The 44424-nt window shown below is 71.0% G+C and carries 35 protein-coding genes and 4 pseudogenes; 17 read left to right on the forward strand and 22 right to left on the reverse strand.

Annotated features, from left to right (window positions below; translation table 11 throughout):
- The 6 genes from cysD to ACI2L1_RS13660 form a co-directional block, all read left to right on the forward strand.
- Positions 1-585 (forward strand): sulfate adenylyltransferase subunit CysD (gene cysD, locus ACI2L1_RS13635; protein WP_404739511.1); only part of this gene is annotated, 585 nt, incomplete at its 5' end.
- Between the two features lie 2 nt (positions 586-587).
- Positions 588-1922: a sulfate adenylyltransferase subunit 1 gene (locus ACI2L1_RS13640; protein ID WP_404739512.1), complete on the forward strand. Its 1335-nt coding sequence runs from the start codon at positions 588-590 to the stop codon at positions 1920-1922.
- Positions 1923-2144: 222 nt separating this feature from the next.
- Entirely contained in the window at positions 2145-3248 is a 1104-nt protein-coding gene (locus ACI2L1_RS13645) for an aliphatic sulfonate ABC transporter substrate-binding protein (RefSeq protein ID WP_404739513.1), read from the forward strand.
- Positions 3249-3283: 35 nt separating this feature from the next.
- A complete protein-coding gene (locus tag ACI2L1_RS13650) occupies positions 3284-4063 on the forward strand; it encodes an ABC transporter ATP-binding protein (RefSeq protein ID WP_404739514.1) in 780 nt (259 codons plus the stop codon).
- Positions 4050-4928 (forward strand): ABC transporter permease, encoded by an 879-nt coding sequence (locus tag ACI2L1_RS13655; protein WP_404739515.1) that lies wholly within the window; start codon positions 4050-4052, stop codon positions 4926-4928. The genes ACI2L1_RS13650 and ACI2L1_RS13655 overlap by 14 nt, the downstream gene beginning before the upstream one ends.
- Before the next feature lie 5 nt (positions 4929-4933).
- Positions 4934-5680: a sirohydrochlorin chelatase gene (locus ACI2L1_RS13660; protein WP_404739516.1), complete on the forward strand. Its 747-nt coding sequence runs from the start codon at positions 4934-4936 to the stop codon at positions 5678-5680.
- A gap of 54 nt (positions 5681-5734) precedes the next feature.
- Here ACI2L1_RS13660 and ACI2L1_RS13665 read toward each other — a convergent pair whose 3' ends face one another.
- Positions 5735-6250, reverse strand: a complete 516-nt coding sequence (locus tag ACI2L1_RS13665) for an RICIN domain-containing protein (RefSeq protein WP_404739517.1) — start codon at positions 6248-6250, stop codon at positions 5735-5737.
- A 177-nt stretch (positions 6251-6427) separates the two neighbouring features.
- Positions 6428-7753 carry a helix-turn-helix domain-containing protein gene (locus ACI2L1_RS13670; protein WP_404739518.1) on the reverse strand — a complete coding sequence of 442 codons (1326 nt, stop codon included), beginning with the start codon at positions 7751-7753 and terminating at the stop codon, positions 6428-6430.
- Positions 7754-7809: 56 nt separating this feature from the next.
- On the opposite strand from ACI2L1_RS13670, the gene ACI2L1_RS13675 reads away from it, so the two are divergent.
- Entirely contained in the window at positions 7810-9138 is a 1329-nt protein-coding gene (locus ACI2L1_RS13675; protein WP_404739519.1) for an MFS transporter, read from the forward strand.
- A gap of 24 nt (positions 9139-9162) precedes the next feature.
- Here ACI2L1_RS13675 and ACI2L1_RS13680 read toward each other — a convergent pair whose 3' ends face one another.
- Together ACI2L1_RS13680 and ACI2L1_RS13685 are read right to left on the reverse strand one after the other, a co-directional pair.
- Positions 9163-10170, reverse strand: coding sequence for a ketopantoate reductase family protein (locus ACI2L1_RS13680; RefSeq protein WP_404739520.1), 1008 nt, complete (start codon positions 10168-10170; stop codon positions 9163-9165).
- Positions 10171-10304: 134 nt separating this feature from the next.
- Positions 10305-10853: a DUF1697 domain-containing protein gene (locus tag ACI2L1_RS13685; protein ID WP_404739521.1), complete on the reverse strand. Its 549-nt coding sequence runs from the start codon at positions 10851-10853 to the stop codon at positions 10305-10307.
- Between the two features lie 225 nt (positions 10854-11078).
- Here ACI2L1_RS13685 and ACI2L1_RS13690 point away from each other — a divergent pair, with 225 nt between their 5' ends.
- Positions 11079-13346 carry an MMPL family transporter gene (locus tag ACI2L1_RS13690; protein ID WP_404739522.1) on the forward strand — a complete coding sequence of 756 codons (2268 nt, stop codon included), beginning with the start codon at positions 11079-11081 and terminating at the stop codon, positions 13344-13346.
- Positions 13347-13550: 204 nt separating this feature from the next.
- On the opposite strand, the gene erm is transcribed toward ACI2L1_RS13690, so the two are convergent.
- A complete protein-coding gene (gene erm / locus ACI2L1_RS13695; protein WP_404739523.1) occupies positions 13551-14330 on the reverse strand; it encodes an ErmE/ErmH/ErmO/ErmR family 23S rRNA (adenine(2058)-N(6))-methyltransferase in 780 nt (259 codons plus the stop codon).
- 263 nt (positions 14331-14593) lie between these two features.
- A pseudogene (locus tag ACI2L1_RS13700) lies at positions 14594-15022 on the reverse strand (extracellular solute-binding protein); the annotation flags it as partial.
- A gap of 163 nt (positions 15023-15185) precedes the next feature.
- Here ACI2L1_RS13700 and ACI2L1_RS13705 point away from each other — a divergent pair.
- Both ACI2L1_RS13705 and ACI2L1_RS13710 read left to right on the forward strand, forming a co-directional pair.
- A pseudogene (locus tag ACI2L1_RS13705) lies at positions 15186-16004 on the forward strand (IS200/IS605 family accessory protein TnpB-related protein); the annotation flags it as partial.
- Between the two features lie 155 nt (positions 16005-16159).
- A complete protein-coding gene (locus ACI2L1_RS13710) occupies positions 16160-17014 on the forward strand; it encodes a phosphotransferase enzyme family protein (RefSeq protein WP_404739524.1) in 855 nt (284 codons plus the stop codon).
- 76 nt (positions 17015-17090) lie between these two features.
- On the opposite strand, the gene ACI2L1_RS13715 is transcribed toward ACI2L1_RS13710, so the two are convergent.
- Entirely contained in the window at positions 17091-17999 is a 909-nt protein-coding gene (locus tag ACI2L1_RS13715) for a LysR family transcriptional regulator (RefSeq protein ID WP_404739525.1), read from the reverse strand.
- 80 nt (positions 18000-18079) lie between these two features.
- Between ACI2L1_RS13715 and ACI2L1_RS13720 the strand changes: the two genes are divergently transcribed.
- Positions 18080-19063, forward strand: a complete 984-nt coding sequence (locus tag ACI2L1_RS13720; protein WP_404739526.1) for a DMT family transporter — start codon at positions 18080-18082, stop codon at positions 19061-19063.
- Positions 19006-19508 (forward strand): annotated as a pseudogene (locus tag ACI2L1_RS13725) (YbaK/EbsC family protein). Before ACI2L1_RS13720 ends, ACI2L1_RS13725 begins: the two are co-directional and overlap by 58 nt.
- 48 nt (positions 19509-19556) lie before the next feature.
- Here the strand turns inward: ACI2L1_RS13725 and ACI2L1_RS13730 are convergent.
- From ACI2L1_RS13730 to ACI2L1_RS13745, 4 genes are all read right to left on the reverse strand, one after another.
- Positions 19557-20279 carry a 3'-5' exonuclease gene (locus ACI2L1_RS13730; RefSeq protein ID WP_404739527.1) on the reverse strand — a complete coding sequence of 241 codons (723 nt, stop codon included), beginning with the start codon at positions 20277-20279 and terminating at the stop codon, positions 19557-19559.
- Between the two features lie 138 nt (positions 20280-20417).
- On the reverse strand, positions 20418-21662 hold the full coding sequence (locus tag ACI2L1_RS13735; RefSeq protein WP_404739528.1) for an SAV2148 family HEPN domain-containing protein: 1245 nt from the start codon (positions 21660-21662) through the stop codon (positions 20418-20420).
- 126 nt (positions 21663-21788) lie between these two features.
- Entirely contained in the window at positions 21789-23096 is a 1308-nt protein-coding gene (locus ACI2L1_RS13740; protein ID WP_404739529.1) for a copper amine oxidase, read from the reverse strand.
- A 59-nt stretch (positions 23097-23155) separates the two neighbouring features.
- Complete coding sequence (locus ACI2L1_RS13745; RefSeq protein ID WP_404739530.1) at positions 23156-23974, reverse strand: Tat pathway signal sequence domain protein; 819 nt, start codon at positions 23972-23974, stop codon at positions 23156-23158.
- A gap of 195 nt (positions 23975-24169) precedes the next feature.
- On the opposite strand from ACI2L1_RS13745, the gene glgX reads away from it, so the two are divergent.
- The 3 genes from glgX (at position 24170) to ACI2L1_RS13760 (ending at position 30584) form a co-directional block, all read left to right on the forward strand.
- Positions 24170-26299: a glycogen debranching protein GlgX gene (gene glgX, locus ACI2L1_RS13750; RefSeq protein ID WP_404739531.1), complete on the forward strand. Its 2130-nt coding sequence runs from the start codon at positions 24170-24172 to the stop codon at positions 26297-26299.
- A gap of 56 nt (positions 26300-26355) precedes the next feature.
- The gene (treY, locus tag ACI2L1_RS13755; protein WP_404739532.1) at positions 26356-28710 is read left to right on the forward strand and encodes a malto-oligosyltrehalose synthase; all 2355 of its coding nucleotides are present in this window, start codon (positions 26356-26358) and stop codon (positions 28708-28710) included.
- Positions 28711-29333: 623 nt separating this feature from the next.
- A complete protein-coding gene (locus ACI2L1_RS13760) occupies positions 29334-30584 on the forward strand; it encodes a M14 family zinc carboxypeptidase (protein ID WP_404739533.1) in 1251 nt (416 codons plus the stop codon).
- 47 nt (positions 30585-30631) lie between these two features.
- On the opposite strand, the gene ACI2L1_RS13765 is transcribed toward ACI2L1_RS13760, so the two are convergent.
- The 3 genes from ACI2L1_RS13765 to ACI2L1_RS13775 all read right to left on the reverse strand — a co-directional run bounded on the left by ACI2L1_RS13765 (position 30632) and on the right by ACI2L1_RS13775 (position 33108).
- Entirely contained in the window at positions 30632-31057 is a 426-nt protein-coding gene (locus ACI2L1_RS13765; protein WP_404739534.1) for an SSI family serine proteinase inhibitor, read from the reverse strand.
- The gene (locus ACI2L1_RS13770; RefSeq protein ID WP_404739535.1) at positions 31054-32418 is read right to left on the reverse strand and encodes a M14 family zinc carboxypeptidase; all 1365 of its coding nucleotides are present in this window, start codon (positions 32416-32418) and stop codon (positions 31054-31056) included. The genes ACI2L1_RS13765 and ACI2L1_RS13770 overlap by 4 nt, the downstream gene beginning before the upstream one ends.
- Before the next feature lie 138 nt (positions 32419-32556).
- Complete coding sequence (locus tag ACI2L1_RS13775; RefSeq protein ID WP_404739536.1) at positions 32557-33108, reverse strand: FHA domain-containing protein; 552 nt, start codon at positions 33106-33108, stop codon at positions 32557-32559.
- Positions 33109-33280: 172 nt separating this feature from the next.
- Here ACI2L1_RS13775 and treZ point away from each other — a divergent pair, with 172 nt between their 5' ends.
- Positions 33281-35026, forward strand: coding sequence for a malto-oligosyltrehalose trehalohydrolase (gene treZ / locus ACI2L1_RS13780; RefSeq protein WP_404739537.1), 1746 nt, complete (start codon positions 33281-33283; stop codon positions 35024-35026).
- Between the two features lie 20 nt (positions 35027-35046).
- Here the strand turns inward: treZ and ACI2L1_RS13785 are convergent, their stop codons facing one another.
- The 8 genes from ACI2L1_RS13785 to cyc2 all read right to left on the reverse strand — a co-directional run bounded on the left by ACI2L1_RS13785 (position 35047) and on the right by cyc2 (position 43891).
- The gene (locus tag ACI2L1_RS13785) at positions 35047-35574 is read right to left on the reverse strand and encodes a hypothetical protein (RefSeq protein ID WP_404739538.1); all 528 of its coding nucleotides are present in this window, start codon (positions 35572-35574) and stop codon (positions 35047-35049) included.
- A gap of 81 nt (positions 35575-35655) precedes the next feature.
- Positions 35656-36609, reverse strand: coding sequence for an aminoglycoside phosphotransferase family protein (locus ACI2L1_RS13790; RefSeq protein WP_404739539.1), 954 nt, complete (start codon positions 36607-36609; stop codon positions 35656-35658).
- Positions 36610-36654: 45 nt separating this feature from the next.
- The gene (locus ACI2L1_RS13795) at positions 36655-37779 is read right to left on the reverse strand and encodes an aminopeptidase P family protein (protein WP_404739540.1); all 1125 of its coding nucleotides are present in this window, start codon (positions 37777-37779) and stop codon (positions 36655-36657) included.
- A gap of 137 nt (positions 37780-37916) precedes the next feature.
- Positions 37917-38540: a LysE family translocator gene (locus tag ACI2L1_RS13800; protein ID WP_404739541.1), complete on the reverse strand. Its 624-nt coding sequence runs from the start codon at positions 38538-38540 to the stop codon at positions 37917-37919.
- A gap of 101 nt (positions 38541-38641) precedes the next feature.
- Positions 38642-39232, reverse strand: a complete 591-nt coding sequence (locus ACI2L1_RS13805) for a PDZ domain-containing protein (RefSeq protein WP_404739542.1) — start codon at positions 39230-39232, stop codon at positions 38642-38644.
- Positions 39233-39321: 89 nt separating this feature from the next.
- Positions 39322-39624 (reverse strand): LysR substrate-binding domain-containing protein, encoded by a 303-nt coding sequence (locus ACI2L1_RS13810; RefSeq protein WP_404739704.1) that lies wholly within the window; start codon positions 39622-39624, stop codon positions 39322-39324.
- A gap of 77 nt (positions 39625-39701) precedes the next feature.
- Positions 39702-41561 carry an O-aminophenol oxidase PhsA gene (phsA, locus tag ACI2L1_RS13815; RefSeq protein WP_404739705.1) on the reverse strand — a complete coding sequence of 620 codons (1860 nt, stop codon included), beginning with the start codon at positions 41559-41561 and terminating at the stop codon, positions 39702-39704.
- 170 nt (positions 41562-41731) lie between these two features.
- Positions 41732-43891 carry a germacradienol/geosmin synthase Cyc2 gene (gene cyc2 / locus ACI2L1_RS13820; RefSeq protein ID WP_404739543.1) on the reverse strand — a complete coding sequence of 720 codons (2160 nt, stop codon included), beginning with the start codon at positions 43889-43891 and terminating at the stop codon, positions 41732-41734.
- 170 nt (positions 43892-44061) lie between these two features.
- Here cyc2 and ACI2L1_RS13825 point away from each other — a divergent pair.
- Positions 44062-44424, forward strand: a pseudogene (locus ACI2L1_RS13825) (hypothetical protein); the annotation flags it as partial.

Genomic DNA, 44424 nt, shown 5'->3' on the forward strand with positions numbered 1-44424 from the left:
GGCACCCGCAACCCGCTCCAGACCCTGCCGCTGACCGAGAAGATCCAGGCGGAGAAGTTCGACGCCGTCTTCGGCGGCGGCCGCCGGGACGAGGAGAAGGCCCGCGCCAAGGAACGCGTGTTCTCCCTGCGCGACGAGTTCTCCCAGTGGGACCCCCGCCGCCAGCGCCCCGAACTGTGGAACCTGTACAACGGCCGCCACGCCCCCGGCGAACACGTCCGCGTCTTCCCCCTGTCCAACTGGACCGAACTCGACGTCTGGCAGTACATCGCCCGCGAGGGCATCGAACTGCCGGAGATCTACTTCGCGCACGAGCGTGAGGTGTTCGCGCGCAGTGGTATGTGGCTGACCGCGGGTGAGTGGGGTGGGCCCAAGGACGGCGAGACCGTCGAGAAGCGTCTGGTGCGCTACCGGACTGTCGGCGACATGTCCTGCACGGGTGCCGTCGACTCCGACGCGGTGACGCTGGAGCAGGTCATCACGGAGATCGCGGCCTCCCGGCTGACCGAGCGCGGTGCCACCCGTGCCGACGACAAGATGTCCGAGGCCGCGATGGAAGACCGCAAGCGCGAAGGGTACTTCTAGACATGAGCACGACTACTTCCGAGGTGCTCTCGGAGACGACCCTGCTGCGGTTCGCGACTGCCGGCTCCGTCGACGACGGCAAGTCGACGCTGGTCGGCCGGCTGCTGCACGACTCCAAGTCGGTCCTCACCGACCAGCTGGAGGCCGTCGAGCGCGCCTCCGCCTCACGAGGCCAGGACGCCCCCGACCTCGCACTGCTCACCGACGGCCTGCGCGCCGAACGCGAGCAGGGCATCACCATCGACGTCGCCTACCGCTACTTCGCCACCCCCAAGCGCCGCTTCATCCTCGCCGACACCCCCGGCCACGTGCAGTACACCCGCAACATGGTCACCGGCGCCTCCACCGCCGAGCTGACGGTGATCCTGATCGACGCCCGCAACGGTGTCGTCGAGCAGACCCGCCGGCACGCGGCCCTCGCGGCGCTGCTGCGGGTGCCGCACGTGGTGCTCGCGGTCAACAAGATGGACCTGGTCGACTACAAGGAGAGCGTCTTCGCCGCGATCGCCAAGGAGTTCACGGCGTACGCGCTGGAGCTGGGCGTCCCCGAGGTCACCGCGATCCCGATCTCGGCGCTCGCCGGTGACAACGTGGTGGAGCCGTCCGCCAACATGGACTGGTACGGCGGCCCGACCGTCCTGGAGCACCTGGAGACGGTCCCGGTCACCCACGACCTGAGCCACTGCCACGCGCGCCTTCCCGTGCAGTACGTGATCCGGCCGCAGACCGCCGAGCACCCCGACTACCGGGGTTACGCCGGTCAGATCGCCGCTGGTTCCTTCCACGTCGGCGAGCAGATCACGGTGCTGCCGTCGGGCCGTTCGACGAAGATCGCCGGTATCGACCTGCTCGGCGAGCCGGTCGACGTGGCCTGGACGACCCAGTCGGTGACGATCCTCCTGGAGGACGACATCGACATCTCGCGCGGCGACCTGCTCGTGCCCAGCAAGGACGCGCCGCCGACCACCCAGGACATCGAGGCGACCGTCTGCCATGTCGCCGACGCCCCGCTGACCGTCGGCCACCGTGTGCTGCTCAAGCACGGCACCCGTACGGTCAAGGCGATCGTCAAGGACATCCCGTCCCGGCTCACGCTCGACGACCTGTCCCTGCACCCGCACCCGGGACAGCTGGTCGCCAACGACATCGGCCGGGTGAAGATCCGTACCGCCGAGCCGCTGCCCGTCGACTCCTACTCGGACTCGCGGCGCACCGGTTCGTTCATCCTCATCGACCCGAACGACGGCACCACGCTGACCGCGGGCATGGTCGGCGAGTCGTTCGCGTCCCCGGAGCCCGTCAAGGACGAGTCCGAGGACGACGGGTGGGACTTCTGACATGAACTCCACCGACTACTACTCCACGTTCGCGAAGGAGGGCGGCCGCGTAGGCAGCGGCGCGCTCGGCAGCGGGCAGGGCGGAGTGGCGCGATGTGTGCGCTGACGTACGCGCACCGCTCGCGCGCCCTCGCCCCCCACCGCCGTAGACGCAGACCTGCCGACCTCCCGGCCACGACCTGAGAGACCGTGACCGCCGGGCCTCCGAGAGGAACACCTCCCGTGCCTGCTAAATCCGCTCTTCGCCGCACCTTCGCGGTCATTGCCGCGCTCCCTCTCCTCACACTCGCCGCTTGCGGCTACGGCTCCCAGGCCAAGGACAACGACACGGCCAAGGTCGCCGCCGGGGCGAAGAAGATCGACGGGCTCGACTCCGTCAAGATCGGCTACTTCGGCAACCTGACCCACGGCACCGCGCTGGTCGGAGTCAACAAGGGGTACTTCCAGAAGGAACTCGGCGCCACGAAGGCGTCGTACTCGGTCTTCAACGCGGGCCCGTCCGAGATCGAGGCGCTGAATGCCGGGTCCGTCGACATCGGCTGGATCGGCCCCTCCCCGGCGATCAACGGCTACTCCGCTTCCCAGGGCAAGAACCTGCGCATCATCGGCGGTTCGGCCTCGGGCGGCGTCAAGCTCGTGGTCAACCCGAAGAAGATCAAGTCCCTGGCGGACGTCAAGGGCAAGAAGATCGCCACCCCGCAGGCCGGCAACACCCAGGACGTGGCGTTCCTCAACTGGATCGCCGACCAGGGCTGGAAGGTCGACGCGAAGAGCGGCAAGGGCGATGTGTCGGTCGTCCGCTCCGACAACAAGGTGACCCCGGACGCCTACAAGGCCGGTTCGATCGACGGCGCCTGGGTGCCGGAGCCGACCGCGTCCAAGCTGGTCGCCGAGGGCGCGAAGGTGCTGCTCGACGAGGCGTCGCTGTGGCCGGACAAGAAGTTCGTGATCACGAACATCATCGTGCGGCAGGAGTTCCTGAAGGAGCACCCGAAGGCTGTCGAGGCGGTGCTGAGGGCCTCCGTCGAGGCCAACAAGTGGATCAACGCCAACCCGGACGGGGCGAAGACGGCGGCCAACACGCAGCTGGGCGTCGACTCCGGCAAGGAGCTGCCGGCGGACGTCCTCGACCCGGCGTGGAAGTCCATCCAGTTCACCAACGACCCGCTGGCCGCCACCCTCAACACCGAGGCGGAACACGCGGTGAAGGCCGGTCTGCTGGAGGACCCGCTGTTGAAGGGCATCTACGATCTCGCGCCCCTCAACAAGGTCCTCAAGGCCGAGGGCGAGAACACCGTCGACGACGCCGGGCTCGGCGTCCAGTAGTCCCTGATCCCTAGATCTCCCAGGAGGTGACGACCATGGCCACGACCCTCGCCAAGGCCGAAGAAGCGGTGGGACACGCCGCTCGCCTTGACCACGTTTCGAAGTCCTTCGCGGGACCCGCCGGGCAGCAGCTCGTCCTCGACGACATCACGCTCGATGTCGCTCCGGGTGAGTTCGTCACCCTCCTGGGGGCCTCGGGCTGCGGCAAGTCCACGCTGCTCAACCTGGTCGCCGGGCTCGACGATCCGAGCGCGGGCAGCATCACGACCAACGGGCGCCCGGCTCTGATGTTCCAGGAGCACGCCCTGTTCCCGTGGCTGACCGCGGGCAAGAACATCGAACTCGCCCTGAAGCTCAGGGGAGTTCCGAAGACCGAGCGGCATGGCCGCGCCGAGGAACTGCTCGAACTGGTACGGCTGAAGGGCTCGTACGGCAAGCGGGTGCACGAGCTGTCCGGCGGTATGCGTCAGCGAGTGGCGTTGGCCCGCGCGCTCGCGCAGGACAGCGGGCTGCTGCTGATGGACGAGCCCTTCGCCGCGCTCGACGCGATCACACGGGACGTGCTGCACGACGAGCTGACCCGGATCTGGACGGAGACGGGGCTGTCCGTGCTGTTCGTGACGCACAACGTGCGCGAGGCCGTACGGCTGGCACAGCGCGTGGTGCTGTTGTCCTCCCGGCCGGGCCGGGTGGCACGCGAGTGGACGGTGGACATTCCGCAGCCGCGCCGCATCGAGGACGCCCCCGTGGCCGAACTGGCCCGTGAGATCACCGAAGAACTGCGTGGGGAGATCCGCCGCCATGGCCAGCACTGACACGACACCGGCCCAGGACTCCGGGAGCGTGGAGGCGGGCCTCGACGCGCTGGAGACCACGGTCGGCGGGCGGACGCCCTTCCGGCAGACGTTCGTCCAGAAGATCCTGCCGCCGATCGCCGCCATCGTGCTGGTCCTGGTGGTCTGGTCGCTCCTCACCCCGATCGTCGACGACCCGTCCAAGCTGCCCTCCCCCGGCGCCGTGGCGGACGAGTTCAAGAACTCCTGGCTGCAGGGCGAACTCCTCGGCTACATCTGGACCAGCGTCTCCCGCGGTCTGCTCGGCTTCCTGCTCGCGCTCGCCATCGGCACCCCGCTGGGTCTGCTGGTCGCGCGGGTGAGGTTCGTGCGCGCGGCGATCGGCCCGGTGCTGTCCGGTCTTCAGTCGCTGCCCTCGGTGGCCTGGGTGCCGCCCGCCGTGATCTGGCTGGGCCTGGACAACAACATGATGTACGCCGTCATCCTGCTCGGCGCGGTCCCCTCCATCGCCAACGGCCTGGTGGCCGGCATCGACCAGGTGCCGCCGCTGTTCCTGCGGGCGGGCCGCTCGATGGGGGCCACGGGGCTGAAGGGCGCCCGGCACATCGTGATGCCGGCCGCGCTGCCGGGTTATCTGGCCGGTCTGAAGCAGGGCTGGGCGTTCTCCTGGCGTTCGCTGATGGCGGCGGAGATCATCGCCCCCTCGCCGGATCTGGGCATCGGTCTGGGCGCGCTGCTGGAGTACGGCCGCAACGCCAGCTCCATGGCCATGGTGTTCGAGGCCATCTTCCTGATCCTGTTCGTCGGCATCGCGATCGAGCTGCTGGTCTTCAACCCGCTGGAGCGGCGGGTGCTGCGCAGCCGGGGCCTGCTGGTGAAGAGCTGAGTCCCATGTACAAGAAGCCCGTTCTCCTCGTCATCGCCCACGGCAGCCGCGACCCGCGGCACGCCTCGACGGTGCACGCTCTCGTACGCCGGGTGCGCTCGCTGCGCCCGGACGTACGGGTGGAGACGGGCTTCCTGGACTTCAACATCCCGTCCGTGCAGGGGGTGTTGGAGTCGCTGGCGGCACAGGGCGTGCGTGATGTCGTAGCGCTGCCGCTGCTGCTGACCCGCGCGTTCCACGCGAAGGCGGACATCCCCGCGGTGCTGCGGGACGCGCCGCCGCAGCTGCGCATCCGCCAGGCGGAGGTGCTGGGCCCGTCCCCGCTGCTGCTGTCGGCGCTCGAACGACGGCTGTACGAGGCGGGGTTGACGCCCGCCGACAAGTCCTCGACCGGGGTCGTGCTGGCCTCGGCGGGGTCCACCGACCCGGAGGCGATCGCAGTGATCGCTGACATCGCGCGGGAGTGGCGGCACACCGGTTGGTGCGCCGTGCGGCCTGCGTTCGCCTCCGCGGCACTGCCCCGCACGGAGGACGCGGTACGGGAGCTCAGGGACCTGGGCTGCTCTCGAGTGGCCGTCGCGCCGTATGTCCTGGCTCCCGGCTTTCTGCCCGACCGTATTGCGCGGGGCGCGGCAAGGGCGGATTTCCTCGCCGATGTGCTGGGGCCCGCGCCGGAAGTGGCGCGGGTAATTCTGCGCAGGTACGACGCAGCATCGGCGAAATCCTTGCTTTCGCCGATGCTGAGCGCCTGAACGTATTTAGTCTGTGAACGCGAACTAATTCAGAAATTCACATGCGTGCCGTCGTCAGGCGGCCTGGAGCATCTGTCGGCTGCCCGTGCTGCCGCTGCACTTGGTGGTGACGACCCAGGTACCGGACGACTGGGCGCGCTTGCGCGGAGCTATGCAGAGCTTGGTCTTGTAGTTCTGCGCGCTCCAGAGTCCCTGAGTGTCGGCCAGGACGTGCGTCCACTGCTGGCTGGTGGAGCTGTTGCACTTGACGGCGTGCAGGTACCACTCGGTGCCGGTCTTCTCGGTCTTGGCGCCGTCCAGGCACTTGCTGGTGTCCCCGCCCGGGTGCAGCTTGGCGATCAGTGTGCTGTGGGCCTCGCTGAAGTCCATGCGCCAGGCCTGGGCGGTCCCGCTGTTGCACTTCTTGATCAGCTCGCGCTTGCCCTTGGCGGTGCTGGCGTGGGCCTGAACGGTGAGGCAGTAGCCGTGGGCGTGGACGAACTTGATGCTGCGCCAGTACGTGGTGGCCTGGGCCTCGCCCGCGGCCGCGATTCCGGTGACGAGACCGAGAGCCGCGGCGGTGAAACTCATGACGGCAGAACGCTTGGTGACCATATGGTCGTCCCCGTTTCTTTCTGACGCTTGCAGGAGCGCCTGGTGGATTACGTGGACTCTATGGCACGAAGATCCAATCGGAGGGTCCGATGACTTTCTCTTTCCTCGATGAAAACCTGGATCTGAGCATTCTCTGAGGTCCGGGGAATTCCGTCACTGGTCGCCGCGGCGCAACTCGTCCCCCAGCCGCGTCCGCGCGTATCGCACTACCCGCCCATTGCGCGTGCGGCTGAGTAACCCCGCGTCGTAGAGCACCGCGAGGTGCTGGCTGACGGCGCCCGGGGTGACGTCCAGGCGGCGGGCCAGTTCGGTCGTGGAGGCCGGTTCGGCGAGGAGGTCGAGGATGCGGGCGCGGGGCCGACCGAGCAGGCGGGCGAGGGCGTCGTCGGTGATCGGGGGTGCTTCCTCGGACAGGAGGGCGCTGCCGCGGGCCGGATAGATGAGCGTGGGCGGCCGGGCCGGGTCGATCAGGGGCTGGGCACCGCGGGCGAACAACGACGGCAGCAGAACCAGGCCGCGGCCGGCGATGCTGGTGTCGGCCCAGGGCGCCTGGGTGTAGAAGTCCCGTGTGCTCAGGCGCAGATGGCTGCCGGTCCAGTTGAGCCGGTGGCAGAGGTCGGACAGCATCGCGCCGGTCCCGCGCTCCGCCGAGACCCGTCCCCGGTGGGCGAGATCGGCTTCCAGGATGCTCTGGGCGCGTGGCCACCAGTCGGGAGCCAGGCAGGTGTGCCAGTAGGCGTCGAGGGCGTCCGCGATACGGGTGAGGAAGGCGGCGGGGTCGGTCAGGCCGCGGGCGACTACGGGGGGCAGGGTGCGCTCGGTGGTTGTGGGGGTCGCGGGGGTCGCGGTGCTTGCGGGGTTCCCGGTGCTGGCAGAGTCCCCGGCCCTCGCAGGGCTCCCGGTGCTCGCGGGACTCCCGGCCCTCGCAGCGTCCTCGGCCCTCGCGGGACTCCCGGCCCTCGCAGAGGCCCCGGCCCTCGCGGGGCTCCCGGTGCTCGCAGAGGCCCCAGCTCTCGCTGGGTTCCCGGTGCTCGCGGGACTCCCGGCCCTCGCCGAGTCCCCGGCCCTCGCGGGACTCCCGACCCTCGCCGAGTCCTCGGCCCTCGCGGGACTCCCGACCCTCGCCGAGTCCCTGGCTCTTACGGGCTTCTCGGTGCGGTACGCGGCGCGGAAGTCGGCGTCAAGGAGCTCCGGCGGGGTCGTGCGGAGCCGGTCGAGTTCGTCGGCGAAGGTGGGGCGGGCCCGCTCCGGGCGCGGGGTGAGGCAGTCCGGCACCCACAGCCAGGGGGTGGCGAGCGCGCCGAGCAGTTCGTGGTCCAGGGCATCCAGACGGGGGCGGATGCGGCGCAGCCAGGGCCGGTGATGGGGGTAGCGGGCCGGGTCGTGCAGACAGCGCAGCGAGAACACGGCCTCCTGGAGCGGGGAGTACGCGAAGGACGTGGTGGCGAGGTCGGCGATCGCGAACCGGAACTCGATCATTGAGCCCCATGCTAAATCAATGTCGGCACGGCACCCCCGCCGGGTTGGCTGTCTGCATGACCACGACACCGGCCTCCGCGTCGCCCGCCTCCTCCCCGCCCCCCGGCCCGCCGGTTCCGCCGAAGCCCGCCACCCGCGCCGCCGGACTCCTCCCCGCCGACCCGACCCTGCGCCGCGCGACCGTCCTGACCGCCGCCAACTCCCTCGGCAACGGCCTCTACTTCCCGCTCGGTGTCCTGTACTTCACCCGGATCGTGGGACTCGACGCGACCTCCGTCGGCCTCGGCATGACGGGCGCCGGCCTGGTCGGTGTGGTGGCCGGGGTGCCGGCCGGACGGGCCGCGGACCGGTGGGGTGCCCGGCGGGTGGGCGCGTGGCTGTGGGCCGGGACCGGCGTGGCGACGGCCGCGTATGTGCTCGTGCAGTCGTACGTCGGTTTCCTGCTGGCGGTGGTCTGCGCGACCGGGTTGCAGATGGCGAGCCGCGGGGTGCTGGGCGCGATCTACGCGGATGTGCTGCCCGCCGCGACCCGGGTGGAGGCGCGGGCATACCTGCGGATGGTCACCAACGTCTTCATGGGCGTCGGTGGCGCGTTCGGCGCCATCGCCCTTCAACTCGACACCCGGGGCGCGTATGTGACGGTGATCGTGGTGAACGCCGTGTCCTTCGCGGGGCCTGCGCTGCTGCTGCCCCGGCTGCCGCTGGCACCGCACGCCCTGGAACGCACGGGCGCGGTGGCCGACGCCCCGACCGGCTCCCCGGCCGTAGACCGCTGGCGTGCGGTGCGCGATCTGCCGTATCTCGCGGTGACCGTGCTGAACGCGATACTGGTCGTGCAGTACACGATGAGCGAGGTGGGGCTGCCTCTGTGGATCGTCGAACGGACCGAGGCACCCCGCTGGACGGCGGCCCTGCTGATGATCCTCAACTGTGTGCTGGTGGCCCTGCTCCAGGTGCGGGTGGCCCGCCGGGCCTCCCAAGTCCCTTCCGCCGTACGGGCGATGGGCTGGTCGGGACTGCTGCTCGCGGCGGCCTGCGCGGTGTACGCGCTGTCGGCGGGCCTGCCCGCGGTGTGGGCGGTGCTCGCGCTGTCCGTCGGCGCGGTGGTCCAGGTCTTCGCCGAGGTGCTGTCGGCGGCGGGCGGCTGGACCCTCGGCTACGAACTCGCCGACTCCCGTGTCCACGGCGTGTACCAGGGCGTCTTCGGCGCGGGTATGTCGGCGGGCATGATGGCGGGCCCCGCCCTGGTCACGGTGACCGCGGTCCAGCACGGCACGGCGGGCTGGGCGGCACTCGGCGTCCTGTTCGCGGCCGCGGGGCTCGCGGTGGGGCCGGCGGTGCGCTGGGCGGAGCGGAACGGGGAGTGGCGGGGCGACCAGTATTGAGGGCCCGGCCGGCCGCTCTCCTCTTCAGTGTTCGAGGTCGGCGACCAGCCGGTCCAGCTCGGCCACGCTCATCGACCCCGGCGCCCTGCGCTCCCGCGCGAACGTGTTGGCGAGGCGCTGCAACAGATCGTTCAGCGGGGTCGGGATGCCGTGGAGGCGGCCGAGGAGGGCGATCTCGCCGTTGAGGTAGTCGGCCTCGATGGTGCCGGTGCCGCGGGTGAGGGACTGCCAGGAGGAGCCGCCGCCGCGCGGGGTGCCGTCCCGGGACAGCAGGGTGACCTTGTCTCCGCGCGCCGCGCGCTGCTCCTCGACGCTCGCGTACGCGATCCCGGCGGCGTCGAGAACGGCCGCGCCCTCGGCCCGGACCCGCTCGACGAGGGCCAGGGCCTCCTCGCTCTCGACGGGACCGGTGACCGCCTCGACGGAGTTGGCGAGGTTGGACAGCAGCTTGGCGTACTGCCAGCGGGCGATGTCCGGCACGACCGGTGCCTCGAACTTCGCCTTCTCCAGGTCGGCGGCGATCTGCCGGGCGGTCTCGTCCGTGCCGTGCGGGTAGCCGCCCAGGTGCAGGATGCCGGTGAGCGGGCTGCCCGCTGCAGAGACGACGCCGGGTTCCACGAAGGTCGCCGGCAGCCATACGCAGACGCCGTACACGTGCCGGAAGCGGCGCAGAGCAAGACGCGGGCCCTCCACACCGTTCTGCGCGCACAGCAGCGGCAGCCGCTCGGCCGCGGTGCCGCCGCCCTCGACCGGGGCCGTTCCCCAGGCCTCCAGGGCGGCCTCCGTGTCCTGCGTCTTCACGGCGAGGACGAGCACGTCGTCGGCGCGCAGTGTGCCGAGTCCGGCCGGTCCGTCCATGACCGGCAGCCGGTACGTGAACTCGCCGTCCGGCACTCTCAGCCGCAGTCCGCCGTCCCTGAGCGCCGCGTGGTGCGCGCCCCGCGCGACCAGCACGACCTCGTGCCCGGCCCCCGCGAGCCGTCCGCCGACGGCCCCGCCGACCGCCCCTGCCCCGATGATGACGTAACGCATGGGACGAGCCTCGCACAGTCGTGTTGGCCTTGTCCCTGGGACAGGGGACCGACGGGGGACAGGGAACAGGGCCGAAGGTCCGGGCCGATCGCCTCAACTCCCTTTCCACGGCCGCCTCGACGGCGGGACCGCGGTCAGGCGCCAGTCATCTCCACCAGCTTGACGACGGTGTTCCAGTTGCGGCTCGTGGCGATCAGGCCCTTGTTCAGCCGCGGCTTGGACAGGAGCTCGGCGAGCTTGGACCGGCCGAGGCCGTTCGGGGCGTAGAGGTAGAGGGCGCGGTCGCCGAGGCGGAACTCCTCGGGGAGGTAGGCGGCTTGATCGATCTCCTCGTAGCGGTCCGGGGCGACGGGAGTGGAGAAGTAGGTGACGTGGAGCTGCTTGGGCTCCAGTTCGGCGGCCGGGAAGGGGCAGGACTCGGCGATCGCCCTCAGGTAGGCGTGGTCGCGGACGATCACGTCGACCGCGAATCCGAACCGCTTCTCGATCGCGGCGGCGAGCTCGGCCGCCAGGGACTCCTCATCGCCGTGGTCGGCGGTGAACACCGCCTGGCCGCTCTGGAGGTAGCTGCGTACACCGTCGTGACCGAGGCCTTCCATCAGCGTGCGCAGGTCGGCCATGGGGACCTTCTTGCTGCCGCCGACGTTGATTCCGCGCAGCAGTGCCGCGTACGTGGTCGTCATGCGCTCACCTTAGAGGGGCCGACCCTGATCACCGCCCCGCAGAGCCGCCGTTAGATGTAAGGGTCATCCTCGTCCCCAGTGGGGAGGTTCCGGCATCCGAGGGGAGGAGCCGAGGGCGCCGCACTTCACCGGGCAGCACGACGAGACGCTCTTATCCGCCCCATACCTTCGAGACGAAAGGTGGCGGCAGGGGGCTGCCACCGCTCTCAAGGGGGCAAGCCCGTCATGGGGAACGGAGACACAAGGGTGCGGGGCCTGGCCGCCCGGGCCGGTGGCTGGAGCGCACGGCACCGATGGGCTGCCGTCGGTATCTGGGTGCTGTTCGTCGTCCTGGCGATGGGGCTCGGCTCGGCGGCCGGCCGGGTCGACGTCAAGGACAGCGACCAGCTCAAGGGGGAGACCCACACCGCCGCGAAGATCATCGAGGACGCCGGGATCGACGAGCCCGCGAGTGAGACGGTGCTGATCCAGGCCAAGGACGCGGGGGGCAAGGCGACCGACGCCGACTTCAGGGCCGCCGTCGCCGCGGTCGTGAAGGCGGTCGACGGCACCGGCAAGGTCACGGACGTGACCTCGCCGTACGACACGGACACGATCTCCAAGGACGGCCGCAGCGCGCTCGTGCAGTTCGACATGCGTGGTGAGTCGGACACCGCGGGCGAGCGGGTCGAGCCGGTGCTGAAGGCCGTCGAGGGGGTGCAGAAGGAGCACGAGTCGCTGCGGATCGAGGAGATCGGCGGCGCCAGCATGATGAAGACGTTCGACGACGCGTTCGGCGACGACTTCGAGAAGGCCGAGATCTCCGCGGTGCCGGTGGCCCTCGGCATTCTGCTCATCGCCTTCGGCGCGGTGGTCGCGGCGCTGCTGCCGGTGCTGCTGGCCGTCAGCGCGATCATGGCGACGATGGGTCTGATGGGCATCGTCAGCCATGTCATGCCGATGAGCGACACCGCCAACTCCGTGATGCTGCTTGTCGGTCTGGCCGTCGGCGTCGACTACTGCCTGTTCTATCTGCGCCGTGAGCGCGAGGAGCGGCAGGCGGGGCGGGACCCGGAGACGGCCCTCAAAATCGCCGCCGCCACCAGTGGGCGCGCGATCATCGTCTCGGGTGTCACGGTGTGCGTGGCGATGGCGGGCATGCTGTTCACCGGTCTCGCCGAGTTCGAGGCGATGGGCCTGGCCTCGCTGGTGGTCGTGGCGGTCGCCATGGTCGGCTCGGTCACCGTACTGCCCGCGGTGCTGTCGCTGCTGGGTGAGCGGGTCGAGAAGGGCAAGATCCCCTTCCTGCACCCGGAGAGCCGACTGCGCCGCAGGAAGCGTACGGGTGAGCAGGAGAGCCGCTTCTGGACGGCGGTACTGAAGGGCGTGCTCGCCAAGCCCGTCGTCTCGGTGGTCGTGGCGGCCGGCGCGCTGCTCGCCATCGCGGCGCCCGCGGTCGGTATGAAGACCCAGAACCTCACGCTGGACCAGGAGTTCGGCGACTCGCTGCCGATCGTGCAGACCTACAACCGCGTCAACGACGCCTTCCCGGGCGGCACCGAGCCGGCCGAGGTGGTCGTCAAGGCGGCCGACATCAACTCCCCCGAAGTCACCGCCGCGCTGGCCGACTTCAAGGCCAAGGCGATCTCCTCGGGCGCCTCGCGCGGCCCGGTCGAGATCAAGCTGCACGACGCGCAGAACCTCGCCTTCGTCTACGTCCCGCTGGTGGGCGGCTCCGACCTCGACAAGGCCGGTCAGAGCCTGGACAAGCTGCGTGACGAGGTCCGTCCGGCCACCCTCGGCAAGGTCGACGGCGTCCAGGCGCCGATCACCGGCCAGGTCGCGGGGTCCAAGGACTTCAACGACCAACTGGCCGGAGCGGTCGTCCCGGTCTTCGCGTTCGTCGTGGTCTTCGCGTTCGTGCTGATGCTGCTGTCGTTCCGCTCGCTGACGGTCGCGATCACCTCGATCGTGCTCAACCTGCTGTCGGTGGGCGCCGCTTACGGCATTCTCGTCGCCGTCTTCCAGCATGGCTGGGGCGCGTCCCTGGTCGGCGCGGAGGGCGTCGGCGCCATCATCACCTGGCTGCCGCTGTTCCTCTTCGTGATCCTGTTCGGCCTGTCGATGGACTACCACGTGTTCGTGGTCTCACGGATCCGCGAGGCACGCCTGCGCGGCCGTACGACGAAGGACGCGATCCAGCACGGTGTGGTCACCACGGCCGGTGTCGTCACCAGCGCCGCCGTCATCATGGTCGCCGTGTTCGCGATCTTCGGGACGCTGTCCATGCAGTCCATGAAGCAGATGGGCGTGGGCCTCGCGGCCGCGGTGCTCATCGACGCGACGATCATCCGGGGCGTGCTGCTCCCGGCGGTGATGGCGCTGCTGGGCGAGCGCAACTGGTACCTGCCGAAGTGGCTGAACCGGCTGCCGGACCTCACCCACGACGAGGCCGCGGACGCCGTGGCGGCGCCCGCGGCGCGGGACGACGAGGGTGAGCGCGTGAGGGTCTGACCCCGGGTTCTGACCCCCAGGGTCTGAACCCCCTTGCATTGAGGGCCCGTTGGTCACTGGGGAGCCAACGGGCCCTCACTCATACCCGGTGTGCGGCCAGTTCGGCCTCAATGAGGTCGACCGCTCTGCGCGTGCCGCCCTCCTGGGCCATCGCGCGGGCGCGACCAGCCGCAGCGGCGCGGCAGACAACAATCGACGCATCCTTCACGGCACCAGCACCTCGCACAGTCGCAGCCATCGTTCAGGGGACACCTCACCGACGAGCACACCGCGATCGATCCGTGCAGCACGGAAAGCCGCGTCCACCCGGCGCTTTGGGCGGGCCCGGCACAGGGAGGCATGCAGTGACCCGCCGACGCCCGAGAAGCCGAGCTCGACCAGGTCCCGCCACCCCCGCAGCGCTGCGGAGTCGAGCAGCGGAGTACGGCGGCGCTCGATCCGGAGAATCCCCGCATCGACGCGCGGCACGGGACGAAAGCTGTACCGCCCGACCCGCCCCACCAGCCGCCACTCATGACGAGGCCAGCTCAGAACCGTCAGCCGGGTCCAACTCCCGTAGTCCCCAGTGCGTTTGCGGGCGTACTCCAGCTGTGTGAGGAGCGTAGCGTCGGTGAGGGCGGGAGCCCTCAGACACCAGTCGACGATCGCGGCGGTCCGGGAGAAGGGCACGTTCCCGGCGACGGAGAACGGCGTACGGGGTGCACACGCGGCGAGGAAGTCCCCTGCGACCACACGGACTTGCGGCACGGCGGAGAAGCGGGCATCGAGCGCGGCCACTAGCCGTTCATCGATCTCGTAGGCGAGCAGTCGGCCGCAACGCCGGGCAAGCAGTTCCGTCAACGCACCTTTACCCGCGCCGACTTCGAGGAGAAACGGGGCGGCGCGCCGGTCCGGCACCGCGAGCCGCGCGAGCCGCGCGGCGGCCTTGCGGTCGGAGAGGAAGTTCTGTGAGAGCGCGCGGGAAACGCGCGTGGGGCGGGCCATGGCCTGCGGTCCTTGTCTTCCGGAGGAGGGAGAAGGGCAGACGAAGGCCCTGACCGGAAGACAGGAAAAAGCGTGCGGGACGAACCGGGCCGCGCGTGATCAGCGACGGCGGGCGTGGCTCCCCGGACCGGTCAGGGCTCCGGGGCCACGGCGCTTCCGCTGGGAATGCGCACAGCCCCGGCCGAGACCGGAGTAGTTGATCGCGTTGTTCGCTGCCACGGACGGGACGTTAGGGCGAGGCTTCACGCCCGGGCAACCGGTTTTCAGCGTTGGTAGCGGGCGAGTACGAGATTCCCGTCGTCCTCCAGCCGTTTACGCAGCTCGTCGAGGCCGATCGCGCCGCTGTAGTACTCCTGGAAGGCGGGTGTGGCGACCTTGTCCTTCCACTCCGGGTATCCGCGCACGGACTGCGCGGGCGCCGACCGGAGGTGCGAGGCGAGAGCGGTTCCGGTGGCCCAGCCGTCCTTCGTGGTGTGGAGGGCGGGATCGGCCAGGGCCTTCGTCCCGGTGGGCAGCATCCAGTCCCCCAGCGACAGCCGGACCATGTTCTTCGGCTGGAGCAGGAAGTCGATGAACTCGGCGGCCTCTTTCTTGTGCGGGCTGTCCTCGGCCACGGACAGGGTCTGCGGGCTCATCCCCTGGGTGAGACCGTCGGCGCCGGACGGGGCGGGCAGCACCTGCCACCGGAAGCCCCGCTCAACACCAGGATCGGGATCAGCGCGGGCAGGACCAGGAACCAGGCCCCGCGGTCGGACGGTGGGCGGTCCCCCTTGACGCGCGGTGCGCCCTGCGCCGACCGCTGCGTCGCGGTCACCAATGTCACGTAATCGGACCCTTAGCGCGGTTCGTGACGTTCGCATCCACCACGACGTGGTGCGCGGCCGCTGGTACGTGACCGCTGCCTGGCAGCGCGCGGCCATCCCCGTCCTGCCCTTGGAGGCGGCCCTGGCCCGGGACGTGGTCGCCGTCGACATGAACGACGACCACCTGGCTGCCTGGCGGCTGGACGCGCACGGCAACCCGGTCGGCGAGCCCCGCCGCTTCTTCTACGACCTGTCCGGCAGCGCCCAGCACCGGGATGCCCAGATCCGGCACGCCCTCACGAGACTGCTGCACCACACCCGTGCCACCGGCGCGGTGGCGGTGGCCATCGAGGACCTGGACTTCACCGACGGACGGTGCCGGGAGAAGCACGGCCGCAACAAGCGCTTCCGCCGTCTGATCTCCCGTTTCCCCACCGCGAAGCTGAAGGCGCGACTGGTGGCGATAGCCGCCGAACAGGCCGTGGCGATTGTCGCGGTCGATCCGGCCTACACCTCTCGGTGGGGCGCCCAGCACTGGCAGCAGCCCCTGACCAGCACCACCCGCACAGTTTCCCGGCACGATGCCGCGTGCATCGCGATCGGGCGACGCGCCCTCGGACACCCGATCCGGCGACGGACGACACCGCCCCGTAGCGACCAGAGCGATCGTTACGGGCATCGGACCGCCCAGGCCCGACCGGAAACCCGACGGCGTGAGGAACCCCGCCCCCGCCTTCCCGGGGCACGGACGAGATCCGTGCCGCCCAGCAGCGGAACGAAAGCGGGCGACCAGCGTGCCCAACACCGTTCGGGACACGCGGCTGAGCAACAGCAGTCCTGGAAACAGGACTCACTCCCGCTCAGTCTGTAGGAACGGTATGCGCCGTCAAGACAGCGCGCACACGGGCCCACCTGTGGAAATGCGAGACTGGCCGGGGGATGGCGCGAACTCGACGCCGTTCGCCGTGGCAATACAGGCCGCGATACACAGGTATCCGCGACATATCAGGGCCGGGAGGCCGGACGATGGACGAGGCACGGGCGCGGGACGTACTGGCCGCCGCGGGGGTGCTGCCGGGGTCGGCGCAATTGCTCGCCCTGGGCGAGAACGCCGTGTTCGCCGCCGGTGACGTGGTCGTCAAGGTGGGGCGGGACGCCGAGTTGCTGGACCGGGCACGGCGCGAACTGGACATCGCGGTGTGGCTGGCGGAGGCGGGGGTGCCGGCGGTGCGGGCGGCCGAGCCGAAGGCACGGCTCGTGGAAGGGCATCCGGTGACGTTGTGGCACCGGCTTCCCGACGCCGTACGGCCCGCCGAGCCGCGGGATCTGGCCGAACTGCTGCGGGTGGTGCACGCGCTGCCGACGCCGTCTTTCGAGTTGCCTCGCCGTGATTTGCTGGGGGGTGTGGAGCGGTGGCTGCGGCTTGCGGGGGACGCGATCGACTCCGCTGACGCGGCGTATCTGCGGGAGCGGCGGGACGGTTTCGCGGCGGCTGCGGCTGCGGTGACGCCTCGTCTGGAACCGGGGCCGATTCATGGGGACGCGCTGCCGCGCAATGTGTACGTCGGTCCGTCCGGTCCTGTCCTTGTCGACCTGGAGACCTTCTCTTCGGATCTGCGTGAGCACGATCTGGTGGTTATGGCTCTTTCCCGGGATCGGTATGGGATGGCCGCGGAGTCCTACGACTCGTTCACCTCTGCGTACGGGTGGGATGTGCGGGAGTGGGAGGGGTGTTCGGTGTTGCGTGGGGCCCGGGAGACGGCCAGCTGTGCGTGGGTTGCTCAGCATGCGCCGACCAATCCCAAGGCGTTGGCCGAGTTCGAGCGGAGGGTGGGCTCGTTGCGGGACGGCGACACGACTGTGCGGTGGTATTCGTTCTAGACAGTGGGCGGGTGCGGGTCCTTTGTGGCTGGTCGCGCCACGCGGCGGAGCCGCACATCGAAACAGCCCCGCGCCCCTAGGGAGTCGCCTCGCCCTGAATGAGAAGTGCTGCCGACTTCAGTTCTGTCAACACCGTGCGGACCGCCCTCCTTGCCGTCCTCTCCGGGCGGTAGAGCGCGTCGATGAGGCGTCTCGCCTGAACGCCGCTCAGAGGTCTGAGCACCAGGGCCGGGTGGCGGCGCATCGTCCAGCGGGGCATCAGCGCCAGGCCTCCCCCCGCCGCCACCGCCTCCGCCGCCACCGCGAACTCGTTGATGCGGTGGGCCAGGTGGAGGTGTCGGCCCGCTGCCGCCGCGATCGCCTCGATGGTGGCCATGACCGGGAAGCCGTCATGGACGGTGATCCAGGGTTCGTCGGCCACGTCTTTCGGGGTCACCCGGCGTCTGGCCGCCAGTGGGTGGTCGGCGGGCATGGCCACGTCCAGGGGCTCGCGCAGGAGCGTGGTGGCCGACACCGTGGGCGGCCAGGCCTGGGCGTGGTCCAGGCGGTGGGCGAGGACGATGTCGTACTCCCGGGTCAGGCGGGGGAAGTCCTCCTGTGGGACGTCCTCGTCCGCGAGTCTCGGGACGGGGGTGCCGGGGGCGGCCAGGGCACGCAGGAGCAGCGGGAAGAACGCCGCGCCCGCGCTGTGGAAAGCGGCCACCGAGACCTCGCCCTCGGGCCGGTCCACGAACTCTTCGACCGTGTGCCGGGCGCGGGCCAGCGCCGTCTCCACCTCGATGGCCGCGCCCGCCAGCGCCTGACCGGCGTCCGTGAGCACCAGCCGCCGGCCGTCGCGCTCGGTCAGCGGCACCCTGACCGAGCGCTGCAGCAGCCTCAGCTGCTGTGAGATCGCCGACGGCGTCACCAGCAGTGCCTCGGCGACCGCGGTGACGCTGCCCAGTTCGCCGAGCTCGCGCAGGATCCGCAGCTGTCTCTCGTCCACCTCCACAGTGTAGGAGTACTAAAAGATCGTTTAAGGAACTGGTTCTGGGCTTCAGAGACGGATCGGTGCAGGGTGGGCAGGTGTCCGACGCCCGCCGTACCGACTCGGTACTCCTGCTGGTCGCGATCGTCTGGGGTTCGAGTTATCTCTCCGCCCAGACGGCGACGTCCGCTCTCCCCGTCCTGCTGGTCCTCTTCGCCCGCTACGCCCTGTCCGCACTCGCCTGCCTGGGAGTCGTCGCCTCCCGCGGGCGAGGACTGCGCCGGTGGACGCGCGACGAACTGCGCGTCGGCATCCCCCTCGGTCTCACCCAGGCCGCCGTCCTGGTCGTCGAGACCTACGGTGTCGCCCACACCAGTGCCGCCAACGCGGGGCTCATCATCAGCCTGACCATCGTCCTCACCCCCCTTCTCGACCGCACTGGACACCGGGGCGGTCTGCCGCCCGTCTTCTACGCCGCCGCCGGCCTGTGCGTCCTGGCCGTAGCGCTCCTCATGGCAGGCAACGGCTTCCACGCGCCCCGCCTCGGCGACCTGCTGATGCTCGGCGCCGCGGTCGTACGGGCCGGCCATGTGGCGCTGGTCGGCAGGCTCACCGCGGGCCGGGCGATACGGCCGCTGCACCTCACGACCGTCCAGACCCTCGTCGGCACCACCTTGTTCCTCACCCCGGCAGCACGCGACCTCCCGACCCTGGCCCACGCGGACGCGGCCACCTGGACACAGCTGCTCTATCTCGCCCTGTTCTGCAGTGTGTTCGCCTTTCTCGCCCAGACCTGGGCGGTGCAGCGCACCTCGGCCAGCCGGGCCAGCCTGCTGCTGGGCACCGAGCCGATCTGGGCCGCCGCGGTGGGGGTCGCCCTGGGCGGCGAGCACTTCACCGTACTGACCGGGCTCGGAGCGGTCATGATGATCACCGGTACCTACTGGGGGCAGTCCGTGGAACGCGCCCACCGCACAACCAGCCCGCGCCGCACCGAAGTTCACCCCACCGAAGAGGATGTCCGATGCCCGAGCACGACACCGACCGACACCACGGCACTCACGACACCTACAACCGTCTGATCTCCCTGCTCGACGCCTCCTCCGTCGACTACAAGCTCATCGACCACGAGCCCGAGGGCACCACCGACGCCGTGTGTACGCTGCGCGGGCACCCTGCCTCCGAGGCCGCGAAGTGCATCGTGCTGCGGGTCAAGGTGGACCGTCGGACCACCCGGCACATCCTCGCGGTCGTCCCCGGGGACCGACGCGTGGACCTGGACGCGATCCGCGCGCTGTTCGAGGCGCCGAGACCGCCGAGCGACTGGCTCGCGCGATCCCCGGCACGGTGCTGCCGTTCAGCTTCGACCCCGACCTGGAGGTCGTCGCCGATCCGGCCGTCGTGGCCCAGTCCAGGCTGTACTTCAACGCGGCCCGCCTCGACCGGTCGCTGTGCCTCTCGGGGGCCGACTACGAACGGTTGGCCGAGCCCCGCGTGGAGCCCATCGCGAGCCCGCTGCCGGAGTGAGGGTGACCGCTGGAGCGACGCCGGCCCCCGAGTGACAGCGGCCCCGGATCACACCGTCTCGTCGGCCGACTCGCGCAGCGGCCACATGCCGTCGACCACCGCCGTCGCGTCGCCCTTGCGGCGCAGGAAGTTCTGGAAGTCCGCCGCCCATTCCGCGTACCACTCGATCTGGCGGTGGTGAAGTTCCGCCGGGCCGAGGGCGGCGACCTTGGGGTGGCGGGCGGCTATCGCGCAGGCGAGCCGGGCCGCGGCGAGGGCGTCGGCGGAGGCGTCGTGGGCGGCGTCGAGCGCGACGCCGTACTCCGTGCACACCGCTTCGAGGTTGCGCTTGCCGCGGCGGTAGCGGTCCACCGAGCGGTCGATGGTGTAGGGGTCGATGACCGGGGCGGGGTCGATGCCGCCCAGGCGTTCACGCAGGGACGGCAGGCCGTACCGGCGCAGTTCGGCGGAGAGCAGGCTCAGGTCGAACGCGGCGTTGTAGGCGACCACCGGGACGCCCGTCTTCCAGTAGGTGGTCAGGACGTCCGCGATGGCGTCGGCGACCTGGTCGGCGGGACGGCCCTCGGTGGCCGCCCGCTCGTTGCTGATGCCGTGCACCGCGACGGCGTCCGCCGGGATCTCCACGCCCGGGTCCGCCAGCCACTCCCGATGCCCGATCGGCTGCCCGTCCCTGACCTCGATCACGGCTCCCGTGACGATGCGCGCCTCGCGCGGATCGGTGCCGGTGGTCTCCAGGTCGAAGCCGATCAGCAGCTCTCGGTGCCAGCCCATGGGCGGTCCCCCTTCTTGGTGGTGCTTTCCCCCAGTGGTCTCCACCTTCCCATGGGCCACTGACAATCAGAGGACCGCATTCCGCTTACCGCTCCGGACACTCCGGACCAGCGGGACACTCCAGGACACTGGAACACTTCAGGACACCGGCCGTGAATCCACCCAGTTCATCTCGAACTCCTCGCGGTAGGTCGGGAAGAGACCGCTGTCGTCCACATCGCCCGCCTTGACCACCCGGTTGCCGTTGCGCAGCACGAGCACCGGCGCCTCCATCCCCCTCGACCGGCGCAGATAGGACTGCACGACCGCGATGCCGTCCGAGCCGTCGCCGTCCACGAGGTAGGCCGTGAAGCGCGGGGTCTCGTCGTAGACCTGGATCTCGAAGGCGCCCGGGTCGCGCAGCCTCGACCGCACCCGGCGCATGTGCAGGATGTTCATCTCGACGGCGCGGCTCAACTCACCCCGTTTCATGCCGAGTTCCCGCTCGCGCCGCTTGACCGAGCTGGAGGCCGGGTTCAGGAACAGCAGCCGCACCCGGCAGCCGGCCTCGGCAAGGCGGACCAGACGGCGGCCGGAGAAGTTCTGAACGAGGAGGTTGAGGCCGATGCCGACGGCGTCGAGGCGGCGGGCTCCGCCGAAGATGTCCTCGGCGGGGAACTGGCGCAGCAGCCGCACCCGGTCGGGGTGCACGGCGACCACGTCGGCGTACCGGTCGCCGACCAGGTCCTCGACCGCGTCGACGGGCAGTCGGCGGGCGGACGGCACGTCGCCGCCGGCGCCGAGTATCTCCAGGAGCTTGGCGGAGGCGCGCTCGGCCTGGCCGAGGACCGCCTCGGACAGGGCCCGGTTGCGGGAGACGACGTTGCGGGTGACTTCCAGCTCGTCCAGGGCGAGTTCGACGTCCCGCCGCTCGTCGAAGTAGGGCTCGAAGCAGGGCCAGTGCTGCACCATGAGCTCGCGCAGCTGGGGCAGGGTGAGGAAGCTCAGCACATTGTCGTCGGCGGGGTCGAGCAAGTAGCCCTTGCGACGGCTGACTTCGCGTACGGCGACCGCGCGCTGGACCCATTCCTGCCCGGCGGGTCCGGCGGCGGCCACCACCCAGTCGTCGTGGCCGTGGACGGGTTCGTAGATGGGACGCAGAACAGCGGCCACGACGGCCCGCAGCCGCTGTTCGACGAGGTTCAGCCAGATGTAGGCCCGGCCCGCCCGCTGTGCGCGCGTGCGTACCTCGCGCCAGGCTTCGGCGTCCCAGTCCAGCTCCGGCCCGATCGTCGCTCCCGCGTCCATCGGCCGTGCCAGGGACACCGTGCCGGGCGGGACGTCTGCGGAGTTCCCCTCGTGACCCTCGTCACCAGGGGGCAACTCCAGCCCTCCCGAGCCCACCCACGCACCGCCTTCCGCTCCCCCGAGGACTCCCGAGGGTCCGCCCCCACCCAACGATCAAGGAAGGGTACTCCGGGAGCGGTCGGCGGTGCAGCCGGATGGACAGGGTCAATCTCAACTACCGGGCTACCAGTGCCCGTTCTGCCCGGCGAGCTCGGCCGGAGTGAGCGGATTCATAGCCGTGACGTCCCTCGGGGCGATGGAGAAGCCCTGCCAGTGGACCGGCATGGGCTGCTGGTCCTCGTCCCGGGCGATGTGGTGGAAGCCCACGTTCATCCAGACCACCGGGTGAGTGAGCGTCTGGCCGTTGACCCACTTGTCGACCGAGTCGCCCGCTCCAGCACCGCAGTTGCCGGGGTTGTTGCTGGCGAACTGCTCGCACTGGTTGTACTCGGTGACGTACATGTCGTGCTTGGTGAAGCTGCGGGCCGGGTACTTGGTGGTCGGCCCGGGGACGATCTCGTACGACCGCGGGTGCCAGTCCTTGTTCTTGCCGACCGCGCTGACCACGCGCCACCAGCGGTAGCTCTTGCTGTCGCCCGCGAGTTCCTTGGTGACCGGGGTGCGGGTGGTCTTGACGGTCGCCGTCTGCTGGCCCTGGGCAGCCGCGGTGACCGTCGAGTCGTACTGCTCGACACGGTTCTTGGAGGAGCCGTCGAGGGCGAAGTCGAGGCGCCAGAAGGCGTTGTGGCTGTGGCTGGTGGCCTGGGCGCGGGGGCCCTTGCCGATCGGCCAGCCGCGGCCGTCGCCGGCGTCGTAGTCCTCGTAGGAGAGGCTGCCGGTCGCACCGAGGTTCATGGTGATGGTGCCGTCGTCCTGGAAGCGCCACTCGGTCATGTACTCGTACCAGCCGACCTGGTTGACCGAGTAGACGAGCAGGTCCTTGCCCTGGGCCTGGTAGACCTTGTTGGCGCTGTTGCCCTGCATGCGGTAGGCGTGGCCGCGGGAACGGGTGGTGGTGCACAGGCCGTTGACGTTCGAGTCGTCCGGGTTCAAGGAGTCCTGGACCTTGACGCTCTTGATGGTGCCGCCGGGGCACTCTCCCGGGTCCAGGTTCATCAGACCCCGCGCGAAGCCGAAGCCCGTCAGGTCGTCGTACTCGACGCTGCCGTCGTCGTAGGGGACGTGGATCTGGCCGAGCCGGGCGCTGTTGAGGACCTTGATGGGCGAGGCCTCGCCCTTGGGCTGGTAGGAGATGTTCTCCAGGGTGAGCCCGGCCTTGCTGTCGTAGCGCCAGCACATCCGCCAGGTCGTGCCGCTGGAGAGCTTCTGCTCGATCTTGTAGGCGGCGCTGCACTCCGCGGCGGCCGCCGCGGCCGCCTTCGGCTGGGCGACGGCCGGCCCCGCACCGGTCGTGACACCGGCGGCCAGCGCGGCCACGGACACACCGAGGGCCGCGTGCCTGCGGGCACGGCTGATTCTGTTGACACGCATGAAGAAATGACTCCCTTGCGGAAGTAGCGAGTGGGAAAATCGGACGAAGGGGAGGCGAGTCAGCTGTCGAGCCTGGCGACCTTGCGGGCGCTCAGGTCGATCACGAAGGCCCTGGCGTCGATCCAGGGGCCGTTCTTCACCTTCGGGAACAGCCGCACACAGCGGTGTTCGCCACACTTGTCGAGGACGGCGGGCTGGCCGCCCGGCACCGCCCGGTACACCGCGCCGGTGAGCAGCAGCTGGTCGGCGGAGGTGAGTTCCTTGTCGGTGGCGTCCTTGTAGTCGGACTTCAGGTCCGCGCCCAGCGGGTCGGCGATCAGAAGGCTCGCCGCCTCGGCGTACTCGGCGCTGCTCAGCGGCGGCTGGACGCCGTGCTGGGTGCCGGTCGCGACGACCTTGCCGCTGTCGAGGTCGACGGTCTTGGTGACGAGGGTGTCGTCCCGATAGTCGTAGAGCGTCACGTCCGCGCGCCGGGGCGCGTCCGGGTCGTCCAGTTCGTCGGCCTTCGGGTCGGCGAGGTCGACGGTGAGCCGCTCGGGGCCGCGCTCGCCCTCCACGTCCTCAGTGGCGTTGAACAACTGCCGGTTCACGGCGATCTGTTCGACCCGCTGGATCTCGTCGTCGGTGAGCGGGTCGCGACCCTTGCCCTTCGCGCCCTCGGCGGCCGGGGCCTGTTCGACGACCCCGGGCGCGACGGCCCCGTCCTGGCCCTGTCCGGTCTGTGCCGTGGACTGTCCGGCGGCCGTCTTGCCGCTTCCCGTGTCGTCCGCCCCCGCCGTGCCCGGCAGGGTGATCCCGATCATCACGGCGGTCCCGGCCACCGCGATGGCCGCACCTGCCACCACTTTCCCGAGGTGGCGGTGCACTATCTTGCGCACATCTTCCCCCTACTCCCCCAAGAACTCCGGGAGTACGTGTCAGCCTCAATGGTTCGGCACAGACCGATCCTGTGATCGCCCTGTGCGCTGGTCGACAGGTAAGAGGGACGTAAGTCATAGGTGGTTCCCTCACTTTCGTGGACACTCGGGGCCAAGGCGCCACACGCGGCGCGGGACACCTGAAAGAGTCGTTCCATGCAGGTCTGGCCTGGAGAGGCGTATCCACTCGGTGCCACGTACGACGGCGCCGGCACCAACTTCGCGGTCTTCACCGAGGCCGCGGACCGAGTAGAGCTGTGTCTGTTGCACGACGACGGCTCGGAAACGGCGGTGGAACTGCGCGAGAGCGACGCGTTCGTCCGGCACGCGTACCTGCCCGGCGTGATGCCAGGACAGCGCTACGGCTTCCGCGCGCACGGCCCGTACGCCCCGGAGCGGGGCCTGCGCTGCAACTCGTCGAAGCTGCTGCTCGACCCGTACGCGCGCGCGATCAGCGGTTCGATCCACTGGGGCGAGGAGGTGTACGGCTACCACTTCGACTCGCCCGACAAGCGCAACGACCTCGACTCGGCGCCCCACACCATGACGTCGGTCGTGGTCAACCCGTACTTCGACTGGGGCGACGACCGGCGGCCGCGGATCGGGTACCACGAGACGGTGATCTACGAGGCGCACGTCAAGGGCCTCACGATGCGGCACCCGGGGCTGCCGGAGGAGCTGCGCGGCACCTACGCCGCCCTGGCGCATCCGGCGATCATCGAGCACCTGGTCGAGCTGGGCGTCACGACTCTGGAGCTGATGCCGGTCCACCAGTTCGTGAACGACCACCGCCTGGTCGACATGGGCCTGAACAACTACTGGGGCTACAACACCATCGGTTTCTTCGCCCCGCACAACGCGTACGCCTCCTGGGGCGACCGCGGCCAGCAGGTCCTGGAGTTCAAGTCGGCGGTCCGGGCGCTGCACGAGGCGGGCATAGAGGTCATCCTGGATGTGGTCTACAACCACACCGCCGAGGGCAACCACCTGGGTCCGACGCTGTCCTTCAAGGGCCTCGACAACCCGCAGTACTACCGGCTGACGGACGATCCCCGCTACTACATGGACACCACGGGCACCGGGAACTCCCTGCTCATGCGGTCCCCGCACGTCCTTCAGCTGATCATGGACTCGCTCCGGTACTGGGTCACCGAGATGCATGTGGACGGGTTCCGCTTCGACCTCGCGGCCACCCTGGCCCGGCAGTTCCACGAGGTGGACCGGCTGTCGTCGTTCTTCGACCTGGTGCAGCAGGACCCGGTGGTCTCCCAGGTGAAGCTGATCGCCGAGCCCTGGGACGTCGGCGAGGGCGGCTACCAGGTGGGCAACTTCCCGCCGCTGTGGACCGAGTGGAACGGCAAGTACCGCGACACCGTACGGGACCTGTGGCGGGGCGAGCCGCGCGCGGTGGCGGAGTTCGCGTCCCGGCTCACCGGGTCCTCCGACCTCTACCAGGACGACGGGCGACGGCCGCTGGCCTCCATCAACTTCGTCACCTGCCATGACGGTTTCACCCTGCGCGACCTCGTCTCGTACAACGACAAGCACAACCAGGCCAACGGCGAGGACAACCGCGACGGCGAGAGCCACAACCGGTCGTGGAACTGCGGGGCGGAGGGCGAGACCAACGACCCCGCCGTGCGGGACCTGCGGGCCCGTCAGATGCGCAACTTCATCGCCACGCTGATGCTGTCCCAGGGCGTGCCGATGATCAGCCATGGCGACGAGGTCGCGCGCACCCAGCGCGGCAACAACAACGCCTACTGCCAGGACAGCGAGCTGGCCTGGGTGCAGTGGCCGGAGACCGCCGAGGACCCGACGGGGCTCGGCCGCGAGATGCTGGACTTCACCCGCGCGATGGTGTGGCTGCGCAAGGACCACCCGGTCTTCCGGCGCCGCCGCTTCTTCCACGGGCGGCCCGTGGAGGGCACCCACGACGAGCTGTCGGACATCGCCTGGTTCACTCCGGAGGGCAAGGAGATGGCCCAGCGGGACTGGGACCGGGCACAGGCCTCGGCGCTGTCGGTGTTCCTCAACGGCAACGCGATCTCCGAGCCCGGGACCCGCGGGGAGCGGATCGGCGACGACTCGTTCCTGCTGATGTTCAACGCCTCGCCGAAGACGCTGGAGTTCGTGGTGCCGGTCAACCACGGCAGGCAGTGGCAGGTCGTGGTCGACACCGCCCGCCCGGACGGGGTGCCGCCGGGTACGGGAGCGAAGGTGCAGGCCGGGGACCGGCTGACCCTGGTGGACCGCAGCATGACGGTCCTGCAGCGGCCGGTATAGGCGCACATGGTGGAGACGATGACACGAAAGGGGGCAGGGCGGGTACGTAAGTCTGCATGACTCCTGAGCGACACGACCCGGCGGTCCCGACGGCCACGTACCGGCTGCAGCTGCAGCCCGAGTTCCCGTTCGAGGCCGCCGCGGCGGCCGTGCCGTACCTGGCCTCGCTCGGGGTCTCGCACCTGCATCTGTCCCCCGTCCTGGAGTCCGTCCCCGGTTCGACGCACGGCTACGACGTCGTGGATCACGCGCGCGTGCGCGGGGAACTGGGTGGCGAGGACGGGCTGCGGGCACTGTCGCGCACCGCGCGGGAGCACGGGCTCGGCCTGCTGGTCGACATCGTGCCGAACCACATGGCGATGGTCCCGCGCCACAACCGCGCCCTGTGGGAGGTGCTGCGGGAGGGCCCGAAGTCGCCGTACGCGCGATGGTTCGACATCGACTGGGAGGCGCAGGGCGGGCAGGTGCTGCTGCCGGTGCTGGGGCATCCGGTCGGCGCGGAGCTCGGCAACCTCTCGGTGGACGGCCGGGTGCTGCGCTACTACGACCAGGTGTTCCCGCTGCGCGAGGGCACCGAGGAGCTGCCGTTGCCGGAGCTGCTGGACGCGCAGTGGTACCGCCCGGTGTGGTGGCGGCTGGCACGTACGGAACTCAACTACCGGCGTTTCTTCAGCATCTCGGAGCTGATCGGGGTGCGGGTCGAGGACCCGGAGGTGTTCGAGGCCACCCACGCCAAGATCCTCCAGCTGCTGCACGAGGGGGTGGTCGACGGGCTGCGGATCGACCACCCCGACGGCCTCGCCGACCCCGACACCTACCTCCGACGGCTGCACGAGGCGACCGGTGGCCGCTGGACGGTCGTGGAGAAGATCCTCGCGGACGGGGAGCAGCTGCCCGCCTCCTGGCCGGTGGCGGGGACGACCGGCTACGACGCCCTGCGGCACATCGACGGGCTGTTCATGGACCCGGCGGGGTTCGGGGAACTGCTTGGGCAGTACCGGCGGTTCGCGGCCCCGCAGACGGATCGCGGCGGCGACTGGGCGGCGACGGTACGGCGGGCGGCGTACAAGGTGATCACGCACGAGCTGGCCGCCGAGACCGAGCGACTGACCCGGGTGGCGGCACGCGTGTGTGCCACGTCCCCGGAACCCGCCCTGCGCGACCGTGCGCCCTGGGCACTGCGCGTCGCGCTCCAGGAGCTGCTGGTGCGCATGGAGGTCTACCGGCCCTACGGCTCCTCGGACGCCGCCGCCGTCGTCACCGAGGAGGCCGCGGCCGAGGCCCGGCTCGCCTTCCTGGTGCCGGAGGAGGCGGGCACCGTCGACGTCGTAAGGGATCTGGTCCTTGGGCGGTTCGGTGACGGTCCTGACCATGTGGAGTTCCGGACGCGGTTCGCGCAGACGGCGTCGGCGCTGCGGGCCAAGTCCGTGGAGGACACGGCGTTCTACCGGTATGTGCCGCTGCTGTCGGCGACCGAGGTGGGCGGCAACCCCGGGAGCCCGGCCGTCCCGCCCGAGGAGTTCCACGCCTACTGCGCGCGCGTGCAGCGGGACTGGCCGCTGACGGGGACCGTGACGTCGACGCACGACACCAAACGCAGTGCCGACGTGCGGGCCGCGCTGGCCGTGCTCACCGAGTGCCCCGAGTGGTGGGCGGACACGCTGGCCGAGGTGACGCGCACCGGTGAGGGTGTGCCGGACGCCCAGTTGGCATGGGCGGCCTGGCAGACGGTGTTCGGGCTCGGTCCGGCGGCCGCGGAGCGGGTGCGGGAGGCGTTGCTGAAGCATGTGCGCGAGGCGGGGATGTACACGAGCTGGACGGAGCAGGAGCCCGCGTACGAGGAGGCGGTGTCGGCGTTCGTCGCGGCCGGGCCGTGCGGGCCGCACGGCGAGCCGGTGGCCGAGCTGCGGGCACGGCTGGAGCCGCACATCCGGGCGAACGTGCTGGGTGCGGCCCTGGTGCAGCTGACCATGCCCGGGGTGCCGGACCTGTACCAGGGCACGGAGAGCGAGTACCTGGCGCTGGTGGACCCGGACAACCGGCGGCCGGTGCGGTTCCCGCCGGAGGACTCCGGTGCCAAGGGCGCGCTGACGGCCGCCGCACTGCGGCTGCGCCGACGTCGGCCGGATGTCTTCGGGGACGCGGCGACATACGCGCCGCTGGTCTCGGAAGGACCCGCGGCGGCGCACTGCACGGCGTTCGTGCGCTCCGGGGAGGTGGTCACCGCGGTGACCCGGCTGTCGCTGCGGCTGGCGGAGGCGGGCGGCTGGCGGGACACCTTGCTGCCGCTGCCGCCGGGTGTGTGGAGCGATGTGCTGGCGCCGGGGCGGGAGTTCTCGGGGCACGCGCGCGTGGCGGAGCTTTTCGGGGAGTCGCCGGTGGCGCTGCTGGAACGGCGGCCCACGGGGTGACCATGTCCGGGCGGGGTGAAGCTCTAGGCCACGCCGGTGAGCGGGAGCGCGCGACCGACAGGGCCGCGCACTGTGCGGCGAGCGGTCCCGCAGAAGGCGTGCTTGCCTTCACCGCCCGCCGTGGCCCCGTCCTCGCGACCGGCTCAGGCCCGCGCGCGCTCCCGGAGTTCGTACCGGGCGGCCGGCGTGTGGTGGCAGATGACGACGCGCTGTTCGCGCCGGGGCGTACGGTGTCGGTCCCGGGGCACTGCGGTCACTCTCACGGGGGCCGCAGATCGGATCGTGCCGCCGGAGGAAACGGACGTGCACCGGTCTTTTGCCGAGGCCGGTGGGGGCAGGGCGATCGGGGTGCGCTTCGCGGGTCTGGAGGTGCCCGACACGGTCGCCGAGAGCGGGCTGATCGTCGGCTGGGATGCCGGCCGGGCGCGGGCTGCTCCAGACAGTGAGCGCCGGGCCCGCTACCCGGCCGGAGGGGGCGCGGGCAACCCCGCTGGTGCCTACGGCCTTACCGGCTGGCTGCAAATGCATCCGGGCGCCCCCCGGAGCCTCCCCCATGACGTGCTTGACACCTCAACCAGGCCGTGCGGTACTGCGGATTGCGAAGCCGGGCGGATGTGTCGGGGGTGAGTCTGCTGGCGGAGCTGCGCTATCCCACGGTGACCGAACTGGTCGTTTCCGCACGGGCGTTGGCCGCGCGGCGGCCCGGCGTCTGTCGGCTCAGGCAGGTGGGTGCCTCGCGCGCGGGCAGGCCCCTCCATGTGCTGTCGATCGGCCATGCCCGGCGGGCCGTCCTGGTGGTCGCTGGTGCCCACTCCAACGAACCGACCGGCGGCCCGGCCGCGCTGGCAGTGGCCGAACGGGTCTTGGCCGAGCGGGAGTTGAGGTCGAACACCTCCTGGCACTTCCTGCTGTGCGCGGACCCCGACGGGGCCAGTCTCCACGTCAGCCCGGCGCCGCGCAGCCTGTTCGACTACCACCTCGGCTTCTTCCGGCCGGCCGGTGAGGAACAGCCGGAGTGGGCGCCGTCGATGCTGCCGCCCGACCGGCTGCCGCCCGAGACCCGCGCCCTGACCACGGTGATCGACGAACTGCGGCCCTACCTCCAGGTGACCCTGCACGGCACCGATCTCGGCGGCAGCTGGGTGCAGTTGACGAAGGACGTCCCGGGTCTCGCCGAGCCGTTCGCCAAGTCCGCGGCGGAGCTGCGCATACCGGTGGAGACCGGCGCCTCGGACGCGGCGGGCTGGCCCGCTTCCGGGCCCGGGGTGCATGTGATGCCGGCGCCGGGCGCGGGAGCGGCGTACCCGAGCATGCCGGACGACGCACGGCTCAGCACCTGGTACCACGCGCACCGCTACGGCGGTCTGACCGCAGTCGTCGAGGTGCCGATGTGGGCGAGTGACCTGGTGGACGACCGGGCTCGTCATCCGGCTCCGGCGGCGGCGATGCGGCGGCTGGCGGAGCGGCTGCTGCGGGAGTCGCGGGCGGTGGACCGGGTGCTGGCGGAGGCGCGGCCGCGCCTGGAGGGGGTCGACGGGCCGTTGCTGCGGGCCGCCCTGTGGGGCCTGGAGCTGGTTCCGGGGCTGGCCGCCGACTGGATCCACACGCCCCCTGCCGACGACACCAGGGCGTACATCGGCAGTGTGGACGCGTTCTCCCGCCGGTTGCCGCTGCGGGCGGCGGCGATGCTGCTGAGGGTCCTGCGGGAGACCGACGACGGAGCGGCGCCGCGTCTCGAACGCCTCGTCAGGGCCTGGAGCGACGCCTTCGCGGAGCGCTTCCGAGCCCGTTGGGTGCCGCTGGAGCACCAGGTCGAGCACCAGGCCCGCACGGTCGTGGCGGTGGCGCTGCACGCGCGCGAACGGGCGGGCTGAGCCGAGCTCGCTCCCCGCGCGTGCGGCACCGCACGACAAGGCGCGCGTCAGCTCTCCAGCGCGAAGACCGCCCCGGTCCGTGCTGACATCTCGCATGCGTTCGAGAAGGTCTGCCGGTACTCGACCGGCCGGCCGTGCCACGCTCCGCGGGCCTGGGCGGTGACCGGCGCGTAGATCATCGGGCACATGATGTCGGTGGGCGGAAGGGCCTTGATCTCGCCGCCGACGGCGTCGAGTTGGGCGCAGGCCTCGGCGGCGCGGCCGTGGCCCCAGGGCGGGTCGCACAGCAGGAGGGTGCCGCGGATGTCGCTGGAGCGGCGGTCGCCCTTGGTGACCATGAGGTAGAGGTGGCCGCCGCCGTCGGAGGACCCCGCCGTCGCGGGGGCGGCCGCGGCCAGGAGGAGAGCGGCGGCCACCGTCAGGCTCGCGCGCGCCGTCCGGCGTACTGCTGTCACTGTGATCGTGTACGTCATTCCCGATGCATCGGCACGGCGGCCTCGGATCCCCACCCCGGCTCACCCGAACGGGAGCACCCGGGCGCGTACCGAGCGGCGAGTTCGAACGCCGCGAGCACCACTCGGGACTGGTACTCGATCTGGCGCGGGACCGGAATCCAGCGCGCCCCGCAGCCGTCGCGGTAGTCGGCGCACCAGATGTCGATGAGCCGGTCCAGTTCCGGCAACGCGCCGACCGGGTCGGCGCCGGCGCGGATCACGAGCTGGTGCAGGAGTCCGGCCGTGCGCAGGGCGAGGCGGCGACCCGCGATGCGCAGGGCGGCCAGGTGGCCGGTGCTGAGCGGCGGCAGCGGGCGGGCGCCGTCGATGACGTCGGGGTCCCAGGCGTCGGCGATGCCGGGGCAGACCAGTAAATAGTCCTCGACCGGGGCGAGCAGCCGCGCCGCGTCCGGGGCGTCCGAGACGTACGGGCGGATCCGCGCCAGGACGTCCTCCAGGAGCCGCGCATCGCGGCGCAGCGTGTGGCTGACGGTCCGCAGCACGGCGGCCGCGTCGGCGGGTGAGCCGCCGTCCTCGACCGCGGCCACGCCCCACATGGGCGCCTCGACGACGGCGGTCACCGTGCCGTACCGGTGCGGGTGGTACCAGGTCGACTCGACGGCGGCCTCCGTTATGGCGGCGGCCAGGTCGCCGCGGCGGGGCGGCGGGATGCGGTAGACGGCCGGGCCGAGACACGGCCAGTACAGGGTGTCGTAGGGGCCGAGCTCGCGCGGGATGCGCAGCCGGGCCGCGGTGTGGGCGACGCGTCGGGCGATACCGGGCAGGTCGCGGGTGAGTTCGACGAAGCCGCCGCCGACGTCCACGCCGTGCAGGGAGCACTGGAGGAAGGGCCGCAGTTCGTCCTGGAGGGCGAGGAGGGTGCGGGTCTCCGGCAGCGCGGCTGCCTCCGCGCCGTCGGGCAGCCATTCCGGCTGTTCGCCGAAGCCCGGCCGGAAGAAGTTCCGGAAGTAGCGGTCGAGGGCGTAGGGGCCGCGCAGCCAGCCCTCGTTGCGGCGCAGGCCGTCGGGGTCGAGGCAGAGCAGCAGGTTCCAGGTGGCGTCGGCCTCGACGGTGAGCCTGGGGTCGGCCAGGGCCCGCTCGGCGAGTCTGAGGACGGTTCCGCCGCCCACGGGCTCGTTGGCGTGCGGTCCCGCGACGACGAGGGCCTGGCGGCTGCCGTGGCCGACGGAGAGCAGCCACAGCGGGTTGCCTGCACGCGAGGTGCCTACCCGGCGCAACCGGGCGTCCGCGGGATGGCGGGCGACGAGCGCTGCGGCCCGGGCGCCGAGCTCGTCGACGGTCGGGTAGCGGAGGAGGGGCGGCAGGGCACACCTCCACAATGTGGTGCCGTCGGTTCACCTGGTGTGCATGGTGTACGCACAGTCAGTCACGACTTGAGGGGTACGTCAACACCGTGCGATGGAAAGGGTTTTGGGCCGCGACTGCACGTAAAGCCCAGGCCAGAGGTGAGGTTGGGCTCAGTTGACCGCGAGCCGGAAGGCCATCCGGCCGAACCCGACCTGGTCGCCCTCACGGACCACGGCGGCACCGATGACCCTCCGGCCGTTGACCGTCGTGCCGTTGGTGGATCCGAGGTCCCGCAGGACCCACATGCCGCCCTGACGGCTGAGTTCGGCGTGGACACGGGAGACCGTCTCGTGGGTCAGCCGCAGGCCGTTCGCCGAGTCCCGGCCGATGCGCAGGGCGTGGCCGCTGCCGGGGTGCGGCAGCAGCAGCTTGGGCAGGCGCTCGGCCTGCCAGGCCCTGCGCAGCCTCACGGTGAAGCCGGAGACGGCCTCGACGGTGCCGAACACCAGGCGGGAGACGCGGCTCTCCTGGGGCAGGTCGGCGGTGAGCGCGGCGAGTTCGTCGGACCGGCGCGCGATGAGGGCCAGTTCCATGCGGCGGACGAACGTGTCGTGGGACAGGCGGCCCATGGCGACGCCGTCACGAAGCACCTTCAGCGCCTTGTCGCGCTCCACGTCGGACAGCCGCGCGGGGTACGTGTTGAACTCGAAGGACGACGTCACGTTGGTGATTGTCGGGCAGTGAACCCCGGGTGTCCAGAAAACGAGACAACGGCTGCCACACGCGCGTACCTGACGACACCTGTCACAAAGGGGAGGATTCAAAGGCGGATTGATCTCGTTTGACGCACCATGGACGGGCTACCTCACGGTGAACAGACGAAGGGGACCGTCCGTGCAGTTCGAGGTGTGGGCACCGCAGGCCGGCCGAGTGACGCTCCATTGCGAGGGCACCACAAGCGCGTTGGAGCACGATCCGGAGCGCGCGGGATGGTGGCGGGGAGAAGCGGAGGCCGGGGACGGCACCCGGTACGGCTTCGCGCTGGACGACGGCCCGGTACTGCCCGATCCGCGCTCGCGGCGCCAGCCGGACGGCCCGGACGGACTCAGTGCGGTCGTCGAGCACGAGCGGTACGCCTGGCGTACGCGATGGGCGGGCCGCCCGCTGCCGGGCGCGGTCCTCTACGAGCTGCACGTGGGCACCTACACGCGCGAGGGCACCCTGGACGCGGCCGCCGCCCGCCTTGACCACCTCGTCGAACTCGGCGTCACCCACGTCGAGTTGATGCCCCTGTGTCCCTTCCCCGGCCGACACGGCTGGGGCTATGAGGGCGTCTCCCTGTGGGCCGTGCACGAGCCCTACGGCGGCCCCGAGGCCCTGAAGCGCTTCGTCGACCGGGCCCATGAACTGGGCCTCGGCGTGGTCCTGGACGTGGTGCACAACCACCTCGGCCCATCGGGCAACTACCTCCCTGCCTTCGGGCCGTACCTCACGGACACCCACCACACCCCCTGGGGTTCCGCGATCAACCTGGACGCGCCCGGCTCCGACGAGGTGCGCGCCCATCTGCTGGGCAGCGCCCTTTCCTGGCTGCGGGACTACCGGATCGACGGGCTGCGCCTGGACGCCGTGCACGCGCTGGCGGACACTCGCGCGTGCCATTTCCTGGAGGAGCTGTCGACGGCCGTCGACGCGCTGGCCGCCGACCTGGGAAGGCCGCTGTTCCTGGTCGCCGAGTCGGACCTCAACGACCCCCGGCTCATCACGCCCCGCGCGGAAGGAGGTCTCGGTCTGCACGCGCAGTGGAACGACGACTTCCACCACGCCCTGCACACCGCGCTGACCGGCGAGTCCCAGGCCTACTACGCCGACTTCGCCCGCGCGCCCCTCGCGGCGGTCGCCAAGACGCTCACCGGCGGCTACTTCCACGACGGCACCTACTCCAGCTTCCGTGGCCGAGGCCACGGGCACCCGCTGGACCGTACGCGTGCGGCGGCGCATCGGCTGCTCGGCTACACCCAGACCCACGACCAGATCGGCAACCGTGCCCAGGGCGACCGGCTGGCGGCGTCCCTCTCCCCCGGCCTGCTCGCCTGCGCGGCGACCCTCACGCTGACCGCCCCCTTCACTCCGATGCTGTTCATGGGCGAGGAGTGGGCGGCGGGCACACCCTGGCAGTTCTTCACCGACCACACCGACCCCGAGCTCGCCGAGGCCGTACGGCGGGGCAGGCGGCGGGAGTTCGCGGAGCACGGCTGGGCCGAGGAGGACGTCCCCGACCCGCAGGACCCGGCGACCCGCGACCGCTCCTGCCTCGACTGGTCCGAGCTCGAGCGCGAGCCCCACGCACGTGTGCTGGCCTGGTACCGCCGGCTCCTCGCGCTGCGGCACGAGCAGCCCGACCTCACCGACCCCGACCTCGCCGACACCAAGGTCGCCCACGACGAGGAGCAGCGCTGGCTCGCCTTCCGCCGCGGGGACGTCCGGGTGGCCGTGAACCTCGCGAAGTCGCCGGCGGCCATCCCGCTGGGTCCCCGCGAGGCTCACGTCCTCGCGGCCTGGGAGGCGGTGCAGGCCCCGGGCGCGGACGGGGTGCTGCATGTGCCCGGGGAGTCGTGCGTGGTGCTGCTCCAGGCGTGACCTCGCCTGAACCGCCCGGATCAGGCGACGGCGGACAGAGCCGGCGCTCCCTGGTGACGGGTGCGTATGCGCAGGCCGCGGACGACGATGACGCCGAGGCGGACGATGACCTCACCGAAGGCCATCAGGACCAGGGCGGCCACCCACGCCTGTCCACTGGTGATGTCGTGATCGGCGGAGAACCGGGCCACGGCCGCCCCGCCGGAGGGGTGGGAGGACCAGACGGCGAAACCGAGGCGGAAGCCCATGCTGACCACCCACAGGGCCGCCGCACCCAGGGTCGCCCTGACCCGTATGTGCCCGTCGGCGAACCGCACCCGGGTGATCAGGCCCCCGGCCAGACCGAAGGCGACGCCGATCCCGGCGAACAGGCCGATCAGCAGGGGGTCGTTGCCCGCGGTGGGGATGTGGTGCAGGTAGGTGGCCCCAGTCCAGGTGATCAGCGCGAGCGGCAGCAGCACCGTACGGAGTGTCAGCCGCTCCTCGCGCAGCTGCCGGAAGACCACGAGAAGCAGCGCCACGTCGATGAGCCAGTCGGAGATCGTCATGCTTCGACTATCCGGTTCCGGCACGGTCGAGCGCCTCAACCCGGAGGTGGATCGAGGGTGGAAAAGACCAGGTGGAGACGCCTACAACTCCGCGTCGTCCGGCTCGTCCCGCAGCTCCGTGACCCGCTCCAGCAGGATCGCCTCCCAGGCACGGCCGAGGCGGGTCCTCAGCAGGCTCAGGGAAGCGCCCGCACGGCCTTCGAGGCCCGCGGCCAGGCGGATCACGGTGTCGCAGCGGGCGAGCCACAGGCCGCGCAGACAGGGACGGGCGCCGTAGCCGGCGAGGGTGGCGGCGCGGACGGCGGCGGGTGAGCCGACGGCGAGCGCGAGGCCGGCGATGTCCTCTGCGGGGTCGCCGACGACCGTGCCGGTCCAGTCGATGACACCACGCACCCGGCCGTCGGCGCTGACCACGAGGTGCTCGCCGGTCAGGGCGTGGTGCACGAGGACCGCACTGCCGGGTTGCGCGGCGAGCTGGACCGCGGCGGGCGAGGTGAGCTGCTGGAGCCGGACCGGATCGAACTCGTCGGCCGCGCGCAGAAGTTCGGCCGCCCGTCCGGCCTCCCGGCGCAGCGCCTCCAGGGAACGCGGGGCGACACGCGGGACGCCGAGCGCCTCGGCCTGCCGTACCGGCACCTCGCGCAGCCCCGTGAGCAGCCCGGCCAGGTCGGCCTCTCCGACCGCGGACACGTCGTGCTCCTCCGCCGAGCCGCCGGGCACCCTGGTGTCCAGGGTGTAGGCGAGGCCGGGCGCCCACTCGCCCTGCGCCAAGCTGGTCGGCACCGCGACGGGAAGGTGCGGGCGGACCAGGTCGCGCAGGCGCAGTTCACGGCGTCTGCGGGTGGAGGCCTCACGGTCGTCGGCGAGGCGCAGCACATGGCGGGTGCCGACCCACCAGGTGGAGTGCTCGGCTCCCTCGGCGACGGGCCTCACCTCGGGCCCGCCGGCTTCGGCCGCGCCGGGCGGGCTGTCCTTGAGCAGAGTTCGGACCAGCCGGCGGACCGTGTCCGCGGTGGGTGTCGGTGCCTGGGTCATGGTCGCGCCGTAGTCACTCGAGGGGTGGTGGGCTCCTGGGCTCGGTCAGTCCACTATGACCATCTCGCGGGTGGTGTCGTTGAGCCTGCGGCCGCCGTCCTCGGTGACCGTGACGATGTCCTCGATGCGTACCCCGAAACGCCCCGGCAGATAGACGCCGGGCTCCACGGAGAAGCACATGCCCGGGACGAGGGGCTGTTCCTCGCCCTCGATCATGTACGGCGGCTCGTGCGTGGTGACGCCGATGCCGTGCCCGGTGCGGTGGATGAAGTACTCGCCGTATCCGGCGTCGGCGATGACCGCGCGGGCGGCCCGGTCGACCTCCTGGCAGGGCCTTCCTGGCCGTACCGCCCGGAAGCCCGCCTCCTGGGCCGCGCGCACGAGGTCGTGCACCCGGCGCTCCTCGTCGGTGGGTTCGCCGACGTGGACCGTGCGGGAGGTGTCGGAGCCGTAGCCGTCCTTGAGGCCGCCGAAGTCGAGGACGATCATGTCGCCGCGTTCGATGATTCGGTCGCCCACCTCGTGGTGCGGGTTGGCGCCGTTCGGTCCTGAGGCGACGATGGTGAAGTCGACCTGTGTGTGCCCGTACTCGATCAGCAGCCGACTGAGGTCCGCGGCGACCTCCGACTCCCGACGGCCGCCGAAGGGAACCTTCCGGATCTCCTCGAACGTTGCGTCGGCGGCCGCTCCCGCGGCCGCGAGCAGTTCCAGCTCAGCCGCGTCCTTGACGGCGCGGAGCATCGGCAGGGCCTCGGTGAGGGAGGCGTACGAGGTGCCGGGCAGGGCCTTCTGCAGGCCCAGCAGGTGCATGGCCCAGGCGTTGTCGCTGATGCCGAACCGGCCGGCGGCGTCCAGGAGGGCGGCGGTGACGGTGTAGGGGTCCTTGCCGTCGGTCCAGTCGCGCAGGGTCAGGGCGCTCGCCCCTGCGGCCTTGGCGGCGTCCGGGGCCTCCAGGGTGGGGACGACGAGGACGGGGTCCTGGCCTGGGGCGAGGACCAGCAGGGTGAGCCGTTCGGTGGTGGCGGTGGGCGCGTAGCCGGTGAGCCACACCAGGTCAGGCCCCGGCGCCACCAGGAGTCCGGCCAGCCCGGCGTCGGCGGCCGACCGTGCCGCGCGCTCCATGCGGGCCCTGTAGTCGTCGGCGACGAAGGGCGCTGCGGTGCCGGTCATCCGGGCCTCCTGGGCGGGTGAAGGTCTGTGGGCAGCATCCTGCCCGGCCGGAGAGGGGCGCGCGAGCCGATCGACATGTCTTTCGCGGGGAGCCGGAAGGGTGTCGGCGGTACGTCAGCTCTCCGGTCAGCCGTATGTCAGCTCTCCAGGGCCATCCGGACGCCGAGGAGCAGCAGGACGCCTCCGGAGACCTGTTCCAGGCGTCGGCGCACGCCCGCGCGGGACAGCAGGGCCCGCAGTCGGCCGACGAACCACACGTAGAGGCCGTAGTAGCCGATCTCGTAGACCGCCCAGAGCGCGGCGAGCCCCACCATGGTGGGCAGGTGCGGGGCGCCCTCGGGCACGAACTGCGGCAGGAAAGAGATGGCGAAGACGGCCGCCTTGGGGTTGGCGAGGTTGAGCAGCAGTCCCGCGCGGTAGGCGGCCCAGCCTGTTTTGCCGGTGCTCTCCCAGCCGCCGTCGTCAGCGGCTCCCCTGGAGCGTCGTGCCTGACGCAGCGCCTGGACGCCGAAGGCGACGAGCACGACGGCGCCGACGATCCGCATCACGTCGTAGGCGATCTCGGAGGCCGTCAGCAGCGCGGTCAGGCCCAGCGCGGCGACGACGCCCCAGACGAAGACACCGGTCTCGTTGCCGAGCACGGTCAGGAAGCCGGAGCGGCGGCTGTGCAGCGACTGCTTGATGATCAGTACGGTGCTCGGCCCGGGTGAGGCGGCGATGAGGGTGCAGGCCCCCAGGAAGGCGAGGAGCGTGGTCGGCATGGGCTCATCGTGACGCCGAGGAGCGGGTGCTTACCAGTGGTTTTCTCACCTCGGCCGACGGGGCCCGCTCCCCTGGGCGGCGGCCCTGAGGTGAGCATGATTCATGTCACGACGCCCGGTACCGCCATCAGCTGCTGGTAGCCGCCGCTGCGGTGGCGGACCGTGAGGACGATCTCGCGGCCGGGGCGGGCGTCGGCGACGGCTCGTGCGAGGTCGTCGGCCGAGTCGATGCGGGTCCGGTCGAGGGCGAGGAGTACGTCGCCGCGTACCAGGCCCGCCGTGTAGCCGGGGCCCGGGACGTGGACTCCGACCACCAGCGCGCCCGTCTTCTCGGCGTCCACGGCCTCCAGGCCGAGGGTCGGGGCGGCGGGCGCGGGTGGGGAGCCGGTCGTCGGCGTCACGGAGGACCTGGAAGGGCTCGGGTGCGTCGAGCCGGTCGAGCCGCCAGGGTGTGCCCCGGCCCGCTGTTGGAGTTCGGCCAGTTTGCTCATGCCGATCACCGTGGCGCCCAGCGTGCCGAGGCCCACCCCCGACAGCACCAGGACAGCCGCGACGAGCAGGTCGAACAGCACGGTCGTGAGCCGGCGGGCACGTCGGCGTGCGGCGTGCGGGCGCCGGGCGGGCCCGGGCTTCCGGCCGCCGCCGGGCTCCTGACCGGGCATCGGCTTGGGGCGCAACGCAGTCTGTTCCATGGATCGCCTCCGGCTGGATCACCACCGGTTGGTGCCTACCCGGCGCACCGGCGCGCGACGAGCCACGAACGAGTGAGACTGACGGGTGGTCAGGAGCGGAAGGCGTCCGGAACCAGCAGGTCGACGAAGGCCGCCGCGGCTCCGTCCGGTGTGCCCGGGTACACCAGTTCCGTCCGGTGCACGACCCTCGGACGGGTGACCGGCACGGCGACCGTGCCCGGCACCCCGGTGGCCGCGGACCGGGGCAGCAGGGCCAGGCCGTGCCCCGCGGCGGCGAGGGCGGCCGGAACGCTCACGTCGGTGCCCTCGTAGCGCAGCGCGGGCCGGAAGCCGTGACCGCCGTTCGCGGCGCGGAGCCGGGGCAGCGGCAGGGCCGTGTCGGGTTCGTCGATCTGGGGGCACCTCCACGCCCTTGAGGCAGTGCGCGGGGCGCGTCAGTCGGTGTGACCCGCCCCGCGCTCGCAGGGCGTCAGCCGGTGTGGCCCTCGCCATGGCCGCCGTGCGCCCCGCCGTGGTCGAACTTGAGCGCCTCGGGAGGCATGACGACGAAGGGCCGCATCATGCCCATGTCCTCGTGCTCCAGGAAGTGGCAGTGGTACATGAACCGGCCGTACGCCCCGTCGAACTTCCCCATGATGCGCAGCATCTGGTTACCCGGAACCCGGTAGACGTCCTTGTAGCCCAGCTCGTTGGGCGCCAGCGGGATCGTCCTGGAGGGGTCGTAGGTGATCGGAGTGCGGGTGCCCCCGGCCGTCGCGTCGAAGCCCGTCACCACGTAGGGGTCCCTGCCCAGGGCCTGGAAGTCGGCGAGGTGGATGTGCATCGGGTGCGGGATCGGCGCGAGGTTGAGGAAGCTCCACTGTTCGTGACTGCCCTCGGCGATGGTGAAGCCGAGACCGTCGTTGAACGTCCGTGCCGTGCGCCGGTAGGTCTTGGTGGTGCCGTCGGCGCCTGTGACCTGGATGATTCCGTCGGTCGGGAACTGGATGCCGCTCGCGTCCTCGACCTCGGTCATCTCCCAGATCTCCGGGTGGCCGCCGGAGCCCTTGGTGCCGGGCGGGGTCAGCACGACCAGACGGTGGCCGTGCGGGATGTCGTGCGTGAACCTGCGGAAGGAGCCGGACAGCACCTCGGGCAGCTCGAAGGTGTCCGCCTCGCAGTCCTCCCGGACCCGGAACTCCATGACCGCCGGATAGCGCACACCGCCCGCCGGGTCGGGCACACCGGCCGGCTGGTTCGGACCCTTGTTGACCAGGCGGAGCGTGCGGCCCGCCAAGGCACGGAAGTCGACGAGCAGGTCGAAGCGCTCGGCGGGGGCCGCGGTCAGCGTGGGCAGCGCGCCGACGAAGTCGATCGGCACCGGGCGCGGCAGCAACCCGCCGTCGCTGCCGATCTGGTGGACGATCCCCGATACCGGGTTGTCGTCCTCGTCGAGCAGCACGAGGTCGTAGATGCGCGCGTTCGACGCGTTGACCAGCCGGAAGCGGTACCAGCCGGCCGCCACGTCGGCGTATGGCCAGATACGGCCGTTGACCGTGGTGTACGGGCCCGCGAACGGGAGGCTGACGGGCTTGCCCGTCTCCGGGTTCTTCTCCTGGACGATGAGCGTCTTGTGCAACAGCCGTCCGTTGAGCCGGCCGTCCTCGTCGGTGTCGAGGTTGCGGTCGGCGAGCAGCAGCGGGATCTCCCGGTCACCGCACGGCAGGCGGAGGGCGTCCTCCTCGTCGTCGCGGACGAGGTAGGTGCCGTAGAGCCCCGCCATCACGTTCCACCGGGTGATGTTCATGGCGTGGTCGTGGTACCACCACTGCACCGCCTGGTGGTCGTTCGGGTACTCGGAGAGCTGGGCGTCGCCGAAGCCGACCGCGTTGTCGGCCCAGCCGTCGTTGCCGCCGCCCGTCTGTGCGCCGTGCAGGTGGGTCACCGACCAGGCGGGCAGGGCGGCGACGTCCTTGTTGGGTTCGGTGCCCTCACGGCCGGGCAGGGTGGGCGAGGCCGGCGGCAGCACCTCTACGGAGGTGACCGGGTACTCGCTGCCCTTGGGGATGCGGTTGGTCCAGGCGATGCGGACGCGCTGTCCGCGCCGCACCTCGATGGTGGGGCCCGGCACCTGGCCGTCGTAGCCCCACATCAGGGTCGGCGGCAGCTGTGGGTGCAGGCGCACCCAGGTCGGGCGCAGGGCGATCTCCGTCTCGCGCAGCTCGTCGCCCGACGCGGGGCGAAGCACGGGCGGGACGGGCAGTGGTGCGACGTACGGCGTCAGCTCGCCCGGTGTCGCCAACTCCTTCTCTTGTCGGTTCTGGTCGCTCTCGGCAATCCTGTCGATGATCTCGGTCAAGGTCCGAACACCCCCGTGTGTTCTGCGGTCTGTTCCCCTTACGTCGACAGACTCCTGGAGTCCTACCGAAGTTCCCTGAATGCCCCATTCCGGACGAGAATGTTCGGAAACCGCATTCGGAGCCGGAGGTCGGTCGACCTAAGCCGACCGGATCCCTGCGGTCAGCCCGCCACGGGAAGCGCCGGTGGCCGGTCCGGGAGGAAGCCGTGGGTGCGGCGGGCGAGGTGCTCGGCCTTGTAGCGGTCGACCGCGCGGTGCCAGTGCAGGATGCCCGCCATCCAGTTCTGGAGGTCGGCCACATACCCGCGCATGACCTCGCGGGCCTCCTCCGAGAGCCCGAAGTCGTCGTACACAACGGGCAGTTCGTGCGCGGCGACATGCTCGAACTGCTGCATACGCTGGGTCATCAGGTCGTGGACGACGCCCAGTGCGGTCGGGTAGTCGATGCCGAAGAAGTTCTGCACGACGAGGATCGCGTTGTGGACCTCGCCCTCGTACTCGATCTCCTTCTGGTAGGAGAAGACGTCGTTGATGAGCATGCCGTAGTCGATGGCCGCGTTCTCCAGGGAGCGGACGGGTCCGCTGCGGTAGACCTCCGGGGGGACGGCGGGGCCGTGGCCCATGCGGCACATGCTCAGGGTGAGGTCGGAGCCGAAGGTGGCGCGCCGCATCTCCAGGTAGTCGACCGGGTCGGGGATGCGGTTGAGGAGCTGGTTGGAGAGTTCCCAGACCCAGCTCTCGGTCATGACGTTGACGGCGTCCTTGAGGGTGCGCCGCTGGTCCGGGGTCATCTCCGCCGTGGTGAGCGCCCACAGGTCGATGAGGCCGCGCTCCATGCCGTTGACGGGGATCTGGGTCTGTTCGCCGTCGAGGGGCATGCAGTCCGACAGGCGCTGAGTGGTCAGGCGGGCGGCGGCGAGATCTCGACGGACGCCGAACACGAGCGGGTAGTAGTCGTCGCCGTAGGTCCCCCAGGCGAGCCACCGCGAGCTGAGGTCCAGGGCCTCGGGGCTCGCGTCCGGGTCGAGGCCCGCGGAGCACAGGGGGAGGTCGGCGGCGGCGAGCCGGTCCTCGTCCCAGACGCCTTCCTGGAGCATGCCCATGCGGTGCATCCACTCGGTGAGGCGGGGGCGGGCGGCGGGCAGGTGGGGGCTGTGCTCGACCTGGAACGGCATGTGGAAGTCGGGCAGCAGGGACGGGCCGACCTTCTGGAACGGCACATGCGTGTGGGCGCGCAGCCGCTCGGCGCCGGCCGCGGCGAGCAGGGCGCCGACATCCGCGGCGGAGGTGCCGGGGCCGGTCAGGCTCTGCCAGGGGGAGGTGGTCTCGGCGCGGGCGTTCATGTACCGGCTGGAGCGCATGTGCCATTCGTGGCCGCCGGACTGCCAGTCCTGGAGTCCTTGCGTGTACTTGGCGACGGCGGCCACCTCGGCCGGGGGGAGACCCTTCTCCAGGGCGATCGCGGGGACCTCGGTCAGGGCGGTGTGCTCGAACTGGTGGAGACGGGAGGTGAGGACGTCGTTGACGGTGTCGGCGGCCTCCTGGGTGGTGCAGCCGAAGAAGGTCTCCAGGACGAGCACGCCGTTGCTGAGCTCGCCCTCGTCCTCGACCTCGCGCTGGTAGGAGAACAGGTCGTTGCGCAGGTGGACGCCGTCGGAGAAGGTCTCCATCAGGACCCTCAGCGGCCGTGATCCGGCGACGGACGCGGGGACCTCGGCGGTCGCGTACTCCACGAGCCCGGCGGACCAGGGCGCGCCGCCGACCTTGCGGCGCATCTCGATGTACTCGACCGGGTTGGCGATCCGCCCCTCGTTGATGTTGGACAGCTCCCACAGGGACTCGTTCAGCAGATGTTCGGTGGCGACGGCGAAGCGGCGGCGCCAGTCGGCGGACATCGACGGCACCGTACGGGCCCACAGGTCGGCGAGGCCCGCCTCGACCGGGTTCTCCGGCTCGGGCATCGGGGTCGACAGGTCCATCGGCATGAACAGGGGCAGGCGGTCGAGGTAGGCCTTGCCGCCGGCGCGGTCCTGGGTGCGCTTGAAGGTCTCCAGGAAGTGGTCGTCGAAGAAGAACACCCACACGTACCAGTCGGTGATCAGCGAGAGGGCGGGGCCGTCGCACTCGGGGTGTGTGTAGGCGCAGAGCAGGCCGTAGTCGTGCGCGTCGAGGTCGGACTGCTCCCAGATCCCGGACCCCTCCAGCATGCCCATCTCCCGCGCCCACACGGTCGAGTGGGCGCGGGCCTCGTCGACGTGCGGGTTCAACCGCGCGGGATACGGCATGTAGAAGTGCGGGAGTTCGAAGGGCTGCTGCGTCATGAGCCCGGCCCTACCCAGGGCCTCCGCGTGCCATCCGCAGGCCGGGACATGATCACACCATCGCGTGAATCCGGGGTGAATCCGGGCACTGCGGAGGGGACTTGTGACGTTCACCTCTACGCGCAGACTTCTGGAGTTCACGACGTGTCCCCTCCCTCACCGGAGTCCCGATGAACCGTTCCCAGCCCCACCCCGCACCCCTCTCCCGCCGCACCACGCTCGCCGCGATCGCGGGCGCGGCGCTGACCGGTGTCGCCGCGGCACCCGCCTCGGCCTCGACGTCCGCGCCCGGCCGCCGGAGCATCCGGTTCGCCACCTTCAACGCTTCCCTGAACCGCGGCACCGAGGGCGCCCTGGTCACCGACCTGTCCACGCCGGACAACGCCCAGGCGGGCAATGTCGCCGAGACCATCCAGCGGGTGGACCCGGACGTGCTGCTGATACGGCTCTCCCCTTGCCGAGAGTCCCCTCCGCCACGCCACGCCACGGTGGTCGCATGTGCCGGGCCGCGCCCTGCTCACGGTCACGGTCAC

The organism is Streptomyces sp. NPDC019531, from assembly GCF_044903305.1.
Classification (GTDB): Bacteria; Actinomycetota; Actinomycetes; order Streptomycetales; family Streptomycetaceae; genus Streptomyces.

Excerpts from the sequence above, each read along its gene's own strand:
- ACI2L1_RS13675 (WP_404739519.1), top strand. The coding sequence starts at position 7,810 with ATGACCACGACACCGGCCTCCGCGTCGCCCGCCTCCTCCCCGCCCCCC.
- ACI2L1_RS13660 (WP_404739516.1), top strand. The coding sequence starts at position 4,934 with ATGTACAAGAAGCCCGTTCTCCTCGTCATCGCCCACGGCAGCCGCGAC.
- ACI2L1_RS13665 (WP_404739517.1), bottom strand. The coding sequence starts at position 6,250 with ATGAGTTTCACCGCCGCGGCTCTCGGTCTCGTCACCGGAATCGCGGCC.
- ACI2L1_RS13685 (WP_404739521.1), bottom strand. The coding sequence starts at position 10,853 with ATGACGACCACGTACGCGGCACTGCTGCGCGGAATCAACGTCGGCGGC.
- treY (WP_404739532.1), top strand. The coding sequence starts at position 26,356 with ATGACTCCTGAGCGACACGACCCGGCGGTCCCGACGGCCACGTACCGG.
- ACI2L1_RS13730 (WP_404739527.1), bottom strand. The coding sequence starts at position 20,279 with ATGGGCTGGCACCGAGAGCTGCTGATCGGCTTCGACCTGGAGACCACC.
- ACI2L1_RS13640 (WP_404739512.1), top strand. The coding sequence starts at position 588 with ATGAGCACGACTACTTCCGAGGTGCTCTCGGAGACGACCCTGCTGCGG.
- ACI2L1_RS13650 (WP_404739514.1), top strand. The coding sequence starts at position 3,284 with ATGGCCACGACCCTCGCCAAGGCCGAAGAAGCGGTGGGACACGCCGCT.
- ACI2L1_RS13740 (WP_404739529.1), bottom strand. The coding sequence starts at position 23,096 with ATGCGTGTCAACAGAATCAGCCGTGCCCGCAGGCACGCGGCCCTCGGT.
- ACI2L1_RS13710 (WP_404739524.1), top strand. The coding sequence starts at position 16,160 with ATGGACGAGGCACGGGCGCGGGACGTACTGGCCGCCGCGGGGGTGCTG.
- ACI2L1_RS13670 (WP_404739518.1), bottom strand. The coding sequence starts at position 7,753 with ATGATCGAGTTCCGGTTCGCGATCGCCGACCTCGCCACCACGTCCTTC.
- ACI2L1_RS13795 (WP_404739540.1), bottom strand. The coding sequence starts at position 37,779 with ATGACCGGCACCGCAGCGCCCTTCGTCGCCGACGACTACAGGGCCCGC.
- ACI2L1_RS13785 (WP_404739538.1), bottom strand. The coding sequence starts at position 35,574 with ATGACGATCTCCGACTGGCTCATCGACGTGGCGCTGCTTCTCGTGGTC.
- ACI2L1_RS13805 (WP_404739542.1), bottom strand. The coding sequence starts at position 39,232 with ATGGAACAGACTGCGTTGCGCCCCAAGCCGATGCCCGGTCAGGAGCCC.
- ACI2L1_RS13655 (WP_404739515.1), top strand. The coding sequence starts at position 4,050 with ATGGCCAGCACTGACACGACACCGGCCCAGGACTCCGGGAGCGTGGAG.
- cyc2 (WP_404739543.1), bottom strand. The coding sequence starts at position 43,891 with ATGACGCAGCAGCCCTTCGAACTCCCGCACTTCTACATGCCGTATCCC.
- ACI2L1_RS13690 (WP_404739522.1), top strand. The coding sequence starts at position 11,079 with ATGGGGAACGGAGACACAAGGGTGCGGGGCCTGGCCGCCCGGGCCGGT.
- ACI2L1_RS13800 (WP_404739541.1), bottom strand. The coding sequence starts at position 38,540 with ATGCCGACCACGCTCCTCGCCTTCCTGGGGGCCTGCACCCTCATCGCC.
- erm (WP_404739523.1), bottom strand. The coding sequence starts at position 14,330 with ATGGCCCGCCCCACGCGCGTTTCCCGCGCGCTCTCACAGAACTTCCTC.
- ACI2L1_RS13680 (WP_404739520.1), bottom strand. The coding sequence starts at position 10,170 with ATGCGTTACGTCATCATCGGGGCAGGGGCGGTCGGCGGGGCCGTCGGC.
- ACI2L1_RS13765 (WP_404739534.1), bottom strand. The coding sequence starts at position 31,057 with ATGACGTACACGATCACAGTGACAGCAGTACGCCGGACGGCGCGCGCG.
- glgX (WP_404739531.1), top strand. The coding sequence starts at position 24,170 with ATGCAGGTCTGGCCTGGAGAGGCGTATCCACTCGGTGCCACGTACGAC.
- ACI2L1_RS13790 (WP_404739539.1), bottom strand. The coding sequence starts at position 36,609 with ATGACCCAGGCACCGACACCCACCGCGGACACGGTCCGCCGGCTGGTC.